This is a genomic window from Halomonas icarae, assembly GCF_009901955.1.
Classification (GTDB): domain Bacteria; phylum Pseudomonadota; class Gammaproteobacteria; order Pseudomonadales; family Halomonadaceae; genus Halomonas; species Halomonas icarae.
Genome location: NZ_WUTS01000001.1, coordinates 1,703,459 through 1,760,007 on the forward strand (window position 1 = coordinate 1,703,459; position 56,549 = coordinate 1,760,007).

Below are 56,549 nucleotides of genomic sequence, written 5' to 3' on the forward strand. Positions count from 1 at the left end.
CATCGAACAGATCCGATGCCACTGCTCTCACCCGGGCGCCGACATCATGACGACTGATATTCTGTCGGGCCACCGCCAGCGCCTCCTGACTGATATCGGCGAGGTCCACCTCACTGGTGGGCAGATGCAGCGCCGTGGCGATGCCGATACAGCCGGAGCCGGCGCACAGGTCGAGCACTCGGTGTGGCGGCTCCTCGGGGAACCAGGCGTCGAAGCCCGACTCCACCAGTTCGGCAATGGGCGAACGTGGAATCAGCACCCGCTCGTCGACATCGAAGGGCAGGCCGGCGAACCACGCCTCTCCCAGCAGATAGGGCAGCGGCCGCCGATGAACGATGCGGCTGCGTACCAGGGCGACGATACGACTGCGCTCCATGGGTAGCAGGCGAGCGTCGAGCACCGCCGGGTCGACATTCCAGGGGAGATGCAGCGCGCCCAGGGTCAGGGCCACCGCCTCATCCCAGGGCGAATCACTGCCATGGCCATGAAACAGCCCGGCCAGATGGAACTCGCTGGCCGCCCAGCGCAGGCAGTCGCGCAGGGTCAGGAGCTCGGCGGCGAGCCGGTCATCGGTGAGCGTCAGAGTGGAAGTCGCGCGCGGGGCGTGCTGATCGGCCAAGGGGGCACCTGAACGTCGTGAAATAATGGGTCAATGATTGTAACCCGGCCCACCGGTTCACAGCCACGCCACGCCGGGTATACTGGTCGCCCTTCGCTACCCAGCCGATACTGCCCATAAGCCCTGCCCCTTGAGCCCTGCCCCATGAACCAAAACCGCCACCACCTGGACGATGACGAGATCAGCGCCTTCCGCCAGGCCCTGCAGCAGGCCGGCGTCAAGCCGATCAAGCGCAATCGCGCCGACCCGGGTCGCCCGCGCCGCGAGGAGGCCGCCGCCGCCGCACGGCGAGCAGCCGCCCAGTCAGCGGGTGACGACAGCGCCAGCGGGCGAACCTCGGACGGCCGCGTGGAAGCGGTGCGCCCCTCGGAATATCTCGACTTCGCCCTTCCCGACCTGCCGTGGCGTACCCGCAGCCGTCTCAAGCGCGGCGAGATGGCCTGGGAGGCGGGGCTCGACCTCCACGGCTACACCCTGGAAGAAGCCCGCGAGCAGCTGGAGGGGTTTCTGCGCGATACTGCCGTGGAACGACGCCGCTGTCTGCTGGTGGTGCATGGCAAGGCGTGGGGCACGGACGGCAACTACCCGGTGCTCAAGAGCCACGTCAATGCGTGGCTGCGCGAGTGGCCCGGTGTGCTGGCGTTCTGCTCGGCCGTGGAGGCCGAAGGCGGCACCGGTGCCGTCTATGTGCTGCTGCGCCGGCGGGGCGAGCGCTGAAGGTTATTCGGACGACCGCGTGTCGCCCGGCAGGCGTGGCCCGACGATGATGCCACGCCCCCCCCACCCCGGGTGGCTACGTCCTTCGTAGCGATCCAGGGCCTCCACCGCCAGCTGGCGCCCCAGGGTGATCAGCGCCTCGGCGCGATGAAACTCATAGGCGCCACATACCGTCTTGGGCACTTCGATCAGCACATCCGGTGGATACCCCGCAACCTTGTACTTGGCCAACGCCGCCTGGGAGATATCGAAGGAGGCCAGCGCCATGTCCAGGCGCCCCCACTGACGGCGGCGGCTGCTCTCTTCACTCTGTTCCCCCTGCTCGCCCTCCTCCCACTCAGAGCCATTCGAGCCTCCTCCCAGACCATCGATCCAGCGCCCGGCGGCACGTTTCACCTCCTCGATCCAGGCGCCGAACTCCTTCCCCGAAGCCGTTTCGGCGACCTCGCGCTCCAGACGCGCCGCCTCGGGAGGAAGCAACTCCTCCAGGGTCACCGGTCGCGGACTGTGGGCCGTCACGTTCACCGCCAATACCAGGTCCGCCGCCGCCGAGACGGAGGGGGTGATCGGCAGCGGGTTGAGCAGTCCCCCGTCGACCAGCACCTGTTGGCCACGATGGACCGGCGTGATCACCCCGGGGACGGCGATGGAGGCGCGGATCGCCTCGAGCAGTGGGCCGCTCTGGAACCACACCTCGCGCTGGTGGGTCATGTCGGTGGCCACGGTTGTCATCTGAATCGCCAGATCCTCGATGCGGGTATCCCCCACCAGGCTCTCCAGCTTGCTCATCACCTTGTTGGCCTTCATGGCGCCCATGGCACTCCAGGAGACATCCACCAGCCGCAGCACATCGAAGTAGTCCAGGCGACAGACCCAGTCGCGATAGGCAGGCAACTGCCCCGCGGCATAGACCCCCCCGACCAGCGCTCCCATGGAGCAACCGGAGACCGCCACGACTTCGTAGCCGCGACGCTCGACCTCCTCGATCACGCCGATATGGGCATAGCCGCGCGCCCCGCCACTGCCCAGCACCAGCGCCACGCGTTTCGGCTCACCGGAGGCTGCCGCCCTGTCGTTCATATCCTTGCGTCTCCTCATCTGTCCGACGGCTCCCTGCCGCTCAACACCCAGCTAGCAATGGTCTCGGCCACCGCCGATACCGCCTCCGGCTCCAGGTGCAGGTGGTGACCACCCGTCAATACTCGGCGCTCGAGCCCAGGCAGCGCCGCACGAGCTGAACGCGCCCGCTCCGTCTCGCCCAGGATGCCGTCCTCCCCTTCGATCAGCAGCGTCGGGCAGGCGATCTCGGCCAGGCAGGCCACCACCTGCTCGGGGGTCAATCGCACCGGCGAGGGGCGCGCCAGACGGGGATCGGTTCGCCACCCCAGCCGCCCGTCCTCCGACTCCTCCAGGTTACGGAGCACCACGGGACGGATGGCCTCTGCACGCACCGGTGTGGCTCCCCCTTTGACGCGCGCGAACACGGCCTCCTCTTCGTCAGCATAGCGCGCCGGACGCGAGGGTGAGCGACGGTGTCCCAAGAGGCCTCGGCGCAGCTGCCGCGGGGCCTCCTCGGCCGCAGTGGTCACTGCCCCGAGCCCATCGATCAGCGCCAGCCGCGCCACCCGTTCCGGCAGGGCGGCGGCCAGCAGGCAGGCCACCCCGGCCCCCATGGAGTGAGCCAGCAGGGTCGGGCGCGTGGCGCCCAGGGCATCTGCCGCATCGAGCACATCGTCGCAGTAGTCCCAGATGGCATAGTCACCGGGGGTATGCCATGAGTGACCGTGGCCGGCGAAGTCGATGGCGACGATGCGCACCCCCAGCTGGCTGGCAAGCACGGGGGCCAGGCGCGAGAAGCTGGCGGCATTGTCCAGCCAGCCGTGCAGGGCCAGCCACGGCGGGGCCTCCGGCTCGCCCCAGGCCAATCCTGCCAGGCGCCCTTCGGCCAGGCTCAGGATCCGTGGCGAGGTCATGACGCCTCCCCCAGCGATTCGTCCAGCGCGGCAAGCAGTTCCTGGCGCACCTCGACAGGGTGCTCCATGGGGAACATATGGGTGCCAGGCACCAGCCTCACCCTGACCCCATGGCGAATCAGCCGGCGGCGGCGGCGCGGCGTCAGCAGATCGGAATCCTCACCAGCCAGGATGGCGTGGGGCACCCGCAGCCGCCGAGGCAGGTCGCCCAGGTGGTCCGGCAGGTGGCGAAAGATCTCCACCTCGATATCGGGGTCGTAGGTCAGCAGAGCCCGACCGTCATCGAGCAGTCGAGTCCCACCCTCGATGTAGTCGTCCAGGGCCTGCTCGGTGAACCGTCGAAACAGGCCTCGTCGGCGCAGATAGTGGCGCATCGCCTCCCGGTCGGGCCAGGTGGTGCGGCGACCCAGGCTCTTGCCAGCCGGCGTCACCCGATCCACCAGCCCCATCCGCTTGGCAGCCTTCATTCCCCAGGCGTCGATACCCAGCATCAGCGGCGGGTCGAGCATCACCACACAGCGAAAGCGTTCCGGCGCCGCCTCGGCGGCCATGGCCATCAGCACGCCGCCCATGGAGTGGCCCACCCCGATCACCGGGGCGTCGAACCGGGCCACGACGCTCAGCAGCTCATCACGCAGTGCCTGCCAGTTATGCCCCACCGGAAAGTCGGGATGGTGGCCGAGGCGATCCACGGGATGGAGGTCGAAACGCTCCCCCAGCGGCGCCAGGAAGCTGTGATAGCAGGCCCCGGGGAAGCCATTGGCATGGGCGAACAGCAACGTGGGTCGGTCGGTGTTGGTGGACATGGTCTCTTTCCTGTGACGGGGCAGTTCAGGCACGGATGGCGGTAGCAGGCTAACGGGATTACCATGTTTCGCCAAGTCGACATCCATCTACCAGGAGCGCCCGTGACCGCCCGCAAGCCCCGTGATACCCGCCTTCGCAATCGACTCTTCTTCGCTACCGTGCTCGCCGCCATGCTGGTCGGCTTCTGGTTGCTACGGTGATGGAAGCCCTGGCGACCTTCCAGGCCACCCTGGAGATCACCCTGCCGGTCTTCGCCATGGTGTTTATCGGCCTGGGACTCAAACGCGCCCGCTGGATCGATTCGGCCTTCGTCACCACCGCCTCACAGCTGGTGTTCAAGGCGACCCTGCCCACGCTGATCTTCTTGAGCATCATCCGCGCCGATCTCGAGGCGACCCTCAACCCGCGGATGCTCGGGGTGTTTGCCCTGGCCACCCTGGGCAGCTTCCTCCTCGCCTGGGGCTGGGCCTGGCTTCGCGTCCCCCTGACCGACCGCGGCAGTTATATCCAGGGCGCCTTTCGCGGCAACTGCGGCATTGTCGGCCTGGCCCTGGCGGCGGGGATGTACGGCGACTACGGTCTCTCCGCCGGCGGCCTGCTGCTGGGTGTGGTGATCCTGACCTACAACGCCTTCTCGGTGATCGCTCTGGCCACCCATCAGGAGGGGGTCACGACCGACTGGCGCCAGATGCTGATGCAGATCGTGCGCAACCCGCTGATCCTGGCGGTCGTCCTGGCCATGCCGGTGGCACTGTCGGGGCTGGGTCTGCCCGACTGGGTGATCACCTCGGGGGAGTACTTCGCCTCCCTGACCCTGCCGCTGGCACTGATCTGTGTCGGTGCCACCCTCTCGCTGGAGGCCATTCGCCGCTCGGGGGGCCTGGCGGCCGGTGCCAGCATGATGAAGATGGTGACGATCCCCGTGCTTGCCACCACGACGGCCTGGCTCGCCGGCTTCGAGGGGCGCGAGCTGGGGGTGATGTTCCTGTTCTTCGCAAGCCCCACCGCGGCGGCGGCCTTCGTGATGGCCAAGGCCATGGGCGGCAACGCCGTGCTTACCGCCAATATCATCGCACTGACCACCCTGATCGCCAGCGTCACCATCACCCTGGGGGTGTTCGGCCTACAGATGGCCGGGCTGATATAGCCTTAGCCCCTGAGCGCCAAGGGCTCCATCGCTGGGAGCTGGCTTCTCGGAAAGCCCCCAGCTCCCCTCGCGTTCTGCCAAGCCCTGCCCCCAACTCAGCCCAGTTCGCCCGGCGTGACAAACCTTGCCAGCCGCGCACACCCTGCCGCCCAGACATCGGCCTCAAGCTCGGCCACGGCGGCGGTGGGGAAGCCCAGGCCGCCATCCTCGCGCCCCTCCACGAGCACGCCGGCCAGCGCCCCCACCAGCGGCATATGGCTGACCAGCATCAGCGGCCGCCCCTGGGGCAGCTCGAGCAGCCAGTCGGCCACCGCGTGGGGTGAGTCATCCGGCGTGATGATCGACAGGGTCTCGACCTCGACACCCAGCGACTCCCCCAACACCGCGGCGCTCTGGCGGGCGCGCCGATAGGGGCTGGCCAGCAGGCGCAGGCCCGCCAGGTCGTCGCGGCGACTTAGCCACTGCGCCACGCGCCGCACCTGCTGCAGCCCCCGAGGGGTCAGTTCGCGCTCGGCGTCGGGACTCCCTGGCCCCGCCTCGCCGTGGCGCATGACCAGCAGCCGCTCAGCCATGTTCACCACTCCCCGCATCACGTTTCGGTCCACTCTGCTCGCGGTGGGCGCGCTGTACATCCTCCCGGGCCAGCACGAACTCCACGTCGCTGCTCTGCTCACCCAGCATCAACAGTCGCGCCATCTCCTGGGCCGGCACTCCCTTGAACAGTACCTGATAGAGCCCCTCGGCCAGCGGCATGTAGATCCCTTCCTCCCGGGCCTTGTCGCGCACCAGGCGTACGCTGTTGACCCCTTCGGCTACCTGCCCCAGGGCCTCCACCGCCTGGTCCAGGCTGCGTCCCTCGCCCAGGGCGTAGCCGACTCGGTAGTTGCGCGACAGCTGCGATGAACAGGTGACAATCAGATCCCCCACCCCGGCCAGCCCCAGGAAGGTCATGGGGTTGGCGCCCTGGGAGACGGCGAAGCGGCTCATCTCGGCCAGCGCCCGGGTCATCAGCATGCTGCGCGTGTTCTCGCCCATGCCCAGGGCCGCGGCCATGCCGGCGGCGATGGCGTAGAGGTTCTTCAGTGCCCCACCCAGCTCAACGCCATAACGGTCGTTGCTGGCATAGACCCGGAAGTAGTCACAGCCAAGCGCCGCCTGTACCCGGGTACGGGTCTCGGGATCATCGCTGGCGATCACCGTGGCGGTGAGCTGCTTGTCGGCCACCTCGGAGGCGAGATTGGGCCCCGAGATCACCCCGATATGGGGGAAACCAGTCTCCTCCTCGAGAATCTGGCTCATCAGCTTGAAGCCCTCTTCCTGGATCCCCTTGGTGGTGCTGACCAGGATCTGATCGGGGCTCAGATGCGTGCGTGCCTGTCGCACCACCTCGCCGAATGCCTTGGAGGGAATCGCCACCAGCACCAGGCCGGCGCCCGGCAGCACCTCGGCCATCTCGGTGGAGGCCACCACCGCTGGATTGATGGCATAGCCGGGCAGGTAGCGTCCGTTGACATGCTCTTGGTTGATCTGCTCGGCTAGCGCCGGGTCGCGCAGCCATTGACGCACCTCGGCCCCATTGTCGGCGGCGATGCTGGCCAGGGCGGTGCCGAAGCTGCCCCCCCCGAGCACCGCCACCCGCATGCGTTCTTCTGCCATGATGCACTCCGCAGGAGTTGATTGAGTGGGGGGATTGTAGCGAAAAAGACGCCCGGACCGTGACCGGTCCGGGCGTCTCGGGATGCGGCCCAAGACGGGCCGCGGAGGGGGAACGTGTCAGTCAACCAGATGCAGCAGCGAGTCGATGCTCTCACGCGCATCGCCGTAGAACATCCGGGTGTTCTCCTTGAAGAACAGCGGGTTCTCGATACCGGAATAGCCGGTACCCTGGCCACGCTTGCTGACGAACACCTGCTTGGCCTCCCACACCTTGAGCACCGGCATGCCGGCGATGGGGCTGTTGGGATCCTCTTCGGCGGCCGGATTGACGATATCGTTGGAGCCGATGACGATCACCACATCGGTGGAGGCGAAGTCATCGTTGATCTCGTCCATCTCCAGCACGATGTCATAGGGCACCTTGGCCTCGGCCAGCAGCACGTTCATGTGCCCGGGCAGGCGGCCTGCCACCGGGTGGATACCGAAGCGGACACTCTTGCCCGCGGCGCGCAGCTTGCGGGTCAGCTCGCTCACCGCATTCTGGGCCTGGGCCACCGCCATGCCGTAGCCCGGCACGATGATCACGCTGTCGGCATCGTTGAGCGCACTGGCCACGCCGCCCGCGTCGATGGCGACCTGCTCGCCCTCGATCTCCGCCGCCGGCCCCTGGGTACCACCGAAGCCGCCGAGGATGACATTGAGGAAGTTGCGGTTCATCGCCTTGCACATGATGTACGACAGGATGGCACCGGAGGAGCCCACCAGGGCACCGGTGACGATCAGCAGGTCGTTGGAGAGCGTGAAGCCGATGGCCGCCGCGGCCCAGCCGGAGTAGCTGTTGAGCATCGATACCACCACCGGCATATCGGCACCGCCGATGCCCATGATTAGGTGGTAGCCGATGAAGAACGCCAGGGCGGCGATCAGCAGCAGGGTCCAGAAGCCGGCACCGTTGAGGTAGAGGATGGCGAGCAGCAGCGAGAGCGCCGCGGCGCCGGCATTGAGCATATGGCCGCCGGGCAGCTGCCGCGGCTTGCCGTCGATCTTGCCAGCCAGCTTGCCGAAGGCGATGATCGAGCCGGTGAAGGTCACCGCACCGATAAACACGCCCAGCACGACCTCGATCTGCAGGAACATCAGCTCGTCCGGCGCCTTGGTGGCCACCAGGCCGGCAAAGGCCGAGAACTGGTCGGTGCTCGCCTCGATGGCGCGAGCCGCCAGCACACGGCGGCGCTCCAGGTCGGCGCTCCAGCCGACGAACACCGCGGCCAGACCGACGAAGCTATGCAGCGCCGCCACCAGCTGCGGCATCTCGGTCATGTCGACCTTCTTGGCCACATAGACACCGATGCCGGCGCCGATGACCATCATCGGAATCATCCAGCCATAGGCGCCGACCCCCGGCCCGAAGGCGGTAAAGAACACCGCCACGGCCATGCCGACGATGCCGTACCACACCGCCCGCTTGGCCTTCTCCTGATTGCTCAACCCTCCCAGGGAGAGGATGAACAGCACACTTGCCGCGATCGCCGCGGCAGACACGAATCCTTGACTCAGCATGGGTTGTCTCCGCGGATCACGATTTCTGGAACATGGCCAGCATCCGGCGTGTCACCAGGAAGCCGCCCACGATATTGATGGTCGCCACCAGCACCGAGATGGCCGCCATCAGCGTCACCAGCCCGCTACCCGAACCGATCTGCAGCAGCGCCCCCAGGATGATGATCCCGGAGATGGCATTGGTCACCGCCATCAGCGGTGTATGCAACGAGTGGCTGACGCCCCAGATCACCTGGAAGCCCACGAAGCAGGCCAGCGCGAAGACGATGAAGTGCTGCATGAAGGAGGCCGGTGCCACCTGGCCGAGCAGCAGCATCAGCGCTCCCCCGACGCCCAACAGTGTCACCTGACGCTTGGTCTGCGCCTTGAAGGCAGCATGTTCGGCGGCCTTCTTCTCCTCCGGCGTCGGCTCCTTCTCCTTGGGCTTGGGCTTGGCCGCGGCGATCGCCTTCACCTTGGGCGGCGGAGGCGGGAAGGTGACTTCACTGGCGTGAACCACCGTCGCACCACGGATGACATCATCCTCCATGTCATGATGGATCTGACCATCCTTCTCGGGGGTCAGATCGGTCAGCATATGGCGGATATTGGTGGCATAGAGCAGCGACGACTGGGTCGCCATGCGTGACGGGAAGTCGGTATAGCCGACCACCGTCACTCCGTTGTCGGAGACCACTTTCTCGTCGGCCCGGGTCAGGTCGCAGTTGCCGCCCTTCTCCGCGGCCAGGTCGATGACTACCGAGCCCGGCTTCATGGCCTGGACCATATCCTCCAGCCACAGCTTGGGCGCGGGCCTCCCGGGGATCAGTGCCGTGGTGATGACGATATCGATGTCGGGGGCTTGCTCGCGGAAGCACTCGAGCTGCTTCTCGCGGAACTCAGGGCTTGAAGGCGCCGCGTAGCCGCCCGTCTCGGAGCCATCCTGGCTCTCGTCGAAGTCGAGAAACAGGAACTCGGCGCCCATGGATTCGATCTGCTCGGCGACCTCGGGACGCACGTCGAAGGCGCGCACCACGGCCCCCAGGCTGGTGGCCGTGCCGATGGCAGCCAGACCCGCCACCCCGGCGCCGATCACCAGCACCTTGGCCGGCGGCACCTTGCCGGCGGCCGTCACCTGACCGGTGAAGAAGCGCCCGAAGTTGTTGCCCGCCTCGATTACCGCACGATAGCCGGCGATATTGGCCATCGACGATAGGGCGTCCATCTTCTGGGCCCGCGAGATACGCGGCACCATGTCCATGGCCACCACGGTGGCGCCCTGGGCGCGACACTTCTCGAGCAGCGCCTCGTTCTGGGCCGGCCAGAAGAAGCTGATCAGGGTCTGGCCCTCGCGCAGGCGCTCGGCCTCCGTCTCCTCGGGCTCACGGACCTTGATCACCACCTCGGCCTCGCTCCACAGCGCATCGGCACCGTCGACCACGGTGACGCCGGCATTGCGATAGGCCTCGTCATCGAAGCCGGCGGCCACGCCGGCGCCGCTCTCGATCAGGCAGTCGTGTCCAAGCTTCTGGATGAACTTCGCGCTGTCAGGGGTCAGCGCGACGCGCGCCTCGCCCTTGGCGAGCTCCCTGGGTGCACCAATCTTCACGTTGGATCTCCCGGTTGGTTATTGAATTCGTGCATAGGTCAGGCTTTTTATTCATACCGTACAATGCCGCATTGCACAACCGTCGATTCAACGTCGAAGGCAAGGAGTAACGCAGCATCGGAGTGACAATTGGAGAAGTGCCACGCTGACCGGAAACAGACGAAAAGGCAAGTACCCAACAGCGGTGTCCAACGCAAGCAGGCCGCCCGGAGGCGGCCTGCAGATTGGTCATTCAATGCAGAGGAATCAGGCGCTCAGCAGGGCATTGAGGCGCTTGACGTAAGCGGCGGGGTCGTCGAGATGCCCCCCCTCGGCAATGATCGCCTGGTCGAGCAGGATGCGCGCCAGGTCCTCGAAGCCGTCGCCCTCGACGCCCTCAAGGCGGGCCACCAGGGCATGCTCGGGGTTGAGCTCGAGGATCGGCTTGACCTCGGGCATCGCCTGGCCGGCGGCCTCCATGATGCGACGCATCTGGAAGCCCATCTCGTGCTCGGGCAGCACCACACATGCCGGCGAGTCGGTCAGGCGATGGGTCACCTTGACCTCCTGGACCTCGTCGCCCAGTGCCTCCTTGACACGCTTGACCAGGTCCTCCTTGGCCTTGGCGGTCTCCTCCTGAGCCTTCTTCTCCTCCTCGTCCTCGATCTCGCCGAGGTCGAGCTCGCCCTTGGCGACGTCGACGAAGGCCTTGCCCTCGAACTCGGTGAGGTGGCTCATCAGCCACTCGTCGATGCGGTCGTGGAGCAGCAGCACCTCGATGCCCTTCTTGCGGAAGATCTCCAGGTGCGGGCTGTTCTTCGCCGCATTGAAGCCATCGGCGACGATGTAGTAGATCTTCTCCTGGCCCTCCTTCATGCGCGACACGTAGTCGGCCAGCGACTGGTCCTGGGTGGCGCTGTCGGTGTGGGTGGTGGAGAAGCGCAGCAGGCCGGCGATCTTCTCGCGGTTGGCGAAGTCCTCCGCCGGGCCCTCCTTGAGCACGCTGCCGAAGGTGTTCCAGAAGGTCTGGTAGGCATCACTGTGCTTGGTCAGCTTCTTGAGCATGTCCAGGGAGCGCTTGGTCAGCGCGCTCTTGATCTTGTCGACCTGCGGGTCCTGCTGCAGCAGCTCCCGGGAGACGTTGAGCGACAGGTCGCGGGTGTCCAGCACGCCCTTGATGAAGCGCAGGTAGAGCGGCAGGAACTGTTCGGCGTCGTCCATGATGAAGACGCGCTGCACATAGAGCTTCACCCCGCGGGCGCCGTCGCGCTCGTAGAGGTCGAAGGGCGCGCGGCCCGGCACGTAGAGTAGACTGGTGTACTCGAGCTTGCCCTCGACCTTGTTATGGCTCCAGGTCAGCGGGTCGCTGAAGTCGTGAGCGACGTGCTTGTAGAAGGCCTTGTACTCGTCGTCGGTGAGCTCGCTCTTGGGGCGCACCCACAGGGCGGTGGCCTCGTTGACGGTCTCCCAGCTGACAGTCTCGCTGCCCTCGATGTCGTTGCCGTCCTCGTCCTTGGCCGTCTCGACCTTGGGCATCCGCACCGGCACTTCGATGTGGTCGGAGTACTTGCGCACCAGGCTCTGCAGGCGGAAGTCGTCGGCAAACTCAGCGGCGTCCTCCTTGAGGTGCAGCACGATTTCGGTGCCGTGGGTCTCGCGCTCGACGTCGGCGACAGTGAACTCGCCTTCGCCCCTGGAGCGCCACTCGACGCCTTCACCCTGTTCGGTGCCCGCCTTGCGGGTGCGCACCGTGACCTCGTCAGCGACGATAAAGCCGGAGTAGAAGCCGACGCCGAACTGGCCGATCAGCCGGGCGTCCTTCTGCTGCTCACCGGAGAGCTGCTTGAGGAACTCCGCGGTGCCGCTTCTGGCGATGGTGCCGAGGTTCGCGATCACCTCGTCGCGACTCATGCCGATGCCGTTGTCGCGCACGGTGACGGTGCGCGCCTCGGCGTCGTGCTCGATCTCGATGCGCAGCTCGCTGTCGCCTTCGTAGAGGGCATCGTTGTCCAGGGCCGCATAGCGCAACTTGTCGCAGGCGTCGGCGGCATTGGAGATAAGCTCGCGCAGGAAGATCTCCCGGTTGGAATACAGGGAGTGGATCATCAGGTGCAGCAGCTGCTTCACCTCGGTCTGGAAGCCAAGGGTCTCTTCATGTTGCGTGGCAGTGGTCATGTGGCGTGAACCCCCTCTTTCGACATGACGACGGTGGACGGGCCACCGACTCGGAACTGGCAATCGATATGGGGTTTCCGCAGGGGTTTTCAAGCCCCTGGGTGGCTCACGCCTGCCCTCCTTCGGGATCATCCAGCACAAAGTGCAGCCTGGCGGTGGCCACCGGTGTGGCTTCCTCCTTCTGCCAGGCACTGACCGTGACATTGGCCAGGCGTCGCCCCTCGCGCAGCAGCGAACAGCGCGCATGGGTCGGCACCAGCCGGGCGGTACGCAGATAGTCGATGGAGATATCGACGATGCGCGGCAAGCGCGGCTCACGGGTGGCCAGCATCAGGTCCAGGGTCGCCGCGGTCTCCATAAAGGCCGCCACCACACCACCATGCAATGCCGGCAGCATCACGTTGCCGACATTGCCCGCGCGAGGGTCGAGACGGAACAGCAGGCCATCCCCCTTAGGGTCCGGAGACGTCGTGACGCCGATGCGCCGCGCATAGGGCATCAGCTCGAGCCAGGCCGACAGATCACCCGCGTCACGGGTCCTGGTCAGCCACTCCACTCCATGAATGCCTTCAGGCATGGTCGTCCTCCTCCTGGGCAAACAGCGCCTCGGCAAATGCCGGCGGGGTGTTGCGCGACCCCAGCCGCACGAAGTTGCCGACGGCACGCGCCACTTCTCCCTCGGCCGACTGCCAGACGCGCCCCTCGGTGAATACCACCGAGGCGGTAACTCGCACGACCCGGGCCTCCACCAGCAGGTCCTGGCCGGCCACCGCCGGGCGGAAGTGATCGATGCGCAGATCGAGGGTCGGGCAGACCTCCGGCGCCGGCAATGCCGGCAGGACCGCCGAGCCACAGGCGGTGTCCAGCAGCATGGTCAGTACTCCCCCATGGACCAGCCCGCGTCTGCTGTCGCCCAGCAGCTCCGCGTGCCAGGGCAGGCGCATGCGAGTGAGCCGTGGCGAGGCCTCGAGCACCTCGAGGCCCAGCTCACGCGTATGGGGGATCACGTTGACGAAACGGGTCAGGGCACGCCGCCAGTCGGCGGCGTCGGGACGGGAGTCGGCGTGCATGGGGGCTCGGCTTGGCGTGTTGTGATAAACAGCTGGCAATCAAACGATCGTATCAAACTCCGCTGGAGTTATCCTTGCTCCTGTCAACGCTCTCCTCCCGCCAGGCACGATAGGGACCCAGGGCACTATCCACCCGGGTCAGCAACCAGCCGACGATCACCGCATCATCGAGCACGCCCACCAGCACCAGAAAATCGGGAATCAGATCCAGAGGCGAGATCAGGTAGACCAGCGCCGCCAGCATCCACAGGATGGCCATCCAAGGCACCGGACGATAGCGGCCACGCAGCACATCGCCGAGCATCGGCACGAACAGTCGCAGGGCCCGGGTAATCTGGCCGATCACACGGGAACGCCCGCGCAGCCGGGTCTTCAACTTGTCGCCCTTGCCTGCCATGGGCCTCTCCTTGCCATTTGCGAAAAAAAGTCATATGCGCAAAAAGGTCATGTGTGCGAATAAGGTCATGCGCGCGAGCGCGTGACCAGGTCGTACGCGAGAATAGAACGCCACGATAAGCGATTCGATGAGACGACGACAGCCTCGACGACGCTGTCGTGGTCGGGCGACACTATCCCCTAATCATCTCATCGGCGACGATGGGGGTTTACACTCGAATCGACGCTGGAGGGTTCCCCATGTCGTTGCGCCTCTCCGTACCCTGGCGTGCCCTGGCCGCCGCCACCCTGTGCTGCCTGCCGCTGCTGGGGCAGGCCGACGACCGCAGCATGCGCGAGGCCCTGCAGGCCGCCCGAGCCGGTGACTGGCAGCGGGTCGACGAAGCCGCCATTGCCGATCATGAACTGGCCGGTTACGTGACCTATCACCGCCTGCGCGACCTCCTGCCCGATGTGGCACCCCGGAGTGTACTCGACTTTATCGAGCGTCACGCCGACTCGCCCCTCGCCGAGTGGATGCGCGGCCAGGCGATCGATCGCTACGGCCGGGCCGGGCGCCATGCAGATCTGCTCCAGGTCGCCGCCAGAGAGCCCGAGGGCACCGCTCGGCGCTGTCACTACTACACCGCCCTGCTCGACCGCGCCCCCGCCATGGCGGCCGCAGGAGGTCGCCGGCTCTGGCGAGTCGGGCGCTCCCAGCCCGAGGCCTGCGACACTCTCTTCGACACCCTGAGACGCCGCGGCGAGATCGGCGAGGAGCAGATCTGGGAGCGCCAGATGCTCGCCTGGCAGGCCGGGCAGAGTGGCCTTGTAAGCTATCTGAGGGGCCTGCTGGGCAGTCGCTGGCACTCCGCCCAGCAGGCCATGGCTCGCGTCCAGGCGGACCCCGACGCGATTACCCAAATATCCGACTGCCTGGGTCCCGAGTGCCGCGGCAGCGGCCCCTTCTTCGCTGCCGCCATGCATGACCATGTGCGCGCCGACACCGCAGCAGCTCTTGAGGCGTGGCGCAGGATTGCCCCAGGCTTGAGAATCGCGGCCGAGCATCGTCAGACGATCGAGCATGACCTGATCTTCTACTCCCTGGTCCGGGACGTACGCTCCAATCGCGCCTGGGTGGATGCCACCCTTCCCCAGCTCGCCTCACCGGACCTGCTCGAGCTTCGGGTACGCACGGCCCTGGCCGATCGCGACTGGCGTGGCGTGCTCGACTGGATCCAGCGCATGCCCGAAGCCACCCGCGGGGACGAACGCTGGCAGTATTGGCGGGCACGCGCCCTTGAGCAGCTGGGTGACAAGGCCGCCGCCGAGCGCGCCTATGCCGTCGCCGCCGAGGAGCGCAGCTTCTATGGCTTTGCCGCCGCCGACCGGCTGGGGCGGCCCTATGCGCTCAATATGGAGCGCAACCAGATCGACGCCGCCTACCGAGACCGGGTGTCGCGCTGGCCGGCCGTAAGGCGTACCGAAGCCCTGCTACGCATCAACGAGCCGGGACTCGCCGCCAGCGAATGGTACGCCGCGGTGCGCCGTGCCTCTCCACAGGATGCTCGAGCGCTGGGCGACTACGCCCGCCGGCGAGGCTGGCATGCCAAGCTGGTTCAGACCACCATCGTCGGCCAGCTATGGGATGCCCTAGAGTGGCGCTTCCCCGAGGCTTATCGAGAGGACTTCCTGACATGGGGTCGTCGTACCGGAGTCGACCCCTACCTACTGATGGGCATTGCCCGACGCGAGAGCGCCTACAATCCCGAGGCGGTATCGCCGGCCGGCGCTCGCGGGCTGATGCAGGTGATGCCGGCCACTGCCACCCAGTTGGCTCGCCAGCTGGGCATCGCCGACCCGGGCTCCTATGGTGTCCTCGACCCCCAGACCAACATCCGTCTGGGCAGCACCTATATTCGCGATATGCTCGAACGCTACCGTGGCAATCGACTGGCCGCCACGGCGGCCTACAACGCCGGCCCCGGCCGCGTGGACCGCTGGCTACAGAGCAGCGCGACAGAGGCCTTCGACCTGTTCGTCGAAGGCATTCCGTTTCGCGAGACGCGCCACTATGTGCAGGCGGTGCTGACCTACCGGGCAATCTTCGAAAGCCTGGCCAACGGGGGCAGCAGCGAGGGTGTCTCGATGCTCACCCCCGCCGAGAAGCGGGTGCGCTACGACGGCTCGCTGCTAGCCCGGCAGTAAGCTGGAAGTCAGCATGTGACCTCCAGTACCCGCGTCAAGCTTTTCTTACAGCTTCAAGCTTAAGCCCGCGAAGCGGGCGTTCTTCCAGCTTAACGTCCGGCCTTAGCCGGGCTGGCGCTCCAGCGCCAGCCTGATGCCGAAGAGGATCAATACCGAGCCAGTCAGCCCGTTGAGCCAGCGTGCGAAGAGGAGGCTGGCCAGCCACCGACCTGCCCCACCCACCATCAAGGCCACCCCGATCTGCCACAGGTTGGCGATCACGAAGTGGACGCCCGCCAGGAACAGCGACTTGGCCAGTGCCGGGTCGCCCGGGGCGATGAACTGCGGCAGGAAGGCCATATAGAAGACCACGGTCTTGGGGTTGAGCACATTGGAGAGCAGCCCCTCGCGCAGGGGCTTCCAGGCCGGAAGCACACGCCGCTCGGCGCTCACCCCGGCCACCGGCAGCCCCTGGCCGCGCCGTGCCGCCAGAAGCGCCTGAGCCCCCAGCCAGACCAGATAGATGGCCCCGGCCAGCTTGAGCACACCGTAGGCCCAGGCCGACTGCAACAGGATCAGCGAGATTCCCAGGGCCGAGACGGCGGCGTGCACGAAGAGACCGCAGCAGATCGCCAGGCTGGTGAGCACCCCATCTCGCACTCCGCCACGCGCGGTGTTGCGGATCACCAGCAGGGTATCCACTCCGGGGGTGATCGAGAGCAGGGTGATGGCCACCAGGAAGGGCCAGAACTGGGCATCGATCCACATGATGGCTGGCCTACTCCGCGCGGCGAGCGTGGCGCATGGAGATCTGGTCGTTGAGGGTCCAGAAGTCGTAGAGCACCCCCAGCCCGAACAGACCGAAGGTCAGCAGATAGACGATGCCGCTCAGCCACTTGCCTTGATAGAAACGATGCAGGCCGAAGACACCGAGGAAGGTGAGCAGCAACCAGGCGAGCGAGTAGTTGATGGGCCCCGAAGTGAAGCGCAGGTCCGCCTGACGGTCCATGGCGGGAATCAGGAAGAGATCGATGAGCCAGCCGATGCCGAGCAGGCCAAGGGTGAAGAACCAGATGGTACCGGTCACCGGCTTGCCATAGTAGAAGCGGTGGGCACCGAGGAAGCCGAACAGCCACAGCAGGTAGCCGAGCAGCATGCTGTGGGTGTCGCGGGAGGTAAGGGGCTGGGCGGTCATGGCGCTCTCGAATCTGGTGGGAGAGTGGCTCCGGGCGTGCTGGACGCCTCGGGGGTTTCCAACTAGAGTGATCTTGCGGGCTCGACATAGTCTCCCTGCGTCACACAGCGTGCGCAAGCCTTGTCGGGGCACCGCAATCGATGCACTGGCAGGCGAACGGTCGACATGACCGTCCCCGCCGGGCACCGCGGCAAGAGGCGATCCACGCGCTCGCGCCGGCAACACTATCCGTATGTTAAGGAAATTGATAAATGGCAACTGGCACTGTCAAGTGGTTCAACGACACCAAGGGCTACGGCTTCATCTCCCCGGACGACGGTGGCGATGACCTGTTCGCGCACTTCTCCGAGATTCAGGCTGAAGGCTTCAAGTCCCTGCAGGATGGCCAGAAGGTTACCTTCGAGGTGACTCAGGGCAAGAAGGGCCTTCAGGCCTCCAATATTCGCGCCGCTGACTAAGCGTCGACTCGACGGAACGGCATCGCCGAACCAACGAGCAAGGCCCACCGTTCGGTGGGCCTTGCTCGTTGGTGATGGTGAAATTGCCTTTGGGCAGCAGCATGTCGAATGGACCGCCCGCTACTCCTGGCGGGTTTCTTCGGCGGGTGCCGACACTTCGCTGTCCACCGGCTCGCCGTCGAAGCCATCGAATTCGGGAACTTCCCGCTCTATCTCCTCGAACTGCTGCTCCAGTTCCCGCTGCGCCTCCTCGAAGCGGCGCTCCTGCTCCTCGATGATCGCATCGATGTCCGACCTGGCGGCTTCCTCGCCGGCCAGCGGGTCCTCACCGAGGGAGGCGTCGATATCGATACTACTCTCGATGTCGCCATCCGCCATGGGCTCGGGTGTCCCCCTTTCCTGCTCGGCTTGCTGGAATTGCTCGTCGATGCGCCGCTGGGCCTCCTCAAAACGCCGCTCATTCTCCTCGATGATGGCATCGACATCCTCACGCGTCGCCTCTCCAGGCAGGGCGGCGCCGCCCTCCAGAGGCGTGGAGGGTGACTCGGCAAGGGTCTCGGTGTCGGCGGAAACCGCCGCATCGTCAGGGGTCTCCTCGGCTGTGCCAGACTCATCCGGCGCCGCCGGCTCCTCACCCTGGCCCGCAGTGGACGCCCCCTCCTGATTCAGCTCATCCGGGACTGGCGCTTCCTCCGTCTCTCCCGAAGCTTCCATGCCATCTGTCTCGTCGACGGCCGGGGCCGTTTCGCTCTCGACGTCCTGCGCCGGCCGGGACGCATCGGCATCGGGCGCCTGCTCATCACCGTCACCGCAACCGGCCAGGCCCAGCGTCAACAGCATGGCCAGCAGGGCCGGTTTCCAGAGTGTGGGGTTCATCCAACGTCTCCATCACGAAAAGGCCACATTGCAGCAGAGCGCCCCACTCCTCGCAAGACGACTGAAACCACAATGATGGCGAATACGAGTCGTTGGCCCATTGCCTCGAGGTGGCGCCAGGGACACCCACTTCAGGCAACGGCGACTGTTGCTCTCTTCACCTCTTATAACACTCTCTTCCAACACCTTCTTCTTCTCTCACTCTCGCCTCCCCCCCGCTCCCATCACCTCCTACCCTGATCTCCCCATCACCGAGGCTCCCCAGTGGCAGTGGAACCCCCAGCGTCCAGGCCACCGCACGCAGCAGCTCGGCTTCCTCCGGGTCGACCCGGCCATCCTGCTCCACGCAGCAGACCATGGCGGCAAGCAGAGGGCCACGCTCCTGGTTGCGCAGCCGCGCCAGGCGGCCCAGCGCCCAGTCCAGCTCCCGGGGATTGGCAGGCTCGCTGACCAGATCCAACGCCACGCCCAGCACCGCAGCGACTCGTTCCAGTGCCGCCCGGGCCGCATCGGGATCGGGGTGGCCAGCCAAGGCCAGCGTCGACAGCAGCCGCGACAACGGTCCGGCCAGGTCGGCAAGGCGCCGATCCCGCAGGGCTCGCCGCTCACCCTCCAGACCCGCCCTTACCAGCCGATGCAGCGCCCACTGCAGTGCCTCCGGAGCCTGCTCGGCACTCATCAGCCCATCCAGACAGGTGCGAAAGCGCGCCCCCTGAGCGGGGTTCAATGCGCGCAGCGCGGGCAACGAAAGCTCGATCAGCGGCAGTCGGTCACCGGCGGAGAGACTCGCCAGTGGCTCGGCCTGGGCGTCAAGCTCAGTCAATACCTCGGGTAGTGCCTGGCGCTGGAGTAGCTCACGCTGGGCATCACGACTCTTCGGGTCGACCCCCATCAGGATGGCATAGACCAGCGCACGGGCCCCGAAGGGGTCATGGGCCGACTCCATCAACCGCTTGTCGATGCCCGCCAGGCGGCGGCGAGCGCTGGCCAGTGCCTTATTGTCGAGACGGCCGACACTGGCCACGGCGGCGGCGGCAACGCCGGTTCCGGCAGTGGTCTCCTCATTTACCACCTTGCTCGCCTCTCCGCTCGCCCCTGCGCTCACTGCCTCACTCACGGCGCTTATGGACGGCGCCACAGATGGCCTCCGTTGCGAGGCGTGCTGACGCGGGGTCGGCGCGAAGGGCTCGGGCAAGCGACCGTCCCAGCGTGGCAGCACGCGGCGAATGCGCGTCTCAAGCGGAGGATGTGTTGAGGTCCATCGGCTCAGGCTACGTACGCCGCTACCGAAGTAGAGATGGCTGAACTCGGCGGCATTGGCCGCCAGCAGGCGCGAGCCGAGCCGATAGGCGGCCAGGGTCTGGAGCGCACCGCCGATGCCCTCGGGATTGCGGGTGTATTGCACGGCGCTGGCGTCGGCCAGGAACTCGCGCTGGCGACTCACCGCGGCCTTGATCAGATTGCCGCACAGGGTGCCGGCATACCCCACCACCATCAGCGCCACTCCCAAGCCCAGCAGCGCCACATGCCCGCCGCCTCGGCGCGAGTCTCGCCGCTGCCCCCCGGCCATGCTCCGCAGCAGAAAGCGCCCTGCCAGGCCGATCACCAGGATCCCATGCAGCAAGGTCACCAGGCGCAGGTTGAGCCGCATGTCGCCATGCAGGATATGACTGAACTCGTGGGCGATGACGCCCTGCAGCTGGTCGCGATCGAGATGCTCGATGGCGCCACGCGTGATGCCGATGACGGCATCGTTAGGATCATGACCGGCGGCGAAGGCATTGATGGCATCGTCATCCAGCAGATAGACCGGCGGCACCGGCAGTCCCGAGGCGATGGCCATCTCCTCCACCACGTGAAGCAGGCGGCGCTCACCCGCATCGCGGGTGTCCAGTGCCAGTGGCCGCCCGCCCAGCGCCTCGGCCACCGCATAGCCGCCCACGCGCAGCTGCAGATGACGCACCAGGCCTCCGAGGATCACCACCGTCATCACTCCGCCGGCCACCATGGCGAGAAGGCGCGGTTCGAGCGCCGCCGTCAGCGGATCGCCGGTATGCATTCCCGTCGTATCCAGCATGACCACCGCCAGCGACACCAGCATGCAGGTCAATGCCACCAGCGCCACGACGGCGAGCAGAAGCAGCAGGACAAGTCGTCCGGAGAGACGCCGGGCGCGATCCTGTGCCGAAAAGAAGTCCATGCGCCCCCCCGCTCAGAAGCTGATGCGCGGGGCGGTCTGGATCTCGGCGCTGTCCTCGAACTCGAGCAGTGCAGCATCCTGCTTGTGGCCGAAGGAAGCCGCCAGGACAACCGGGGGGAAGCTCTGCTTGTAGGTGTTGTACTGCATGACGGCATCGTTGAACGCCTGGCGGGCAAAGGCGACACGGTTCTCGGTGCTCGTCAGGGTCTCGGAGAGCTGCTGCATGTTCTCCGAGGCCTTGAGATCGGGATAGGCCTCCATCACCACATTGAGACGGCCAAGAGCGGCTCCCAGCGCTCCCTCGGCTCCGGCCAGCTCGGCCATGGCGGCGGCGTTGCCGGGGGCAGCGGCGGCGTGCTTCAGGCCAACCTCTGCGGCATTGCGGGCCTCGGTCACCGCAGCCAGTGTCTCACGCTCGTGGCTCATGTAGGCCCGGGCTGTCTCCACCAGGTTGGGGATCAGGTCATGGCGCCGCTTGAGCTGTACCTCGATCTGGGCGAAGGCATTCTGGAAGCGGTTCTTCAACGCCATCAGGCGATTGTAGATGCTGACGGCATAGATCAGCAGGGCAGCCAGCAGCACGACTGGCAGGATCATCGAGAGGTCCATGGCATCCTCGAGTGGCGAACAGGGAGTGGGGTAGCACCGCTTACCGGCGCCCTGCTGCTACCTTAACCGCTGCCGGGGCCGTTGACGATTTCTCTCACCCAGCGCTTTCGGCGGCGGACAGGCCGCATCACTCGACCCCGCCACGAAGTCGTGCCATTCCTCGACCGTCTTCCGTAGACTATCGTCAACGCGTGATTGAACGAACACGGAGCGTGCATGATCGAACCGGCCTTTCTTCTCGCCGCCTTCCTGGGCGGCTTTGCTGCCCTGGCCATCCGGCTACCACCGCTGGTGGGTTTCCTTGCCGCCGGCTTCGTGCTCAACGCGATAGGCTACGACAAGACCCCCTTGCTCACGCTGGTCTCCGAGGTCGGCGTCACCTTGCTGCTGTTCACCATCGGCCTGAAGCTCGACGTTCGCACCCTGCTGCGCCGTGAAGTCTGGGGCGGGACCAGCCTGCACATGATCGGCTCATCGCTGCTGTTCTGCGGGTTGCTGGTCGGGCTCAAGGGGCTCGGCCTGTCGCTGCTGGCCGATAGTCAGTGGCATACGCTGCTGCTCCTGGGCTTCGCCTTCTCCTTCTCCAGTACGGTCTTCGTGATCAAGGTACTGGAGAAGCGCAGCGAGACGCAGACCGCCTATGGCCGACTGGCCATCGGTGTGCTGATCATGCAGGACATCTTCGCCGTGCTGTTCATCACCGCCTCAACCGGCAAGCTGCCGAGCCCCTGGGCGCTGGGTCTGGTGCTGCTGATTCCACTGGCCCCCTTGCTGCGCCAGTTGCTGGATCGACTGGGCCACGGCGAGATGCAGATCCTGTTCGGCATGCTGCTGGCCCTGGTACTGGGTTATGCGCTGTTCGAGGCGCTGGGCGTCAAGGGGGATCTCGGCGCGCTGATTATCGGCCTGCTGCTGGCTCCCCACCCAGCCGCCCAGACCCTTTCGCGCTCGATGTTCAATATCAAGGAGTTGCTGCTGGTCGGCTTCTTCCTGAGCATCGGCCTCACCGCCATGCCGAACGCCAGCCACGTCCAGATGGCGCTGCTGCTGGTCGCTCTGTTGCCACTCAAGAGTCTGCTCTATCTGCTGGTGTTCATGCGCTTTCCGATGCGTAACCGCACCGCGGTCCTGGCCACCCTGAGCCTCTCCAACTACTCCGAGTTCGGGTTGATCGTCGGAGCCATCGCGGTATCAGGCGGCCTGCTCGACGAAAACTGGCTGGTCGTCATCTCGCTGGCGGTCGCCCTCAGCTTCGGTCTCTCCTCAATGCTCAACGCCGTCAGCGAGGGCATCTACCGCTGGCTGGAGCCGCGCCTGCCCGAGCGTGACCCAAGCCAGTTGTATCTCAGCGACCGGCCCATCGAGGTCGGTGATGCCGAAGCGGTAGTGCTGGGCATGGGCCGGATCGGGCGCAGCGTCTATCGCCGCCTGCAGAAGCAGTATGGCCTGCGTGTACTCGGCATCGACAGCAACCCGGCCAGCGTCAAGATGCTGGTCGAGCGTGGGTTCAACATCGTTGAGGGCGATGCCCTGGACTCCGACTTCTGGGACAAGCTGCTGATGTCTCCCGACGTGCGCATGGTGGTGCTGTCGATGCCTCACCATGCCGGTAATCTCTTCGCCCTCAAGCAGCTGCGCTCACGCCAGTTCGATGGCAGGATCACCGCCGTGGTCGAGTTCCCCGAGGAGATCGAACCCATTCGTGAGCTGGGCGCCAGCGCCGTCTTTCATGTTTATGACAAGGCCGGCCGGGCCCTGGCGGACAGCGCCGCCGAGGAGTCGGGGATCGAGCCGATCTCAAGCCAGCTTGGATGAGACACCATGCATGCCGTTGATGACAACCGTCGCCGGCATGCTACCTTTGGCACCTTACCGAACCACGGGGGAACCTGAACATGGAAGAGTTCTTCGCCTGGATCGGCCGCACCCTCGGCGAAGTCATCCGCTTCGTCGTCGACCTGCTGACCGGTTTCTTCGCCAACCTCGGCGCCTCCGCAAGGAGCTTCCTGCAGGAACTGGCCGGCTCGCTTGGAATCTCCACATCGATCGTCAGTCTGCTGATCCTGGTGGTGGGCCTGTGGATGCTGTGGAAGGCCTTCCGTGCCCTGACCCGCCGGGCCATCGTCGCCACTCTGGTCTGGCTATTGCTGAGCTTCGCCGTGTTGAGCTGGCTGATTTACTGACTCCCTGCAACGTAAAAGCGCCGCCCTGAAGGGCGGCGCTTTCCGTTAGTGATGCGAAACGTCAGGCCAGGGCCTTTTCCACCACCTCATAGACGTTGGGCGAGAGCTTCTCGGCACGGATGCGCTCGAGCTCCCCCTTCATCAATGCCTGACGCTGCTCGTCGAAGCGCGCCCAACGTGTCAGCGGGATAATCAGGCGAGCCGCGATCTCCGGGTTCAGACGATCTAGCTCGATCACGGTGTCGGTCAACAGGCGATAGCCCTCCCCGTCCAGGCGATGGAAATTGATGCGATTCTGGCCGACGAAGGTGCCGATCAGGGCACGCACCTTGTTGGGGTTCTTCAGCGAGAAGGCGGGGTGCTCCATCAGGAAGCGGACGCGCTCCAGCACGTCGGGCTGTGGGCGCCCGACCTGGATGGCGAACCACTGATCCATCACCAGCGGATCATGCGCCCAGCGCTCACCGAAGGCCTTGAGCGCCGGCTCGCTGAGCTCATCGCGGCTGCTGTGAGTCAGCAGGGTCAGTGCATGACGCACATCGGTCATGTTGTGATCGGCCTCGAATTGCTCACGGGCCAGCACCATGCCCTCCTCGTCCTCGATCGCCATCAGGTAGGCAAGCGCCACGTTCTTCAGGCTGCGTCGGGCGATCTGCTCGGGTGTCGGCGCATAGGGTTCATCGAGCTGGTTCTCGCGGTAGACGCGCAGGAAGTCGTCGCGCAGGGAAGCCGCCAGCCCCTGGCGCATGAACTCCCGCGCCGCATGGATGGCGTCGACATCCACCAGCGGCTGCTGCTCGGCGATATAGGCCTCGCTGGGCAGGACAAGCATCTCGGCCAGCACCGCACGATCCTCGGGCTCCCCCTCGAGCAACCCGCGGAAGGCCTCGACGACCCGCGAATCCATCACCTTCTCGACCCCGTTGCGGTGGGCGGCGATCAGGTCGTCCAGGGCCAGCATGGCCAGGCGTTGACCGGCCTCCCAGCGGTTGAAGCCATCCGAGTCGTTGGCCAGCAGGAAGGCCAGATCCTCGCGGCCATAAGGGAATCGCAGCTTCACCGGCGCCGAGAAGCCGCGCAGCAGCGACGGCACCGGGGCCTCTGAGACATCGGTGAACACGAGCTCCTGCTCCGCCTCGCACAGGTGGATGACGGCGTCACTGCCAAGCGCTTCACCATCCAGTGTCAGCGGCAGGTCACGGCCGCTCTTGGTACCCACCAGCCCCAGACGGATCGGAATATGCAGCGGCAGCTTGTGGGGCTGGCCGGGGGTGGCTGGCGTGCGCTGGCGCAGAATCAGTCGATACTCGCATTTGGCATAGTCATACTCGCCGAAGGCGTCGATCTCCGGCGTACCGGCCTGGGAGTACCAGCGCATGAACTGGGAGAGATCCAGGCCCGAGGCTTCGGCCATGCACTCCACGAAGTCCTCGATGGTCACCGCCTGGCCATCGAACCGCTCGAAGTAGCGATCACTGCCCCGGCGGAAGGCCTCCTCGCCCACCAGGTTGGCCAGCATGCGCACCACCTCGGCGCCCTTCTCGTAGATGGTCAGGGTGTAGAAGTTGCCGATCTCGATATAGTGATCGGGGCGCACCGGGTGCGCGGTAGGCCCGGCATCCTCGGCGAACTGGGCGGTGCGGAAGAAGGCAACATCCTCGATGCGCTTGACCGCCGGGGAGTTGGTATCGGCCGAGAAGCACTGATCACGGAATACCGTGAAACCCTCCTTGAGAGAGAGCTGGAACCAGTCGCGGCAGGTCACCCGGTTGCCCGACCAGTTATGGAAGTACTCATGGGCGACGATGCTCTCGACCCGCTGGAAGGCGGTATCGGTGGCGGTCTGAGAATGGGTCAGCACCGCCGCGGAGTTGAAGATATTGAGCCCCTTGTTCTCCATGGCGCCCATATTGAAGTCATTGACCGCCACGATCATGAACAGGTCGAGGTCATACTCGCGACCATAGGCCTGTTCGTCCCAGCGCATGGCGCGCTTGAGCGAGGCCATGGCATGGTCGGTCTTGTCGAGGTTCTCCTCCTCGACCCAGATCTGCAGAGCCACCTCGCGGCCACTCATGGTGGTGAAGTCATCCTCGACCTTCTTCAGGTCGCCGGCCACCAGGGCGAACAGATAGCTGGGCTTGGGATGGGGGTCCTGCCAGGTGACGAAATGCCGGCCACCCGGCAGGCTACCCCGCTCCGCCGCATTGCCGTTGGAGAGCAGTACCGGCTCACGCTCGTCATCACCGATCACGGTAGTGGAGAAGGTCGCCATGACATCCGGGCGATCCGGATAGTAGGTAATTCGCCGGAAGCCTTCAGCCTCGCACTGGGTGCAGTACATGCCATTCGAGAGATAGAGCCCCTCCAGGGCGGTATTGGCCTCGGGGGCGATCTCCACCTCGGTATCCAGGAGAAAGGCCTCGGGCACTCGGTGCACCGTCAGGCTGCTGTCGCCCACCGCATACTCGTCAGCCTCCAACGGCTCGCCATCGACGGCAATCGCCTTGAGGACGAGGCCTTCGCCATCGAGTACCAGCGGCTCGCCCGCCTCACGCTCCGGATGGCGCTCCAGATGCAGGCGCGCCTTGACTCGCGTGGCACCGGGGTCGAGATCAAAGGTGAGGTCGGTATGGGTAACGCGGTAGGCCGGGGGGCGGTAGTCGCTCAGGTAGGTCGCCTGGGGGTCGGACATGCGTGATGCTCCTGTCGAGAATTGCGACCATTGTACGGCGCCTCGCCCGCCGAGCTCAAAGCACCCTCACAACGCCGGCTCGGGACGCGTGACGATCCAGGCGCCGAGCAGCGTCAGCCCGGCGATCAGGGCAAGCTTGAGCCATAGCAGGCTGACGGTCAGCGCCAGCACCAGCATGGAGAGGACCAGCATGCCGGCGGCCAGCCACTTGGCGTGACGCGGAATGGCCCGCTCGCCCTCCCAGGCCACCACGGCTGGTCCGAAGCGGGGATGCTCACGTATCCAGCCGGCCAGGCGTGGCGAGCTTCTCGATGCCGCCCACACCGCCAGCAGCAGAAAGCAGGTGGTGGGCATCAGCGGGAGGAACATGCCGACAATACCCAGCACGAGGCTGATGCCGGCGATCGCTATCAAGACAAGGCGCTTCAACTCTGACATCCCGCGCTCCTTTCCCGTTGATACTGGTATTGAAGCGCAGCCTGCCCCGGCACGCCAATCAGAGGTGACCATGGTGACCTTAGACGAGCAGGTGCCGGATGGCGTCAGTCGCGAAAGTTATCGAACTGCAGCGGCAGATCGGGGCCCTGCTCGCCTCGCAGCAGCGCCATCACCGCCTGAAGATCATCGCGCTTCTTGCCGGTGACACGCACCTTCTCGCCCTGAATCTGTGCCTGCACCTTGAGCTTGGACTCCTTGATGCGCTTGACGATATCCTTGGCCTCCTTCTGGTCGAGACCCTGCTTGAGCTGCGCCTCCTGACGAGCACGCACACCGGAAAGCACCGGCTCCTGAACGTCGAGGCAGCGGGCATCGATACCGCGGGCGATCAGCTTGTTGCGCAGCACGTCGAGCATCTGCTTGAGCTGGAAGTCGACTTCAGCCTCGAGGCTAACGCTGTCACCCTCGAGGCTGAAACTGGCATCGACGCCCTTGAAGTCGAAGCGCGTCTGGATTTCGCGATTGGCCTGGTCGACGGCATTGCTGGCCTCGTGCTTGTCAAACTCGGAGACGATATCGAAGGAAGGCATGGCGGCTCCTGGCAAAGGGGATAGAAGCGGGGATTCTATCAGCCCTCTTCTTTTAGTACCTCCGTCTCCAGCGACTTCAGCATCTGCCAGGCAGCGCAACCATCCTCGTAGTACCCTGGCAGGCAGCGCTCGAGCCGAAACCCCATGCGCCGGTACAGTGCCTTCGCCGCACCATTATCGGCGCGTACCTCCAACCCCAGGCGGGTGCAGCCTCGCGAGCGGGCTGCCCCCTCCAGAGTCTCGAGAAGTTGACGCCCCAGGCCGGAGCCACGGGACTCGGGGTGTACGCAGAAGGAATATAGCCGTGCTCGGGAACTGCCGAGGCGGAACAGCAGGGTACCGTAGCCCAGCAATTTCGCCGGCATAGGCGCCTCGGCGTCGCACTCCAGCGCCCACGTCTCGGCATGAGCGCGATTGAGTAGGTACCAGAGCTGGCGACGGTTGAAGCAATCACCGGTGAAGGCGCTCTGCTCCAGGCGAAAGAGAGCGTTGAGGTCATCGCCAGTGGCCCGACGCAGCTGAATGGTCATGAGGCTCTCCAGAAGACAGTTGGATGATTCTGAGCTCGCTTTAGGGTCACTGCCAGCGCCACGCCAACATGAAATCTTTTCAATCAGCCTCCACCTTGTCGTGCCCAAGAGCCAGGTGCATCCTGACCACTGTCCGGTCCCCAGCGGCCGCCCCTTGCCTGGTAGCCCCCATGTGCCCCTTGCGAATCGTTGTCGACCGCCTCGCCGACTGGCAGCCCTACTATCCTAGTGACGATCTGATCAGCGCCGAGGACTACCTGTCGCTGGACCAGCGCCAGCGTGATGCCGCCGAAACAGAGCGAACCACCCACGTGATCAACCTGTGTGGTGAGCTCGACTACCTGGGCACCGGTTACTACGTCTCGCTGCTAGCACAGGCTCGCGGCCAGCGAGTATTGCCTACGGTGGAGACGCTCAACGAGCTGTCGCGCAAGGCGCTGATCGACCTGCAGCTTGATACGCTGGCACCGCTGCTCGGTCAACTAGATCGGCGCGGCCAACTGGCAGGCGATGCCGTGACCCTGCGCGTATTGTTCGGCGAATGCCATCAGCCCGGTCTCGAACGCCTGGCACGCAAGCTCTTCGAGCGCCTGCCCTGCCCACTACTGGAGGCCAGGCTAGTGCGTCGCCACGAGCAATGGCGGCTTTCCCGCCTCAGGCCGCTACGCCTGCGCGACCTGGCCATGGAAGAGCAGGACCTCTTCGCCCGTGCCCTCAACCGTCATTCACGCCAGATATGGCGAACACCGCGCGCCAGGCGTCGTTACCGCTTCGACCTGGCGATGCTGATCGATCCCGAGGAAGCGTTGCCCCCCAGCAACCGCAGCGCCCTCAAGGCCTTTATCCGCGCTGGACGTCGGCTCGGTATCGATGTCTCGCTGATCACCCGGCGCGATGCCGGACGTCTCGCCGAGTTTGACGCCCTGTTCATTCGTGAAACCACCGCACTTGACCATCATACCTATCGCATGGCGCGGCGCGCCGAGCACCAAGGGCTGGTGGTGCTCGACTCACCACGGGATATCCTGCGTTGTACCAACAAGGTCTACCTGCACGCCCTGCTCCGAGCCCGCGGGGTGCCGGCACCGGAAGGTGCTCTGCTCAAGCGAGGCGATCGCCGTCCGTTGGCCGAACGCCTCGCCAATCTTGCCTTCCCACTGGTGCTCAAGGTGCCTGATGGCTCGTTCTCCCGGGGAGTGGTCAAGGTCAGCGACCTGCAGCAACTGGAGCTCGAGGCGAGCCGTCTGTTCAAAGACTCGGCCCTGCTGCTGCTCCAGGAGTGGCTACCCACCGAATACGACTGGCGGATCGGTGTGCTCGATGGTCAGGTACTCTTTGCCAGTCGCTACTACATGGCCCGCGGACACTGGCAGATCTACGATCACTCTGCAGCCGGAGTGAGGAGCGGCGGCTTCACCACCCATGCCCCCGAGGAGGTCCCCCCCGCGGTAATCAAGGCGGCCCTCAAGGCGTGCCGCCTGATTGGCGATGGTCTCTATGGGGTTGATCTCAAGCAGGCTGGTGAGCGTGTGGTGGTGATCGAGGTCAATGACAATCCCAATATCGATGCCGGTATCGAGGACGCCGTGCTCGGCCGCGGCCTCTATGAGCGTATCATGAGCGTGTTCCTGTCACGCATGGAGGCGCTGGTACACCGGGAAGGCTGACGCCTTGCCATGGCTCGCGTATGCTATGACGCACCTTGACAAGCCTTGTACAGAATTGGAGCCCCGATGAGCGATCGCGATACCCGCCACAAGCAGTCGATGCAGAAACTCAAGAGCCACGTCGACGACAAGGTCGCCGCCGCCACCGAGCAGCGCGGCCTGATGATGGTCTTCACCGGCAACGGCAAGGGCAAGACCACCGCCGCCTGGGGCACCGTCACCCGTGCCCTGGGCTATGGCTACCGAGTCGGGGTGATCCAGTTCATCAAGGGCCAGTGGGAGTGTGGCGAGCGCGAGCGACTGATCGAGGACCCCAACCTCGAGGTCGCCATCATGGGCACCGGCTTCACCTGGGAGACCCAGAACCGCGAGACGGATACCGCCGCCTGCCGTGAAGTATGGGTCGAGGCGGAGCGCATGCTGGCCGACCCCGAGGTCTATCTGGTCGTGCTCGACGAGATCACCTACATGCTCAAGTTCGGCTACCTGGATATCGAGACCGTCAGGCGTGCCATCGAGAACCGCCCCGCCGAGCAGAGCGTGATCATCACCGGTCGCAATGCTCACCGCGACCTGCTGGCCATGGCCGATACCGTCACCGAGATGCAGGAGGTGCGCCACGCCTTCAACGCGGGGGTGCAGGCACGCCGCGGCATCGACTACTGAGCCGACTAAACAAGCCGCTGAAAACGCAGAAGGCCCCGCACAAGCGGGGCCTTCTGCATATCGCCGCGGCGTGTCGCTCAGTCGTCGAACGGATTACGCAGCACGATGGTCTCGTTGCGGTCGGGACCGGTAGAGATGATATCGATGCTGACCCCGGTCTTCTCCTCGAGGTAGCTGATATAGGCGCGCGCGTTGGCCGGCAGGTCCTCCACGCGCTTGGCGCCCAGGGTCGACTCGCTCCAGCCCGGCAGGTCCTCGTAGATGGGCTCCACGGCCTCGTAGCCCTCGGAGTCCACCGGGTTATCCAACAGCTCACCATCCTTGCTGCGATAGCCGACACAGACGCGGATGTTTTCCAGACCGTCGAGGACGTCGAGCTTGGTCAGGCAGATCCCCGAGACGGAGTTGACCTGTACGGCATGGCGAAGTGCCACGGCGTCGAACCAGCCGCAACGGCGGGCGCGTCCGGTGGTGGCGCCGAATTCGTGGCCCTTCTCGGCCAGATGGCGACCATGGTCGTCGAACAGCTCGGTGGGGAACGGGCCGGAACCGACACGGGTGGTATAGGCCTTGGTGATGCCCAGCACGTAGTCCAGATAGAGCGGACCGACGCCGGAACCGGTGGCGGTTCCCCCCGCGGTAGTGTTGGAGCTGGTCACGTAGGGGTAGGTGCCGTGGTCGATATCGAGCAGCGAGCCCTGGGCCCCCTCGAAGAGGATATTCTCGCGCTCACGACGCACGCCATGCACCAGGCTGACGGTATCGGTCACCATCGGACGCAGCTCTTCGGCCATCTGCATGGCGCTGTCGAGCACTTCCTGGAAGTCCACCGCCGGCTCGCCGTGATACTGGGTCAGCACGAAGTTGTGGTAATCCAGCACCTCGCCGAGCTTGGCGGCAAAGCGCTCGCGATGGAGCATGTCGCCCAGGCGCAGGCCACGACGCGCCACCTTGTCCTCATAGGCCGGACCGATGCCACGCCCGGTGGTGCCGATCTTGGCGATGCCACGGGCCTTCTCGCGGGCCTGATCGAGACGCACATGATAGGGCAGGATCAGCGGGCAGGCCGGCGACAGGCGCAAGCGATCGCGTACCGGCACGCCCTTCTCTTCCAGCTTGCGGATCTCGGTGATCAGTGCCTCCGGTGACAGCACCACGCCGTTGCCGATGACACACATCTTGCCGGGCCACAGGATGCCGGAAGGGATCAGGTGGAGAACGGTCTTCTCGCCATCGATCACCAGCGTGTGGCCGGCGTTGTGACCGCCCTGGAAACGCACCACGGTGGAAGCGGATTCGGTGAGCAGGTCGACGACCTTGCCCTTGCCCTCATCACCCCACTGGGTGCCCAATACGACTACATTCTTGCCCATTGCTCTCTCGTCTCTCGTTGCCGCGCGGCGGCGGGCCGTCGCGCCAAGGTGGTAACCCAGTCTACAGTGTCACGGCTTGCCAGTGGCCATCATCGAGCACCAGCTGACGATCGCAGCGGTGTTCTGTGGGCCCGGTACGTTGACCCGGCAGCGCCTGCACCACACGCTCGCCTCGAGCGCGCAGCGCCATCACGGCGTCCACCAGTCCCTCTCCCTCGGCCGGCGCCCAGATGCCATCACGGGGCGGTTCGGCGGGCGACAGCGTGGCCAGCTGCTTGAGGTCCATGGAGAAGCCGGTCGCGGGGCGAGCCCGGCCAAAGGCACGCCCGGTGTCATCATAGCGCCCACCCTTGGCCAGCGGTTGCCCATAACCGGGCACATAGGCGGCAAACAGCATGCCGGTATGGTAGGCATAGCCGCGCAGCTCACCCAGGTCGAGGTAGAGCGAAACCCCGGGGTGGGCGGCCTGTACACCGTTCAACAGGGCACGCAGCTGCTCCAGGGCGGCAGTGACGGCGGCAGGCGCCTCGGCGAAGGCCTCCTGGGCCTCGTCGAGCACCTCAACGCCACCATGCAGGCGGCCCAGCGCCATGAACATCTCGGCCAGGCCAGAATCGCCGACACTCGCCTCGACCTGGGCGGCCAGCTCGCCTGGTGACTTCCGCTCCAGGGCCGCGAACATGGCGCGCTCGGCATCCCCCTCGAGACCGGACGCTTCCACCAGACTACGGTAGATGCCGATGTGGCCCAGCGCCAGGTGAATCTCGCGGGCGCCGGCGGCGCTCAGCGAGGCCAGGGCCAGGTTGAGGATCTCCAGGTCGGCCTCGCGACCGGCGTGGCCGAACAGCTCCACCCCGACCTGCACGGGACTGCGACCGCACTGATGCTGGTCGGGCGTGGCGCGCAGCACGTTGGTGCAGTAGCAGAGTCGCACCGGCCCCTGGCGCTTGAGGGAGTGGGCATCCATGCGCGCCACCTGGGGGGTGACGTCGGCGCTGATGCCCATCATGCGGCCGGTGAGCTGGTCGGTCAGCTTGACGGTCTGTAGGGCCAGATCGGAGCCGGTACCGGTAAGCAGGGAGTCGAGAAACTCTGCGGTAGGCGGCATCACCTGGTCGTAGCCCCAGCGGTGATAGAGGTCGAGCAACCCTCGGCGCAGCTCTTCCATGCGGCTTGCCTGGGGCGGCAGCACTTCGTCCATGCCGTCGGGCAGCAGCCAGCGGTCAGCGATGGTCATGTCAATCATCCTGCAAGGCAATGAATGGCCGTGTTGGAGACACTGCCGAGAGCTCGGCGAGCGTCTGACTGATGTCAGGGCTTGCGGTCAGGGCTTGCGATAGACGGCCACAAAAAAACCGGGCCACGCCCGGTTACAGGAGTCTATCACGTTTGGGCCCGGGATGAACCCCGACCGGACCCGCAGGCCCGGTCGGTCGTTCTACTCCGCGCCGGATGGCGTGGGGCTCTTCAGGTACTGGAAGAAGTCGCTGGAGGGGTCGAGGACCAGCATGTTGCCATCACTGGCGAAGCTGTCGCGATAGGCGTTCAGGCTGCGCCAGAAGGTGAAGAACTCCTCATCCTTGCCATAGGCCTCGGCGAAGATGGCTGCCGCCTCGGCATCGCCCTCACCCCTCAGGGTCTCGGCGCGCTCATTGGCCTGGGCCAGCAGCACCTGGCGCCGACGATCGGCATTGGCACGAATACGCTCGGCCTCCTCCTGACCCTGGGCACGCCACTCGCGGGCCTCACGCTCACGCTCGGAGCGCATCCGCTCGTAGACCGCCGAGGAGACATCCTCGGGAAGATCGATGCGCTTGACCCGGATATCCCGAATGGCCACCCCCAGCTCGTCGCGCAGCAGTGCGTCGAGCTCCTCGGTCGGCCCTGTCATCAGATCATCGCGACGCTCGGCGATGATCTCCTGCAGGTCGAGACGGCCGAAGGCGTTACGCAGGCTCTCGTCGACCCGCGGCTGGATCAGGCGACTGGCCATCAGCTCGTCGCCGGCCGTGGCCTCATAGTACTGGGTCGGATTGACCACCTGCCACTTGACGTAGGAGTCGACGATCACCGCCTTCTGCTCCAGGGTCAGGTAACGGCTGGGATCGGTATCCAGGGTCAGCAGCCGGGTATCGAAGGTACGCACCGTCTGGGTGATCGGCATCTTGAAGTGCAGTCCGGGCTGGATGTCCTCCTCGATGATCTCACCGAAGCGCAGCTTGACCGCACGCTCGGTCTCGTCGACCACATACAGGCTGTTGCTGGCCAACCAGGCGATGGCCGCCAGGCCGCCGACAATGAGCAGGGAACGATTATTGATCATTTAGCGGCCCTCCCTGCGGATACCACCGGTGTTGCTGCTGTTGCTGGTGTTGCTGGAAGATGACGCGGCGCCCTGCGAGCTCCGCAGGCGCTCCAGCACTCGCGGATCGAGCTCACCCTGTTCGCCCTGCGGCTCTGCGCTGCGGGGGCCGCTCTTGCCCATCTGATCCAGGGGCAGATACATCAGCGGCGAGTCATCGGCGACATCCACCATCACCTTCGGTGTGCTGCCGAAGACCTCGCTGATGGCATCCAGGTAGAGGCGCTCACGCATGATGGAGGGCGCCTCCTCATACTGGCCCAGCAGGGCGTTGAAACGGCTCGCCTGACCCCGCGCCTCGGCGACCACCGATTCGCGATAGCCCTGGCCCTGCTCGACGATACGCTGCGCCTGACCCTGGGCCTCGGGGATGATGGCGTTGGCGTAGGCCATGCCCTGGTTGATGGTGCGCTGACGATCCTCACGGGCCCGGATGACGTCATCGAAGGCATCGATGACCTGATCAGGCGCCGAGGTCGACTCGATGTTGATGGTCTGCAGACGGATACCGGTACCGTAGATGTCCTGATAGGACTGCAGGCGACTGGCCACCGAGCTGCCGAGAATCTCACGCCCAGAGGTCAGGATATCGATCATGTCGGTGCCACCGACCACGTGGCGCAGGGCACTGTCGAGCGCATTCTCGATGGAGAGCTGCGGGTTGCGCACGTTAAGCACGAAGTCACGCGGATCGGCGACCTGGTACTGAGCCGAGATCTCGACCTCGACGATGTTCTCGTCGCGGGTCAGCATCGACTGGGTCTGGGTCAGCGAGCGCACGCGGGTCACATTGACCATGCGCACGTCGTCGATCAGCGGCGGGTTCCACTGCAGACCCGGGGTGACCACTTCCTGGAACTTGCCGAAGCGCAGCACCACGCCCCGCTCGGACTGGTCGACCAGATAGAAGCCCGACGCCGCCCAGATGGCCAGGGCAACCAGCAGCAGCAGACCCGGCAGGGTGAAGGCATTGCGTGGCTTGCCACCGCCGCCCTTGCCCCCGGAACCGCCCTTCTTGCCACCGCGGCCACCCAGCATGCCGTTAAGCTTGTCCTGAAACTTCTTCAGGGCCTCATCCAGATCCGGTGGCTGGTTGCCACCGCCCTTGCCACCGCCGCCGTTTCCACCGCCACGGCGACCGCCCCCACTCCAGGGGTCGTGCTGGTTGCCACCACCACCAGGCTCATTCCAGGCCATAGGTCTTCTCCACTATGCGTTGCTGCCCCGACCGGAAGTGCCGGCGGGGGCCTCGGTTGCGATCCTGTCTTGTGCTTGTCCCGCCTAAGGGGATTCTTCCCACGCCTCACGCTCGCTTAGTGACGCCGGCAGGTAGTCATCGGCCCGCTCACCGAGCCGCGCCATCAGCTGCAGGAAGTCGCGGCGCGGCAGACGTACCTGCAGGCGCGTCTGGCCCTCTTCACAGAAGCTCTCTTCACGAACCGCACCCAGCTCGTGCAGGCCGGCACGCAGCCGCCCCTGCTCGGGCTCGAGGGTCAGCGTGAAGTCGATGACATCCTCGGCCAGACACTCCGAGAGCGCCTGCTCCAGCAGCTCGATGCCTCTGCCTTCCCGGGCCGATAGCCAGACCACCTCGGGGCGCCCCTCGCCATCACGCTCGATGCGCGGCGCGCTATCGAGCAGGTCGATCTTGTTCATCACCCTGAGCGTCGGCACCTCCAGGGCACCAATCTCGTCGAGCACCGTCTCGACCTGCTCGACGTTGAGCTCACGGTCGGGATCGGCGGCATCGATGACGTGCACCAGCAGGCTGGCCTCGGCGGCTTCCTGGAGGGTCGCCTGGAAGGCCTCCACCAGCTTGTGCGGCAGATGGCGGATGAAACCGACGGTATCGGCCATCACCACCGGCCCCACATCCTCGACCTCCAGTCGCCGCAGCGTCGGGTCGAGGGTAGCGAAGAGCTGGTCGGCCGCATAGACCTGCGACTCGGTAATCGAATTGAACAGCGTCGACTTGCCGGCGTTGGTGTACCCCACCAACGAGACGCTGGGGATCTCGGCACGGGCCCGCGAGCGACGGTTCTGATCCCGCTGGCCGCGCACCTTGTCGAGGCGCTTGTGGATCGACTTGATGCGACCACGCAGCAGCCGTCGGTCGGTCTCCAGCTGGGTCTCACCCGGGCCGCGCAGACCGATACCGCCCTTCTGGCGTTCCAGGTGGGTCCAGCCCCGCACCAGGCGGGTCGACATGTACTCCAGCTGAGCCAGCTCGACCTGCAGCTTGCCCTCGTGAGTCCGCGCCCGCTGGGCGAAGATGTCGAGAATCAGGCCGGTACGGTCGAGCACGCGACACTTGAGCTCACGCTCGAGGTTGCGCTCCTGGGAGGGGCTCAGGCCGTGGTTGAAGATCACCAGTTCGGCCGAGTGAACGGCGAGTGCTTCGCGCAGTTCCTCGAGCTTGCCCGAGCCGACGAAGGTGCGCGAATCGGGACGCTTGCGACTGCCGGTCAGCAGGGTCGCCGGCTCGGCGCCGGCAGAGCGCACGAGTTCCAGGAACTCTCCCGGATCCTCGCGCTCTTGCTCATCCTGAAAGTCGACATGGACGAGTACCGCCGTCTCACCGGCGTCGGGGCGTTCAAAAAACAATCACTACCTCACTCATCATCCTGCGCGGCGGCAGGGTCCTGGGCCGGAAGACGCACGTTGCGCGACGGCACCACGGTGGAAATGGCATGCTTGTAGACCATCTGGCTGACGGTATTACGCAGCAGGATCACGAACTGGTCGAAGGACTCGATCTGGCCCTGCAGCTTGATGCCGTTGACCAGGAAGATCGATACCGGGATACGCTCCTTGCGCAGGATGTTCAGGTACGGATCTTGAAGCGACTGCCCTTTTGACATTTTACTCTCCCTGGATGTGTCTCTGGAGTTGGGTTGTTGGGGTGTTGGGGTGTTATGGGGCCTTTTCAAGCGGCCCGGCCAGCGGCCAGCGGAAATCGGTATCTTACGCTAAGTGCCGAAATGGCGCACGAGTTTCAGCACCTCTGCCAGGGGGGCGCCCTCCAGGGTATCCACCCAGTGCAGTGCCTCCCAGCTGCGCATCCAGGTCAGCTGCCGCTTGGCCAGCTGCCGAGTCGCCACGATACCGCGCTGCTCGAGACCCGCACGATCGACCTCACCGTCAAGATACTCCCAGACCTGACGGTAGCCGACGCTCTTCATCGAGGGCAGCGTCGGCGTCAGGTCTCCTCGTGAACGCAGACCGGCGACCTCATCGATCAGCCCGCCCTCGAGCATGGCGGCAAAGCGCGTGGCGATACGCTCATGAAGCACCTGCCGTTGACCGGGGGCGAGCCCTATCGACAGCGTGCGCCAGGGAAAGGTTTCAGGACGCTGTTCGGCCCACAGCTCGCTAAGCGTGCGACCACTGAGTCGAAACACCTCCAGGGCGCGCAACAGCCGCTGGGGATCGTTGGGGTGAATCCGCGCCGCGGCGCCCGGATCGACGCGTTCTAGCTCCATATGCAGCGCGGCCAGGCCGCGCTGCTCGAGCTCGGCCTGAAGCTCGGCACGTGTCCCCGGGTCGGAGCTTGGCAGGTTGGCCACACCATGCAGCAGCTGGCGGAGGTACATCATGGTACCGCCCACCAGCAGCGGCACACGGCCACGGGCCGTGATCTCACGCATCTCGCGCAGGGCATCCTCGCGAAACTCCGCCGCCGAGTAGGGCTCGGCCGGGTCGCGAATATCGATCAGGCGGTGCGGCGCCCGGGTCAGCTCCTGTGCCGAGGGTTTGGCACTGCCGATATCCAGGCCACGGTAGACCATGGTGGAGTCGACACTGATCAACTCCACGCCGAGGCGCTCATGGAGCTCGATGGCAAGGTCGGTCTTGCCGGCGGCGGTGGGGCCCATCAGAAGAATGGCGGGCGGACGATCGTCGGTCATGAAATTCTCGGACATTCCTCTGGATTGTCGGTAGCGATGCTGACGCCGAGAAGCTTACCCGTATATGGCAGCGCTTACCCGCCCCCGCGTCTACCGGAGCTCGGGTAGCTTCTTTTTTGACTCATCGCAGATTGACGTAAAACTTGTAGGTAGGGGGGGATGCTCCGCTACCCACTGTGGGCTTCGCCACCCTGTGGGAGGCCGGGTTCCCCGGGCGATGGCGCCGACAGTCGCCCGTTAGCCTTGTCGCACTTTTCTGGCCCATCCTGGGAGGCCTTTGGCCTCCATTCGCCCGGCAGAGCCGGCCTCCCACAATGAACCCGGCCTTCCAATTCTCACTGCCGAACGGAGTCACGCCAATTTGCGATGAACCTCTTTTTCTACTGCCCTCTCATGAAGAGGCGGTCGAGCTGCTTCATGCTCATCTCGGTCCAGGTGGGGCGCCCATGATTGCACTGACCACTTCGCTCGGTGCGCTCCATGTCACGCAGCAGGGCATTCATCTCCGCCAGGGTCAGGCGGCGGTTGGCGCGCACGCTGCCGTGGCAGGCCATGGTGGAGAGCAGCTCGTTGATATGCGCCTCGAGGTGGTCGGAACGTCCGTAGCGCTCCAGGTCGGCGAGCATCTGGCGAATCAGCGGCTCCACATCGGCATCGGCCAGCAGCACCGGTACCTGCCGTACCAGCAGGGTCTCGGGCCCGGCGACATCGAGCTCGACCCCCAGGCGGGCAAAGGCCTCCTGCTCACCCTCGGCGGTGGCCACCTCGGCGGGACTCGCCGCAAGCGATACCGGCACCAGCAGTGGCTGGGCCTCGAGTCGCCCCCCGTGGACCTGGGTCTTCATGCGCTCGTAGACGATGCGTTCATGGGCGGCATGCATATCCACCAGGATCAGGCCACGCTCACTCTGGGAGAGAATATAGACACCGTGCAGCTGGGCCACGGCGAAGCCCAGCGGCGGGGCCCGGGTATCATCCTGCTCGGGCAGCGGCTCGGGACGCGGGGCTTGTGTCGCCTGGTGCTCCGCCAGGGCCAGGCCCGCTGCACCACCTCCGGCACCGGGCGCGGCCGGCTGCGGCGTCAGCAGCGCCTCCTCGTGATCCGGGTGCAGGCGACGATAACCCTCCATGAAGGCCCTGACCCGATCCGGTGTGACCCGCTCGCCCTCGTCGCGCTCGGGCAGCGACATCGGCTGCTGCTGCCAGCGCCCGGCGGGCTCGGCCACCTGGCGAGACACGGCGTCCGCTTCGTTGCGATCGCTCGCCTCCGCGTCAGGTGCCTCGCCAGGCTCCTCCTCCGCCTGCCCACCGGCCCGCGCCTCGCCGAGCGCCCGGTGCAGACTGGAGAACAGGAAGTCGTGGACCAGGCGACCGTCGCGGAAGCGCACCTCATGCTTGGTGGGGTGAACATTGACGTCGACCACCGTCGGGTCGACCTCGAGATAGAGCACGAACACCGGATGGCGGCCGTTGAAGAGCACATCGCGGTAGGCCTGGCGCACCGCATGGGCCACCAGGCGGTCGCGCACCACACGACCATTGACGAAGAAGTACTGCTGATCGGCCTGGGCACGAGAGTGGGTGGGCAGACCCACCCAGCCCCACAGCCGCAGCCCGGAGGCCTCGATATTCAGATGCAGGGCGTGCTCGAGAAACGCCTTGCCAAGCAGCGCGGCGATGCGCCGCTCGCGACTGGTCGGATCCTCCCCCGCCCGCAGCTGATGAACGGTCTTGTGGTTATGACGCAGGGTCCAGCCGATGTCATAGCGCGACAGCGCCTGGCGGCGGAAGGCCTCCTCGACATGACCGAACTCGGTCTTCTCCTTGCGCAGGAACTTGCGCCTGGCCGGGGTGTTGAAGAACAGGTCACGCACCGTCACCGAGGTGCCGCGGGGGTGCGGCGCCGGCGAGACCCGCGGCTCCATGTTGCGCCCCTCGGCCACCACCCGCCATCCGGCGGTGGGGTCATCATCGGGGTTGGAGACCAGCTCCAGACGCGATACCGAACTGATCGAGGCCAGCGCCTCGCCGCGAAAGCCCAGGCTCGCCACACCCTCGAGCTCCTCCAGGGAGGCGATCTTGCTGGTGGCGTGGCGCGACAGTGCCAGCGGCAGGTCATCCTCACCGATGCCGCTGCCATCGTCGCGCACCCGGATCAGTCGGGCACCACCGGCCTCCAGCTCCACCTCGATGCGCGAGCTGCCGGCATCGATGGCGTTCTCGAGCAGCTCCTTGACCACCGAGGCGGGGCGCTCGACCACCTCGCCGGCGGCGATCTGGTTGGCCAGGCGTGGGTCAAGGGTTCGAATGCGACGCTGTTCTGACATATCACTCCACGAAACGAAAGCCGCAAGCCGAGCTTATGAGCGGGGGATGCGCAGCACCTGGCCGACCCGGATCACATCGCCATTGAGCTCGTTGGCCTGCTTGAGGCGGCGCACCGGCACATCATGGCGGGAGGCGATCTCGGAGAGAGTATCACCCGGTTGGATGCGATACTCGTTGCCGGCGGTGCTTCGCCCGTTGTCACGCTGCCAGGCCAGCAGGCTGGCCGGTGGCGGGTTGGTGCGGAAATGCTCCTCAACGCCGGCGAAGATGGCCTGGGCCATCTTCTCCTGGTGGGCAGGGTCGAGCAGGCGACGCTCCTCCTGGGGGTTGGAGATAAAGCCGGTCTCGACCAGCAACGACGGGATGTCCGGCGACTTGAGCACCACGAAACCGGCCTGTTCCACTCGCGGCTTGTGCAGCCGGTTGACGCGCCCCATGCGATCCAGCACTCGCCCGCCGATGGAGAGGGAGTCGTTGAGGGTCGCGGTCATGGTCAGGTCGAGCAGCACGCCGCGCAGCACCTCGTCCTTGTCCTTGAGCGAGAGGTTGCCATCCACGCCGCCTATCAGGTCGGCCTTGTTCTCGCTCGCGGCCAGCCACTGTGCGGTCTCGGAGGTGGCTCCGCGCTGGGAGAGCGCAAAGACCGAACTGCCGTTGGGACGCGGACTATGAAAGGCGTCGGCATGGATGGAGACGAAGAAGTCTGCCTTCTGCTCACGCGCGATATGGGTGCGCTGGCGCAGTCCAACGTAATAGTCGCTGTCGCGGATCATCACCGCACGGAACCCCTCGGCCGCATTGACTCGCTGCTGGAGGCGCTTGGCGATCTGCAGCACCACGTCCTTCTCGCGGGTACCCGAGGGGCCGATGGCACCGGGATCCTCGCCGCCGTGGCCGGCGTCGATGGCGATGATGATATCGCGTTTGGGATGGGGCTGAGCCGGCTGGACCACCGCCTCGGGCTCGGGCACCACGGCCCTGCCGCCGAGGTCGACCTGGGCCTGGGCGCGCTTGGCGGCGATCTCCTGCTCGCGGATCATCGCCTCGATGGGGTCGATGGGATCCTCCACGGCGCTCTCGCCAGGGTACTCCAGATCCACCACCAGTCGATGTCCATACTGATCGTTGGGCGCCAAGACAAAGTGGCGCGGCGCCACCTCACGCTCCAGGTCCAGCACCACCCGTAGATCGCTTCCTTCGCGAACACCAGAGCGGATACGACTGATGGCGCTGCCGGTCAGATCGAGCCCGTCGAGGTCGGCCCGCATGCGGCTATCGTCCAGATCGATCACCAGCCGCCGCGGGTTGTCGAGGGAGAACACCTTGGCCTGGGTCGGTGAGGCCAGGTCGAAGACCAGGCGCGCATGATCCGGCGCCGCCCACAGCCGCAGGTTCTCCACCTCGCCGGCCTCAACCGCGGCAAAGGGGGCCATCATCGACAGGCTCAGCGCCAGCAGGCGATGCAGGATGGCTGGTCTCATCAGGGAGTCCCCTCACCGGGCTTGGCCGCTCGACACCACTCGGTGATGGCAGGCATGGCGGCCAGGCGAGCCAGGGCCGCTTCGCCATGGGTACTATCCGCCTCCAGTACGGCCTCGCGGCCCTCTCCCACCACACCAAGCTCGATGCGCAGATCGGGACCGGGCAACCAGCCCTCACCCCGAACCGGCCACTCGATCAGACTCAAGGCATCATCCCCGAGCAGGTCTCGGCCGCCGATGAACTCGAGCTCCTCGGGGTCCCCCAGTCGGTAGAGATCGAAGTGATAGACCCGCTTGCCATCGAGTTCGTAGGGCTCCACCAGGGTATAGGTCGGGCTCTTCACCGCGCCACGATGACCATAGGCACGCAACACGCCGCGGGCCAGGGTCGTCTTGCCGGCCCCCAGCTCGCCGACGAGATAGACCCGCCCACGCCCCTCCAGGGCACGCCCCAGGCACTCCCCCAGGCCCACCTGGCACGCTTCATCATCGAGTCGCAGCCGCATCGTCCTCGCCCTTGCCATCACACGTCGCCATCACACTCGGTCGGGTTGACTAGAATTCGCGCATAGGATGCCAGATCACCGGCCAGCAGACCACGCTCTCCGGCGTCGGCCACGGCCAAATCCGCGGCCCTGGCGTGGACCAGCACCCCCAGTCGGGCGGCGATCTCCAGCGGCACTCCCTGAGCCAGCAGGGCACCGAGCATTCCGGAGAGCACATCCCCCATGCCACCGCTGGCCATGCCGGGGTTGCCGAAGGGGCAGACCGCAACCCCCTGGGGGCCCGCGATCAGGCTGCCCGCCCCCTTGAGAACCACCACCCCGCCGAAACGCTCGCGCAGGGCCACCACGGCCGCACGGCGGTCCGCCTCGATCTCGGCCACACGCCAGCCCAGCAGGCGGGCCGCCTCTCCGGGGTGGGGGGTCAGGATCCAGTTGTCGCGGGGCGCCATGCCCTCCTCCGCTCCGGCGAAGTAGGCGGCCAGCAGATTGAGTCCATCGGCATCCACCACCAGCGGCTTGTCGGTCTCGAGAGCCGCCTGCAGCACACCCTGGCCCCAGCTGCCCTGCCCCAGGCCGGGGCCCACCACCAGCACATCGGCCTGGGCGGGCAGCTGACCGAGATCGGTGGCACCACGAATGCCATGGGCCATCACCTCGGGACGACGCACCAGGCTGGCGGCAACATGCGCCGGCGCGGTGGCCAGGCTGACCTTGCCGGCCCCCAGCCGTGCACAGGCCTCGGCGGCCAGCAGCGCCGCGCCCCCGAAACCGGGCGCGCCCCCCAGCACCAGCGCATGGCCACAGTCGCCCTTGTGGGCGGTACGCCGCCGCGCCGGCAGCCAGGCAGCCGCCAGCCCCGTGTCGAGCAGGTGCGCTGCCGGCACCAGGTCCGTCGCGGCCAGGGCCTCCACCCCCAGATCCCGAAAGCAGAGTTCGCCGACATGCTCCGCCGCCGCACCGATATGCAGGCCCAGCTTGTCGCCGATAAAGGTCAAGGTGGTAGCCGCCAGCACCGCGTCGCCGAGTACCGCACCGGTATCGGCGTGCAGCCCCGAGGGAATATCGATGGCCAGCACCGGCCTGCCACTGGCATTGACCGCCGCGATCGCCTCACGAAAGGCACCGCGCACCTCGCCGGCAAGCCCGGTCCCCAGCAGGGCATCGACCATCAACTCCCCGGAGAGCCTGATGCCGGGCGTCCAGGGTTCGGCGCCCACGCCGGCCGCCGTGGCCATCCTGGCGGCCAGGCGGGCATCGCCACTCAATTCATCGACGGGCCTGAGCAGAACGCGCTGCACCGTGAGCCCCTCGGCGGCGGCCAGGGCGGCCAGCACATGGCCATCGCCGCCATTGTTGCCCCCTCCACACAGCACCGTAAGCGAACGAACCTCGGGCCAGCGCTGCCTGAGCACCTGCCAGGCCGCGGCACTGGCTCGCTGCATCAGGGCGAAGCCCGCGATGCCACCGGCAATGGTGCGACGATCCAGTTCACGCACCTGGGCGGAAAGATAGAGGGGGCGCAATCCTGCCCCGGGCCCCTGGCTGGCATCGATCATGCGGTGTCTCCCCGGTGGCAATGCTTTATCATGGCAGCCGTTCGACAAACGACCTTATCGAACAGTGTAAAGCCTTCGCGGCCCGCGCCAAGTGGCGCAGGCCCCCTGCACGGTGTTTTCGCGATCATGTCCTCCTCGTCTCTCCACGACGACGCCCCCGACCCGCACGCCCTGGCCCAGCGTATCAAGGCCTGGGGGAGCGAGCTCGGCTTCCAGCAGCTTGGCATTACCGATATCGACCTCAGCGAGGATGAGGCGCGCCTCGAGCGTTGGCTGGCGGCCGGCCGGCATGGCGAGATGGGCTTCATGGCCAAGCATGGCACCAAGCGCACGCGCCCCGACGAGCTGGTGCCCGGCACCGTGCGAGTGATCAGTGTGCGGCTGGACTATCTGCCCGCCGAGGTCGAGACCCTCACCACCCTGGCGAGTCCGCAGACGGCCTATGTGTCGCGCTACGCTACCGGCCGCGACTATCACAAGCTGATGCGCAAGCGCCTGGCGACCCTGGCCAAGTGGATCGAGGCCGAGACAGGCCCCTTCGGCTACCGGGCCTTCGTCGACTCGGCGCCGGTCATGGAGCGGGCACTGGCGCGCAAGGCGGGGCTCGGCTGGGTCGGCAAGAATGCCATGCTGATCAACCCGCGGGCCGGCTCGCTGTTCTTTCTGGGCGAGCTTTATACCGACCTGCCGCTGCCGGCGGATGAGCCCTTTGCCGGCGAGCACTGTGGCAGCTGCAGCGCCTGCCGCACCGCCTGTCCCACCGGCGCCATCGTCGAGGACCGCGTGGTCGACGCCCGGGCCTGCATCTCCTACCTGACCATCGAGCTGTTCGGAGCGATTCCCGAGCACTATCGCGTGGCCATGGGCAACCGGGTATTCGGCTGTGACGACTGTCAGCTGGTCTGTCCCTTCACGCGCTTTACCACGCCCACCGCCGAGACGGACTTCTCGCCGCGCCACGACCTCGACCGCGCCAGCCTGCTCTCGCTATTCGCCTGGGGTGAGGAGGAGTTTCTGGAGAAGACCGCCGGCAGCCCGATCCGCCGCATCGGCTACGAGCGCTGGCTGCGTAACCTCGCCGTGGGGCTGGGCAACGCCCCCTGGAGCGAGGCCATCGAGGCGGCGCTGAGAGCACGCCTGCCCTACCCCTCCGACCTCGTCCGCGAGCATGTGCGCTGGGCGCTGACCCGTCAGCGGGAAAAACGCCAGCAGCTGATTGCGACCAGTTGAACACTACCCCTGGAGTCGCTATATGCCGGCGACTTAGCCCTTTTGGAGGCAACAGGTACTGCCCAAGTGAGCGGCGCCGGGGACAGGGCTGGAGGGGGTCCGAAGACCAGGGATGGCTGAGGTAGCGCCCAAGGATGGGTTCACAGCGCCCCCGATCAGGCCTGTCGCCGGAAAAGCCGCGCCTTATTCTCCAGTCGCCTACTCCTCCTCGTCGCTGTGCTGTCCCGGCAGGCGCAGAAAAGTATTGCGATAGTGGGCCAGCTCGGCGATGGACTCCTTGATGTCATCCATGGCCAGGTGCACATTGCGCTTGCTGAAGCCCGCCAGGGCGCCGGGATTCCAGCGCTTGGCCAGCTCCTTGAGGGTGGAGACATCGAGGTTGCGGTAGTGGAAGAAGGCCAGCAGTTCGGGCATCTCACGCTCAAGGAAGCGACGGTCCTGATGGATGCTGTTGCCGCACATCGGTGAGCTGCCGGGCTCGACATGCTCCTGCAGGAACGCCAGGGTGCGCCGCTCGGCCTCGGCGGTATCCACATCACTCGCCTGCACGCGCGCGGTCAGCCCCGATTCGCCGTGGGTTCGGGTACACCACGCATCCATCCCCTCGAGCAGGCTATCCGGCTGCTTGACCGCAATCACCGGCCCTTCGGCAACAACATTGAGCTCGGCATCGGTGACCAGGGTGGCCACCTCGATGATCCGCTCCCTGTTCGGGTCGAGGCCGGTCATCTCCAGGTCGATCCAGACCAGACGCTGGCTGCGGGGGTTCTGCTTGTCGTCTTTCACTGACGCGTTCGTGCTCATGAAAACACCTTCTCCTGCGTGGGCCGACTCGCAACCTCGCGACAGCCGGCGTCATGGATGAGTACAATGCCATCATTGTACCGAGCATCAGGGCCCCATGAGCAAACGCAAGCTGAGTCGCCAGCAACGCTGGCGTATCGAGAAGATACAGGCCGAGCGCGCCGCACGCGCCACCCGCCACGATGTCCAGGAAGAGGAGCTGCTCACCGCCGGCGACTACGGCGCCGAGCAGTCAGGCCGGGTGATGGCCCACTTCGGCCGCACCCTGGACGTGCGGCCGGACGCCGACGACGCATCGATACGCTGCCATCTGCGCGCCAACCTCGATGGCCTGGTCACCGGCGACCGAGTGATCTGGCGCGGCAGAACGGACACCAAGGGGCGCATCGTCGAGGGCGTGGTGGTCGCCCGCGGCGAGCGCGACAACGTGCTGGAGCGCCCCGACGCCCGAGGCCAGCTCAAGCCGGTGGCGGCCAATATCGACCAGATCCTGGTCGTCTTCGCGGTGGAGCCCGAGCCCCACTCCAACCTGATCGACCGCTACCTGGTGGCCGCCGAGTCCACCGGCATCACCCCCGTGCTGGTGCTCAACAAGGTCGACCTGCTGCCCGACGGCGGTGGCGAGCTGATGGCACTGCTGCAGCGCTACGCGGCACTCGGCTACCCGGTGGTGGCCACCACCACCGCCAGCGAGGATGGCCTGGCGAGCCTGCTGTCGCGGCTGGCCGGCCGCACCTCGGTGTTCGTGGGGCAGAGTGGTGTGGGCAAGTCGTCACTGATCGACCGCCTGCTTCCCGACGAGGGGCTGCGTATCGGTGACCTGTCGAAGGATTCTCGCAAGGGCACCCATACCACCACCACCGCGCGGCTCTATCGGCTGCCTCGCGCCGAGGGGGCCGAGCTGATCGACTCCCCGGGCATTCGCGAGTTCGGCCTCGGCCACCTGACCGAACAGCAGGTCACCGAGGGCTTTGTCGAGTTTCGTCCCTATCTCGGCCAGTGTCGCTTTCGCGACTGCCGTCACCGCCAGGAACCGGGCTGTGCCCTGCTCGCCGCGGTGGAGCGTGAAGAGATTCATCCCGAGCGATTCGCCAGCTACCGGCGCATCCTCGACTCCCTGGAAGTGAGCTGAGCGGACCTGTCATACAAGGCTGACATACAAGGCTGTCATACAAGGAGAGTCCCATGAGTTCAGAAGCCAACCTGCTACCGCTGATCGTCGAACCGGAACAGCTCGCCGAGCACCTGGATGCCCCGTCGCTGCTGATCATCGACGTGCCCATGCGCGGCGACAGCTATACCGGGGGTCATGTCCCCGGTGCCGTGTTCCTCGACAAGGCTCGGCTGATGCGCGGCGAGGGCGAGGTCCCGAACCGCGAGCCCAGTGTCGAGCAGCTCTCGGCCCTGTTCAGCGACCTCGGTCTGACGCGTGACACCCATGTGATGGCCTATGACGACGAGGGCGGTGGCTGGGCAGGCCGGCTGCTGTGGACCCTGGAGCTGATCGGCCATACTCGCTACTCCTACCTCAACGGCGGCATTCATGCCTGGCGTGCCGCGGGCCAACCGCTCGCCACCGAGGCCAGCGCCCCCAACCCCAGCGACTATGAGGCGGAGCTCCTCACGCCCGAGGTGCTGATCGAGCGCGACGAGATCGCCGAGCGCCTCGGCGAGAAGGGGTTCGCGGTATGGGATGCTCGCTCACCGGCGGAGTACCGCGGCGAGAAGGGCGACAACAAGCATCTCGGCCATATCCCCGGAGCGGTCAACCTGGAGTGGACCCAGGCCATGGACCCCGAGCGCGGCCTGCGCCTGCGCGACTATGCCGAGCTGATCACCGAGCTCGAGGCCCTGGGTCTGACCCCGGACATGGAAGTGGCCACCCACTGCCAGAGCCACCACCGCAGCGGCTTCACCTGGCTGGTGGGCAGAGCACTAGGCTTCGAGCGAATCCGCGCCTATGCCGGCTCCTGGAAGGAGTGGGGCAATCGCGACGATAGCCCTATCGAGAAGTAGGCCACCCCCCTCGGGGTCAGACCCCGAGGGGGGGGCCTCCGCCCACAACATGCACGATCACAGTCCCAGCATCTCGACCGGGGTCTGACCCCAAAGGGTCGACTCCGGTACTCCCAACTCGATTCATCCCGGAGACAACCAGCCTTGTCACCTGCCAAGCTATTTGCCCTGATGCAGTACCCCGTGCCCCACCATCTGCTCTCGCGGCTGGTGGGCCGGCTGGCCGAATGTCGCCAGCCCGCGCTCAAGAATGCCCTGGTGCGTGCCTTTATCCGCCGCTTCGGGGTGGACATGGCCGAGGCCGCCGAGCCCGATCCGACCGCCTATGCCACCTTCAACGACTTCTTCACCCGAGCGCTGAAGGACGACGCACGGCCCATCGGCGAGGGCGTGGCCAGCCCAGCCGACGGCCGTCTTTCACAGTTCGGCGCCATCGAGGCGGGCCAACTGCTGCAGGCCAAGGGGCATCGCTTCTCGGCCGAGGCGCTGCTGGGCGGCGACACCGAGGCCGCGACCCGCTATCTCGGCGGCAGCTTCGCCACCATCTACCTGTCACCCAGCGACTATCACCGAGTGCATATGCCACTTTCCGGCATCCTGACCGAGATGGTCTACGTGCCGGGCCGGCTGTTCTCGGTCAACGCCGCCACCACCGAGCATGTGCCGGGCCTTTTCGCCCGCAATGAACGCCTGGTGTGCCACTTCGATACCGAGCACGGCCCCATGGCCATGGTGCTGGTGGGCGCGATGATCGTCGCCGCCATCGAAACCGTATGGGCCGGCCAGATCACCCCCCTGCCCCATGGCGAGGTCCAGCGCATCCGCTTCGATACCCCGGTACGCCTGGAGAAGGGCCAGGAGATGGGCCGCTTCAAGCTTGGCTCCACGGTGGTCATGGCCTTCGCCGAACCGGTAACCTTCGCCGAGAGGCTCGACCCTGGCGTCAAGGTGCAGATGGGAGACTCGCTGACCGCCCCTTAACAGCGCGGCGTGGCGAAGGCCATGACCTCCGCCACGCTCTCCTTGCCCAGCGCGAGCTGAATCAGCCGGTCGATGCCGAGCGCTACACCACTCCCCTCGGGCATGCCGTGCTCCAGCGCCGCCAATAGCCGCCGATCGACCGTGACCTCGGGCAACCCGGCCGCCCGCCGAGCAGCGTTGTCCTCGGCAAAGCGCGCCGCCTGCTCCTCACCATCGGTCAGCTCATCGTAGCCGTTGGCCAGCTCCAGTCCCTCGAGATAGAGCTCGAAGCGCGAGGCCACCCAAACACCATCCTCCGGGTCGCGATGGCGTCGCGCCAGGGCCGCCTGACTGGCCGGATAGTCCACCACCACATCGATGGCGCCCCGCCCCAGGCGTGGCTCGATCTCGAGGCTGATCAGCAGGTCCAGGCAGTCGTCGCGGCTGGCATCATTCATCGCGAGTCCGCCCCTCTCCTCGGCCAGGCCGCGCAGCTCGGGCAGCGCCACACGAAAGGGGTCGATGGCGAGGTACTCACGAAACAGCTCGCGGTAGCGGCGACGACGCAGCGGGCCCGGGGTATCCCCAGACTCTCGCCCCAGCACGCACCTCACCAGCTCCGCGGTCTCCTCGATCAGCCCTTCGAGGGACATGCCGGGGCGATACCACTCCAGCATGGTGAACTCGAGGTTATGGCGCCGCCCCACCTCGCCATCACGGAAGCAGCGTGCCAGCTGGAAGATCGGCCCCGACCCCGCCGCCAGCAGGCGCTTCATGGGAAATTCCGGCGAGGTCTGCAGCCAAAGGCGCTCTCGGCCGGCGGGCGTGGAGGCCGCGGCCGAGAGCGAGGCCAGATGCAGGTCGGTGCTGCCGCCGTGGCCCAGCACCGGCGTCTCCACCTCGAGCACACCGCGCGCGGCGAAGAAGCCGCGCACCTCGGCCAGCAGACGAGCCCGCTCGCGCAGGGTCGCCATAGTGGCAGTAGGCTGCCAATCGATAACTGACATGGTGAGTACACCCAGGGAGGGGGGATTCGCCTGATACGGCGGGCTCCTGCGGGTAAGGCGTTACCCCATCCGTTGTAGGAGCCCGACTTGTCGGGCGATTGGCGGAGGCCGCAGCTGGTCGCCTTCGGCGCCAATCGCGCGATGAATCGCGCTCCTACGGGAGGTCGTCAACAGACGTGTCGTCGAGAGATCAAGCCCGGCTGACGTACTCGCCGCTACGCGTATCCACCTTCAGCACCTCGCCCTCGTTGATAAACAGCGGCACACGCACCACGGCGCCGGAGGAGAGCGTGGCCGGCTTGGAGCCGCCCTGGGCGGTGTCGCCCTTGAGGCCGGGGTCGGTCTCGGTGACCTCGAGCTCGATGAAGTTGGGCGGGGTCACGCTGATCGCGTTGTCGTTCCACAGCGTGATGGTGTAAACCACCTGCTCCTTGAGCCACTTCTCGGTGTCGCCCAGGGCCTTCTTCTCGACCGGGTACTGCTCGAAGGAGCCGTCGGTCTTCATGAAGTACCACATCTCGCCATCGTTATAGAGGTACTCCATGTCCAGATCCAGGACATCGGCGCCTTCCAGGCTCTCGCCGGACTTGAAGGTACGCTCCCAGACGCGGCCGGTCATCAGGTTGCGCAGCTTGACGCGGTTGAATGCCTGCCCCTTGCCGGGCTTGACGAACTCGTTCTCGACGATCGAGCAGGGATCGCCGTCCAGCATCACCTTCAGACCGCCCTTGAATTCGTTGGTAGAATAGTTAGCCATCTTCACTCACTCATGGTCGAGCGCGCCCACGGAGACCCCGCGGCGCGCTGGGAAACGATTTTCGACGAGGCAGGCCAGAACGGTCAGCGCCTCGTTCGCATTGACTGGTGTAACGCATGATAACCCGAAGCCCCGCCCCTTTGCAGCGCCACGACGAGGCTGAGGAGCCCGCTATCGCGACTACCGGCACCGCCGCCCTCACCACTACCGCCGACACCACCGCAATTACCCACGTAGATGTCCCCACCGACAGCGAACACACCGCACCACTTTCGCTGCCACCCGCCTGGCAGGCGCAACTGTCTGGCGCCATCCGTGACCCGCGCGAGCTGTGCCGGCGCCTGGGGCTGGATGAACGCTGGCTACCCGGTGCCGAGGCGGGTCATTCGCTCTTCGAGGTGCGCGTACCCGAGGCCTTCCTGGCCCGCATGCGCCCCGGTGACCCCGGCGACCCCCTGCTGCGCCAGGTGCTGCCGCTGGGCGAAGAGACGCAGCCCACTCCCGGCTATGTCGCCGACCCGCTGGAAGAGGCCGCCCACACCCCGGCCAAGGGGCTGATTCACAAGTATCATGGCCGCGTGCTGCTGATCACCAGCCCCGCCTGCGCGGTCAACTGCCGCTACTGCTTCAGGCGCCACTTCCCCTATGCCGAGAACTCCCCCTCCATGGCACAGTGGGACGCCAGCCTCGACACCCTGCGTAACGACCCCTCGATCACCGAGGCGATCCTCTCCGGCGGTGACCCCCTGGCGACCAGTGACCGTCGCCTCGCCTGGTTGAGCGAGCGCCTGGAGGCCATTCCTCACCTCAAGCGCCTGCGCATCCATACCCGCCTGCCGGTGGTCATTCCCGAGCGCATCGACGCCGAACTGCTCGGCTGGCTCGGCGCCACACGCCTGCAGAAAGTGGTAGTGCTGCATATCAACCATGCCAACGAGATCGACGAGTCCGTGATCGCCGCCTGTCGCCGCCTGAGCGATGCCGGCGTGACCCTGCTCAACCAGAGCGTGCTGCTGCGCGGGGTGAATGACACGGTCGAGACACTGGCCGCCCTCTCCGAACGGCTCTTCGAAGCCGGCGTGCTGCCCTACTACCTGCATGTGCTCGACCCGGTGACAGGCGCCGCGCACTTCGACGTGCCAGACGACGAGGCCCGCGAACTGGTCGCGGGCCTCAGGGGCGTGCTGCCGGGCTTTCTGATGCCGCGGCTGGTCAGGGAAATTCCCGGCAAAGCGAGCAAGACACCGCTATAGCACCAAGCTGCAAGCAACAAGGCAAGCGGCGCCGGGGGCAGGCCGAAGCGGGGGTCCTATGCCAGGGAAGGCATCGGTAGCGCCCAGGGATGGGTTCACAGCGCCCCCGCGAAGGCCTGTCGCCGGATCAGCCGCGGCTCAACTACTTTGCCACCGCCAGCGACTCGGCGGTGACGTTCGCCGCGGGCGCCTGGGTGGAGAGCTTGCGGTTGATGGCGCTCATCACCCCCTTGATCGAGGCACTGGTAATGCTCTCGTCGGTACCCACGCCGAAGACCGATTCACCGTCGATGCGCACCTCCACGTACGCGATCGCCTCGGCATCGGAGCCCTGGCCGCGGGAGTGCTCGTGATAGTCGATGATCTCCACATCGTGACCGGCGGCCGCCATGGCCCGGATAAAGGCGGCCAACGGCCCGTTGCCCTGCCCCTGGATGGTGCGGCGCTCTCCGTGCTCCTCGATGGTCGCCTCCAGGGTGACCGTCGGGCTATCGGGCTCCGAGGAGAGACGGTGGCTGACCAGGCCGAAGGGTGAGGTCTGCTCGAGGTACTCATCGCAGAAGGCCAGGTAGATCATCTGGGAGGTGATCTCCTTGCCGGTGCGATCGGCCACCTCCTGCACCACCTGGCTGAACTCGATGGAGAGACGGCGCGGCAGCTCGATGCCGTGCTCCTGCTCCAGCAGATAGGAGACCCCGCCCTTGCCGGACTGGCTGTTGACGCGGATCACCGCCTCGTAGCTGCGGCCGACATCCAGCGGGTCGATGGGCAGGTAGGGAACGTCCCAGGTGGCATCCGGATTGGCGCGACGCTCGGCCATGCCCTTCTTGATGGCATCCTGGTGGGAGCCGGAGAAGGCGGTGAACACCAGGTCGCCCACATAGGGGTGGCGCGGATGGACCGGCAGCTGGTTGCAGTACTCCACCTCCCGCATGATCGGGGTGATATTGGAGAAGTCGAGCCCCGGACGCACCCCCTGGGTGTACATGTTCATCGCCAGGGTCACGAGGTCGACGTTGCCGGTACGCTCGCCATTGCCGAACAGGGTACCCTCCACGCGGTCGGCGCCGGCCATCAGGGTCATCTCGGCGGCGGCCACCCCGGTGCCACGGTCATTATGCGGGTGCACGCTGACGATCAGCGCCTCACGGTTCTTGATATTACGGCAGAACCACTCGATCTGGTCGGCGTAGTTGTTGGGGGTGCCCACCTCTACCGTGGCCGGCAGGTTGACGATCATCGGCTTCTCGGCAGAGGCACCGAAGGTATCCATCACCGCCTCGACGATCTCCTTGGCGAAGTCCATCTCGGTGGTGGTGAACAGCTCCGGGGAGTACTGGAAGGTCCAGTTGGTCTCGGGTGCCTCTTCCATACGCTGCTTGATGCGCGTGGTGGCGTCCACGGCGATCTGGATGCACTGGGGCTTGTCGACCCCGAACACCACGCGCCGGAACATCGGGTCGGTGGCGTTGTAGACGTGAACGATGGCGCTCTTCACCCCCTTGAGCGCTTCGAAGGTGCGATCGATCAGATGGTCGCGGGCCTGGGTGAGCACCTGGATGGTGACATCCTCAGGGATGCGGTTCTCCTCGATCAGCGAACGCACGAAGTCATAGTCGGTCTGGGAGGCCGAGGGGAAGCCCACCTCGATCTCCTTGAAGCCGATCTTCACCAGCAGGTCGAAGAGGCGCTGCTTGCGCTCCTGGTCCATGGGATCAATCAGCGACTGGTTGCCATCACGCAGATCGACGCTGGTCCAGATCGGCGGCTGCTCGATGCGGCGGTTGGGCCACTGGCGATCGGGCAGATCCACGGCGACGAAGGGGCGGTACTTGGCGGCAGGGTTATCGAGCATCATGGCGGCGTTCTCCTCTGGATAGGGGGGCGTCAGGCGTGCTGGCGTTCGGAAACGACAGCGCCCCGATGGCCACAAGGCGATCGGGGCGCTGTACGAAGGATCATGGGGCGACGGGCATCAACCCAGTGGGGAGATGCCGGGGCGACCGGGAAACAGGGGGTATAACAGCATGTGGTGACGGGGGTGATTGACATGGTACGACCTCTTGACGACCGGGGCTCCAGCGGGGGAGCAGTGACTCGGCGATGCAGGCGGCATCGCCAGCGCTCAGGCTAGCGCTAGTAGTCGTAGGTCGAGGTCGTACGTGGTCTGGTTCATGCCCCTAGAGAATCAGTCCTGAGGCGCGTTGTCAACTCCGCCGCTCAAGTAGTCCCTCCATGCGCGAGAGCTGCTCGCGCAATTCGCGCACATCGTCCCGCAGGCCATGGAGCTCGGCGGCCTCCCCCTCCCCGCTCTCGATCTCCATCTGCACGCTCTCCTTCTGCATCACGTCGAGCACGATGCCGATCATCATGTTGAGGAAGATGAAGGCGGTCAGGAAGATAAACGTCAGGTAGTAGAGCCAGCTCCAGGCATACACCTCCTGGGTGGCATACATCACGTCGGTCCAGTCCTCGAAGGTGGCGATACGGAACAGCGTGAGCATGGCGGTGGCGATATTGCGCCACAGGAAGTCGTCCACATCGGCGAACAGGAAGCTCCCGATGGCCGCATAGATGTAGAAGATGATGAACATCAGCAGCGCCACATAACCCATGCGTGGAATCGACTTGACCAGCGCCGCCATCAACATGCGCAACTCGGGGATCATCGACACCAGGCGTAGCACCCGGAAGATGCGCAGCAGGCGAGCCAGCAGCACCATCTCCGAGTCATCCAGCGGGATCAGGCTGGCGGTGACGATCAGGAAGTCGAAGACATTCCAGCCCTGGCGAAAGAAGTCGCGCAGGCGCTTCTCCGCGGCCATGCGAATGAGGATCTCCACCAGGAAGAACACGGTGACCGCCACATCCAGCAGCAGCAGCCACTGTTCGAAACGGCTGGTCTCCTCGTAGGTCTTGGCACCGATCAGCAGTGCCGAAAGGATGATGATCGCGATGACCGCGGTCTCGAACAGCTTGTTGGCACGCAGTCGTTCGAAACGGTCGCGCCAGGTATCGAAGCTCGCACTCACCCGCCCTTCTCCTCCAGATCGCCCTGGCGGTACCCGATCAGGTAGAGCACGGCATCGAGGCCCAGGGTCGAGAGCGAGTGCCTTGCCCGGGCACGCACCAGCGGCTTGGCGCGAAAGGCGATGCCGAGTCCCGCGGCGGCCAGCATCTTGAGGTCGTTGGCGCCATCGCCCACGGCGATGGTCTGCTCCATCGCCAGCCCCTCACGGGTGGCGATATCGCGCAGCAGCTCCGCCTTGCGATCGGCGTCGAGGATCGGCTCACGCACCTCGCCGGTCACCTTGCCGTTTTCGATCACCAGCTCGTTGGCATGGATCTCATCGAAGCCGAGCCGCTGCTGCAGATGACGGGCAAAGTAGGTGAAGCCGCCAGAGAGAATGGCGGTGCGATAGCCCAGACGCTTGAGCTGGGTCATCAGGCGCTCGACGCCATCCATCAGCGGCAGCTCCTCGGCGATCTCGGCCAGCACCGCCTCGTCGAGCCCCTTGAGCTTGGCCATGCGTTCGCGAAAGCTCTGCTGGAAGTCGAGCTCGCCGCGCATGGCACGCTCGGTGACCTCGGCTACCTCGTCGTAGACCCCGTGACGGCGTGCCAGCTCGTCGATCACCTCGGCCTGGATCAGGGTGGAGTCCATGTCGAAGCAGACCAGCCGACGATGGCGACGCCAGATGGAGTCCTCCTGGATGGCGATATCGACCCCATGCATGGCGCCCAGCGCCAGTGCCTTCTCGCGCAGCGCATCGAGGTCGACCTCGTCGCCACGCAGCCAGCACTCCACGCAGGCGCCCTGGATGCTGTCGTGCTCCTGGGGCACGCCGCCATCCAGTGGCTCGCGACCGGAGAGGCGATGGATCAGCTCCACCGTCAGTCCATGCTCGGCAGTCAGCGAGCCGACCTCGGCCAGGATGCCCGCGGGCAGGTGCGGCGCCAGCAGGGTAAGGATCAGCCGAGGTCGGCTGGCCTGGCTGCTCCAGCGCTGGTAATCCTCGGCGCTGACCTGGATCGCCTGAACGTCGAGGCCCAACTCGTCACCCGCTGCCGACAGCGCGGCCTCGAGGTCGCTGTCGCGGTCCAGGCCCACCAGGGCCTCCAGCGACAGCATGCCGAAGGTCACGCTCTGGTTGATATCCAGCAGCCGCCCGCCACTTGCCGCCAGTGCCTTGCCCAGTCCGGCCAGCTGACCCGGCCGTGCCACGCCGGTGGCGCGGATCAAGATTCGTCTTGTCATGGTTGCCTCAGATACTCTCTCGTGTCCGCGGCTGATCCGGCGACAGGCCTTCGAGGAGGCGCTGTGAACCCATCCCTGGGCGCTACCGACGCCATCCCTGGCGTAGGACCTCCTCTACGGCCTATCCCCGGCGCCGCGGCACCGTCTTGTCAGGTGTCGCCCTTCAACACTTCCAACCTATCGACCTTCTGCAACCCACGCGGCAACTTGCTGCCGCGCCGGCCGCGCTCGCCAAGATAATAGGCCAGATCGTTGGCCTTGAGCGTCAGATGGCGCTTGCCGGCATGCACCACCAGGCTGGCATCGGCCGGCAATACCACCAGGTCGCGGACGAACTCCTCGCGACGCGCGGCTCGCGGGCCGGGGATATCGATCATCTTGTTGCCCTTGCCCTTGGCCATTTCGGGAAGTTCACTCAGGGGGAAGAGCAGCAGGCGCCCCTCGTTGGAGACCGCCGCGACCAGCGTCCCCTCTCCCTCGGGTACCGCCACCGGGGGCAGCACATTGCAGCCCTTGGGCACGGTGAGCACCGACTTGCCCGACTTGTTCTTGCCCACCAGCTCCTCGAGACGGGCGACGAAACCGTAGCCGCCATCGGAGGCGAGCAGATAGCGGATCGCCGGTGGCGCCAGCATCACCCCGGCGATATGGGCGCCGGCCACCACATTGACGCGACTGGTCACCGGTTCGCCCTGCCCTCTCGCGCTGGGCAGGTTATGTGCCTGGAGGGTGTAGGCGCGGCCGGTATCGTCAAGCAGCACCAGCGGCTGGTTGGTCTTGCCACGGGCGG

At 65.9% G+C, this 56,549-nt stretch carries 52 protein-coding genes (2 of these 52 running past the window's edge); 13 read left to right on the plus strand and 39 right to left on the minus strand.

Annotation, left to right across the window (positions count from 1 at the left end):
- On the minus strand, positions 1-619 hold the 5' portion of the coding sequence (gene prmB / locus GRB80_RS07895; RefSeq protein ID WP_161423173.1) for a 50S ribosomal protein L3 N(5)-glutamine methyltransferase. Its footprint begins 335 nt before the window's first position; the window shows 619 of its 954 coding nt (coding positions 1-619); it begins with the start codon at positions 617-619; its stop codon lies beyond the left edge, outside the window.
- A gap of 144 nt (positions 620-763) precedes the next feature.
- Here prmB and GRB80_RS07900 point away from each other — a divergent pair, with 144 nt between their 5' ends.
- A complete protein-coding gene (locus tag GRB80_RS07900; protein WP_161423174.1) occupies positions 764-1,336 on the plus strand; it encodes a Smr/MutS family protein in 573 nt (190 codons plus the stop codon).
- A gap of 3 nt (positions 1,337-1,339) precedes the next feature.
- On the opposite strand, the gene GRB80_RS07905 is transcribed toward GRB80_RS07900, so the two are convergent.
- From GRB80_RS07905 to GRB80_RS07915, 3 genes are read right to left on the minus strand one after another with little or no spacing between them, the layout of a single operon-like run.
- Positions 1,340-2,416 carry a patatin-like phospholipase family protein gene (locus tag GRB80_RS07905; protein ID WP_132043239.1) on the minus strand — a complete coding sequence of 359 codons (1,077 nt, stop codon included), beginning with the start codon at positions 2,414-2,416 and terminating at the stop codon, positions 1,340-1,342.
- Positions 2,417-2,430: 14 nt separating this feature from the next.
- The gene (locus tag GRB80_RS07910) at positions 2,431-3,309 is read right to left on the minus strand and encodes an alpha/beta fold hydrolase (protein ID WP_161423175.1); all 879 of its coding nucleotides are present in this window, start codon (positions 3,307-3,309) and stop codon (positions 2,431-2,433) included.
- Positions 3,306-4,115 (minus strand): alpha/beta fold hydrolase, encoded by an 810-nt coding sequence (locus tag GRB80_RS07915; RefSeq protein ID WP_161423176.1) that lies wholly within the window; start codon positions 4,113-4,115, stop codon positions 3,306-3,308. The genes GRB80_RS07910 and GRB80_RS07915 overlap by 4 nt, the downstream gene beginning before the upstream one ends.
- Before the next feature lie 200 nt (positions 4,116-4,315).
- Here GRB80_RS07915 and GRB80_RS07920 point away from each other — a divergent pair, with 200 nt between their 5' ends.
- On the plus strand, positions 4,316-5,263 hold the full coding sequence (locus GRB80_RS07920; protein WP_161424272.1) for an AEC family transporter: 948 nt from the start codon (positions 4,316-4,318) through the stop codon (positions 5,261-5,263).
- A 95-nt stretch (positions 5,264-5,358) separates the two neighbouring features.
- Here GRB80_RS07920 and sixA read toward each other — a convergent pair whose 3' ends face one another.
- The 8 genes from sixA to GRB80_RS07960 all read right to left on the minus strand — a co-directional run bounded on the left by sixA (position 5,359) and on the right by GRB80_RS07960 (position 13,688).
- Complete coding sequence (gene sixA / locus GRB80_RS07925; RefSeq protein WP_161423177.1) at positions 5,359-5,835, minus strand: phosphohistidine phosphatase SixA; 477 nt, start codon at positions 5,833-5,835, stop codon at positions 5,359-5,361.
- Positions 5,828-6,919 (minus strand): NAD(P)H-dependent glycerol-3-phosphate dehydrogenase, encoded by a 1,092-nt coding sequence (locus GRB80_RS07930; protein ID WP_132043247.1) that lies wholly within the window; start codon positions 6,917-6,919, stop codon positions 5,828-5,830. The genes sixA and GRB80_RS07930 overlap by 8 nt, the downstream gene beginning before the upstream one ends.
- Before the next feature lie 117 nt (positions 6,920-7,036).
- Complete coding sequence (locus GRB80_RS07935; protein ID WP_161423178.1) at positions 7,037-8,479, minus strand: NAD(P)(+) transhydrogenase (Re/Si-specific) subunit beta; 1,443 nt, start codon at positions 8,477-8,479, stop codon at positions 7,037-7,039.
- A 16-nt stretch (positions 8,480-8,495) separates the two neighbouring features.
- Positions 8,496-10,067: a Re/Si-specific NAD(P)(+) transhydrogenase subunit alpha gene (locus GRB80_RS07940; protein ID WP_161423179.1), complete on the minus strand. Its 1,572-nt coding sequence runs from the start codon at positions 10,065-10,067 to the stop codon at positions 8,496-8,498.
- Positions 10,068-10,313: 246 nt separating this feature from the next.
- Complete coding sequence (htpG, locus tag GRB80_RS07945) at positions 10,314-12,221, minus strand: molecular chaperone HtpG (RefSeq protein ID WP_161423180.1); 1,908 nt, start codon at positions 12,219-12,221, stop codon at positions 10,314-10,316.
- Between the two features lie 106 nt (positions 12,222-12,327).
- Positions 12,328-12,798, minus strand: a complete 471-nt coding sequence (locus GRB80_RS07950; RefSeq protein ID WP_132043255.1) for a PaaI family thioesterase — start codon at positions 12,796-12,798, stop codon at positions 12,328-12,330.
- The gene (locus GRB80_RS07955; RefSeq protein ID WP_132043257.1) at positions 12,791-13,291 is read right to left on the minus strand and encodes a PaaI family thioesterase; all 501 of its coding nucleotides are present in this window, start codon (positions 13,289-13,291) and stop codon (positions 12,791-12,793) included. The genes GRB80_RS07950 and GRB80_RS07955 overlap by 8 nt, the downstream gene beginning before the upstream one ends.
- A 52-nt stretch (positions 13,292-13,343) precedes the next feature.
- A complete protein-coding gene (locus GRB80_RS07960; protein ID WP_161423181.1) occupies positions 13,344-13,688 on the minus strand; it encodes a YkvA family protein in 345 nt (114 codons plus the stop codon).
- Positions 13,689-13,927: 239 nt separating this feature from the next.
- Here GRB80_RS07960 and GRB80_RS07965 point away from each other — a divergent pair, with 239 nt between their 5' ends.
- Positions 13,928-15,874 (plus strand): transglycosylase SLT domain-containing protein, encoded by a 1,947-nt coding sequence (locus tag GRB80_RS07965; RefSeq protein ID WP_161423182.1) that lies wholly within the window; start codon positions 13,928-13,930, stop codon positions 15,872-15,874.
- Between the two features lie 102 nt (positions 15,875-15,976).
- On the opposite strand, the gene GRB80_RS07970 is transcribed toward GRB80_RS07965, so the two are convergent.
- Positions 15,977-16,621, minus strand: coding sequence for a LysE family translocator (locus GRB80_RS07970; protein ID WP_161423183.1), 645 nt, complete (start codon positions 16,619-16,621; stop codon positions 15,977-15,979).
- Positions 16,622-16,631: 10 nt separating this feature from the next.
- A complete protein-coding gene (locus tag GRB80_RS07975; RefSeq protein ID WP_132043265.1) occupies positions 16,632-17,048 on the minus strand; it encodes an NINE protein in 417 nt (138 codons plus the stop codon).
- A 251-nt stretch (positions 17,049-17,299) separates the two neighbouring features.
- Between GRB80_RS07975 and GRB80_RS07980 the strand changes: the two genes are divergently transcribed.
- Entirely contained in the window at positions 17,300-17,506 is a 207-nt protein-coding gene (locus GRB80_RS07980; protein WP_040187864.1) for a cold-shock protein, read from the plus strand.
- A 120-nt stretch (positions 17,507-17,626) separates the two neighbouring features.
- Here the strand turns inward: GRB80_RS07980 and GRB80_RS07985 are convergent, their stop codons facing one another.
- From GRB80_RS07985 to GRB80_RS07995, 3 genes are all read right to left on the minus strand, one after another.
- Complete coding sequence (locus GRB80_RS07985; protein WP_161423184.1) at positions 17,627-18,382, minus strand: hypothetical protein; 756 nt, start codon at positions 18,380-18,382, stop codon at positions 17,627-17,629.
- Positions 18,383-18,539: 157 nt separating this feature from the next.
- Complete coding sequence (locus GRB80_RS07990; RefSeq protein WP_161423185.1) at positions 18,540-20,582, minus strand: M48 family metallopeptidase; 2,043 nt, start codon at positions 20,580-20,582, stop codon at positions 18,540-18,542.
- 12 nt (positions 20,583-20,594) lie between these two features.
- Entirely contained in the window at positions 20,595-21,191 is a 597-nt protein-coding gene (locus tag GRB80_RS07995) for a LemA family protein (protein WP_161423186.1), read from the minus strand.
- Between the two features lie 216 nt (positions 21,192-21,407).
- Between GRB80_RS07995 and GRB80_RS08000 the strand changes: the two genes are divergently transcribed.
- Both GRB80_RS08000 and GRB80_RS08005 read left to right on the plus strand, forming a co-directional pair.
- Entirely contained in the window at positions 21,408-23,006 is a 1,599-nt protein-coding gene (locus tag GRB80_RS08000; protein ID WP_202597186.1) for a cation:proton antiporter family protein, read from the plus strand.
- Between the two features lie 80 nt (positions 23,007-23,086).
- On the plus strand, positions 23,087-23,374 hold the full coding sequence (locus GRB80_RS08005; protein ID WP_161423187.1) for a hypothetical protein: 288 nt from the start codon (positions 23,087-23,089) through the stop codon (positions 23,372-23,374).
- A 61-nt stretch (positions 23,375-23,435) separates the two neighbouring features.
- Here GRB80_RS08005 and pepN read toward each other — a convergent pair whose 3' ends face one another.
- The 4 genes from pepN to GRB80_RS08025 form a co-directional block, all read right to left on the minus strand.
- The gene (gene pepN, locus GRB80_RS08010; protein ID WP_161423188.1) at positions 23,436-26,069 is read right to left on the minus strand and encodes an aminopeptidase N; all 2,634 of its coding nucleotides are present in this window, start codon (positions 26,067-26,069) and stop codon (positions 23,436-23,438) included.
- A 66-nt stretch (positions 26,070-26,135) separates the two neighbouring features.
- On the minus strand, positions 26,136-26,507 hold the full coding sequence (locus GRB80_RS08015; RefSeq protein ID WP_132043277.1) for a YbaN family protein: 372 nt from the start codon (positions 26,505-26,507) through the stop codon (positions 26,136-26,138).
- Between the two features lie 104 nt (positions 26,508-26,611).
- Positions 26,612-27,097, minus strand: coding sequence for a YajQ family cyclic di-GMP-binding protein (locus tag GRB80_RS08020; RefSeq protein ID WP_132043279.1), 486 nt, complete (start codon positions 27,095-27,097; stop codon positions 26,612-26,614).
- A gap of 38 nt (positions 27,098-27,135) precedes the next feature.
- Positions 27,136-27,627 carry a GNAT family N-acetyltransferase gene (locus tag GRB80_RS08025; protein ID WP_161423189.1) on the minus strand — a complete coding sequence of 164 codons (492 nt, stop codon included), beginning with the start codon at positions 27,625-27,627 and terminating at the stop codon, positions 27,136-27,138.
- Between the two features lie 170 nt (positions 27,628-27,797).
- Between GRB80_RS08025 and GRB80_RS08030 the strand changes: the two genes are divergently transcribed.
- The gene (locus tag GRB80_RS08030) at positions 27,798-29,294 is read left to right on the plus strand and encodes a RimK family protein (protein WP_161423190.1); all 1,497 of its coding nucleotides are present in this window, start codon (positions 27,798-27,800) and stop codon (positions 29,292-29,294) included.
- A 66-nt stretch (positions 29,295-29,360) separates the two neighbouring features.
- Complete coding sequence (gene cobO / locus GRB80_RS08035; RefSeq protein WP_161423191.1) at positions 29,361-29,960, plus strand: cob(I)yrinic acid a,c-diamide adenosyltransferase; 600 nt, start codon at positions 29,361-29,363, stop codon at positions 29,958-29,960.
- 77 nt (positions 29,961-30,037) lie between these two features.
- Here cobO and GRB80_RS08040 read toward each other — a convergent pair whose 3' ends face one another.
- From GRB80_RS08040 to GRB80_RS08090, 11 genes are all read right to left on the minus strand, one after another.
- Positions 30,038-31,333: an adenylosuccinate synthase gene (locus tag GRB80_RS08040; RefSeq protein WP_161423192.1), complete on the minus strand. Its 1,296-nt coding sequence runs from the start codon at positions 31,331-31,333 to the stop codon at positions 30,038-30,040.
- Positions 31,334-31,394: 61 nt separating this feature from the next.
- Entirely contained in the window at positions 31,395-32,570 is a 1,176-nt protein-coding gene (locus tag GRB80_RS08045) for an ATP phosphoribosyltransferase regulatory subunit (protein ID WP_161423193.1), read from the minus strand.
- A gap of 201 nt (positions 32,571-32,771) precedes the next feature.
- Positions 32,772-33,656, minus strand: coding sequence for a protease modulator HflC (gene hflC / locus GRB80_RS08050; protein ID WP_132043291.1), 885 nt, complete (start codon positions 33,654-33,656; stop codon positions 32,772-32,774).
- A complete protein-coding gene (hflK, locus tag GRB80_RS08055; protein ID WP_161423194.1) occupies positions 33,657-34,892 on the minus strand; it encodes an FtsH protease activity modulator HflK in 1,236 nt (411 codons plus the stop codon). It lies immediately after the preceding gene.
- A gap of 84 nt (positions 34,893-34,976) precedes the next feature.
- Entirely contained in the window at positions 34,977-36,299 is a 1,323-nt protein-coding gene (hflX, locus tag GRB80_RS08060; protein WP_161423195.1) for a ribosome rescue GTPase HflX, read from the minus strand.
- A gap of 8 nt (positions 36,300-36,307) precedes the next feature.
- On the minus strand, positions 36,308-36,556 hold the full coding sequence (hfq, locus tag GRB80_RS08065; RefSeq protein ID WP_132043297.1) for an RNA chaperone Hfq: 249 nt from the start codon (positions 36,554-36,556) through the stop codon (positions 36,308-36,310).
- Positions 36,557-36,664: 108 nt separating this feature from the next.
- Positions 36,665-37,603 carry a tRNA (adenosine(37)-N6)-dimethylallyltransferase MiaA gene (gene miaA / locus GRB80_RS08070; RefSeq protein ID WP_161423196.1) on the minus strand — a complete coding sequence of 313 codons (939 nt, stop codon included), beginning with the start codon at positions 37,601-37,603 and terminating at the stop codon, positions 36,665-36,667.
- A 380-nt stretch (positions 37,604-37,983) separates the two neighbouring features.
- Positions 37,984-39,930: a DNA mismatch repair endonuclease MutL gene (mutL, locus tag GRB80_RS08075; protein WP_161423197.1), complete on the minus strand. Its 1,947-nt coding sequence runs from the start codon at positions 39,928-39,930 to the stop codon at positions 37,984-37,986.
- Between the two features lie 33 nt (positions 39,931-39,963).
- The gene (locus GRB80_RS08080) at positions 39,964-41,412 is read right to left on the minus strand and encodes an N-acetylmuramoyl-L-alanine amidase (protein WP_161423198.1); all 1,449 of its coding nucleotides are present in this window, start codon (positions 41,410-41,412) and stop codon (positions 39,964-39,966) included.
- Positions 41,412-41,918, minus strand: a complete 507-nt coding sequence (gene tsaE, locus GRB80_RS08085) for a tRNA (adenosine(37)-N6)-threonylcarbamoyltransferase complex ATPase subunit type 1 TsaE (protein ID WP_161423199.1) — start codon at positions 41,916-41,918, stop codon at positions 41,412-41,414. The genes GRB80_RS08080 and tsaE overlap by 1 nt, the downstream gene beginning before the upstream one ends.
- A 17-nt stretch (positions 41,919-41,935) precedes the next feature.
- Positions 41,936-43,474 (minus strand): NAD(P)H-hydrate dehydratase, encoded by a 1,539-nt coding sequence (locus tag GRB80_RS08090; RefSeq protein ID WP_161423200.1) that lies wholly within the window; start codon positions 43,472-43,474, stop codon positions 41,936-41,938.
- Between the two features lie 126 nt (positions 43,475-43,600).
- On the opposite strand from GRB80_RS08090, the gene queG reads away from it, so the two are divergent.
- Positions 43,601-44,704: a tRNA epoxyqueuosine(34) reductase QueG gene (gene queG / locus GRB80_RS08095; protein WP_161423201.1), complete on the plus strand. Its 1,104-nt coding sequence runs from the start codon at positions 43,601-43,603 to the stop codon at positions 44,702-44,704.
- Between the two features lie 198 nt (positions 44,705-44,902).
- Here queG and orn read toward each other — a convergent pair whose 3' ends face one another.
- Positions 44,903-45,508: an oligoribonuclease gene (gene orn, locus GRB80_RS08100; protein WP_132043311.1), complete on the minus strand. Its 606-nt coding sequence runs from the start codon at positions 45,506-45,508 to the stop codon at positions 44,903-44,905.
- Positions 45,509-45,605: 97 nt separating this feature from the next.
- Here orn and rsgA point away from each other — a divergent pair, with 97 nt between their 5' ends.
- The 3 genes from rsgA (at position 45,606) to asd (ending at position 48,505) form a co-directional block, all read left to right on the plus strand.
- Entirely contained in the window at positions 45,606-46,640 is a 1,035-nt protein-coding gene (rsgA, locus tag GRB80_RS08105) for a small ribosomal subunit biogenesis GTPase RsgA (RefSeq protein WP_161423202.1), read from the plus strand.
- Positions 46,641-46,693: 53 nt separating this feature from the next.
- Positions 46,694-47,524 carry a sulfurtransferase gene (locus GRB80_RS08110; protein ID WP_161423203.1) on the plus strand — a complete coding sequence of 277 codons (831 nt, stop codon included), beginning with the start codon at positions 46,694-46,696 and terminating at the stop codon, positions 47,522-47,524.
- A 144-nt stretch (positions 47,525-47,668) separates the two neighbouring features.
- Positions 47,669-48,505 (plus strand): archaetidylserine decarboxylase, encoded by an 837-nt coding sequence (asd, locus tag GRB80_RS08115; protein WP_237561940.1) that lies wholly within the window; start codon positions 47,669-47,671, stop codon positions 48,503-48,505.
- On the opposite strand, the gene epmA is transcribed toward asd, so the two are convergent.
- Positions 48,502-49,491, minus strand: coding sequence for an EF-P lysine aminoacylase EpmA (gene epmA, locus GRB80_RS08120; protein ID WP_161423204.1), 990 nt, complete (start codon positions 49,489-49,491; stop codon positions 48,502-48,504). The genes asd and epmA overlap by 4 nt on opposite strands.
- 190 nt (positions 49,492-49,681) lie before the next feature.
- The gene (efp, locus tag GRB80_RS08125; RefSeq protein WP_132043320.1) at positions 49,682-50,248 is read right to left on the minus strand and encodes an elongation factor P; all 567 of its coding nucleotides are present in this window, start codon (positions 50,246-50,248) and stop codon (positions 49,682-49,684) included.
- A gap of 116 nt (positions 50,249-50,364) precedes the next feature.
- Between efp and epmB the strand changes: the two genes are divergently transcribed.
- Positions 50,365-51,501, plus strand: a complete 1,137-nt coding sequence (epmB, locus tag GRB80_RS08130) for an EF-P beta-lysylation protein EpmB (RefSeq protein ID WP_161423205.1) — start codon at positions 50,365-50,367, stop codon at positions 51,499-51,501.
- A gap of 142 nt (positions 51,502-51,643) precedes the next feature.
- Here the strand turns inward: epmB and leuA are convergent, their stop codons facing one another.
- From leuA to parC, 4 genes are all read right to left on the minus strand, one after another.
- On the minus strand, positions 51,644-53,359 hold the full coding sequence (leuA, locus tag GRB80_RS08135; RefSeq protein ID WP_161423206.1) for a 2-isopropylmalate synthase: 1,716 nt from the start codon (positions 53,357-53,359) through the stop codon (positions 51,644-51,646).
- Between the two features lie 349 nt (positions 53,360-53,708).
- Positions 53,709-54,533, minus strand: coding sequence for an ion transporter (locus GRB80_RS08140; protein WP_161423207.1), 825 nt, complete (start codon positions 54,531-54,533; stop codon positions 53,709-53,711).
- Positions 54,530-55,759, minus strand: coding sequence for a phosphoserine phosphatase SerB (serB, locus tag GRB80_RS08145; RefSeq protein ID WP_161423208.1), 1,230 nt, complete (start codon positions 55,757-55,759; stop codon positions 54,530-54,532). The genes GRB80_RS08140 and serB overlap by 4 nt, the downstream gene beginning before the upstream one ends.
- A gap of 149 nt (positions 55,760-55,908) precedes the next feature.
- Positions 55,909-56,549, minus strand: the final stretch of a protein-coding gene (parC, locus tag GRB80_RS08150) for a DNA topoisomerase IV subunit A (protein ID WP_161423209.1). It continues 1,621 nt past the right edge of the window; only the last 641 of its 2,262 coding nucleotides appear in the window; its start codon lies beyond the right edge, outside the window — the gene reads right to left on this strand; it ends in the stop codon at positions 55,909-55,911.

Bases quoted from the DNA above. Each gene is read 5' to 3' on its own strand.
- GRB80_RS07900 (WP_161423174.1), top strand. From the start codon at position 764: ATGAACCAAAACCGCCACCACCTGGACGATGACGAGATCAGCGCCTTC.
- GRB80_RS07905 (WP_132043239.1), bottom strand. From the start codon at position 2,416: ATGAACGACAGGGCGGCAGCCTCCGGTGAGCCGAAACGCGTGGCGCTG.
- GRB80_RS07910 (WP_161423175.1), bottom strand. From the start codon at position 3,309: ATGACCTCGCCACGGATCCTGAGCCTGGCCGAAGGGCGCCTGGCAGGA.
- GRB80_RS07915 (WP_161423176.1), bottom strand. From the start codon at position 4,115: ATGTCCACCAACACCGACCGACCCACGTTGCTGTTCGCCCATGCCAAT.
- GRB80_RS07920 (WP_161424272.1), top strand. From the start codon at position 4,316: ATGGAAGCCCTGGCGACCTTCCAGGCCACCCTGGAGATCACCCTGCCG.
- sixA (WP_161423177.1), bottom strand. From the start codon at position 5,835: ATGGCTGAGCGGCTGCTGGTCATGCGCCACGGCGAGGCGGGGCCAGGG.
- GRB80_RS07930 (WP_132043247.1), bottom strand. From the start codon at position 6,919: ATGGCAGAAGAACGCATGCGGGTGGCGGTGCTCGGGGGGGGCAGCTTC.
- GRB80_RS07935 (WP_161423178.1), bottom strand. From the start codon at position 8,479: ATGCTGAGTCAAGGATTCGTGTCTGCCGCGGCGATCGCGGCAAGTGTG.
- htpG (WP_161423180.1), bottom strand. From the start codon at position 12,221: ATGACCACTGCCACGCAACATGAAGAGACCCTTGGCTTCCAGACCGAG.
- GRB80_RS07950 (WP_132043255.1), bottom strand. From the start codon at position 12,798: ATGCCTGAAGGCATTCATGGAGTGGAGTGGCTGACCAGGACCCGTGAC.
- GRB80_RS07955 (WP_132043257.1), bottom strand. From the start codon at position 13,291: ATGCACGCCGACTCCCGTCCCGACGCCGCCGACTGGCGGCGTGCCCTG.
- GRB80_RS07960 (WP_161423181.1), bottom strand. From the start codon at position 13,688: ATGGCAGGCAAGGGCGACAAGTTGAAGACCCGGCTGCGCGGGCGTTCC.
- GRB80_RS07965 (WP_161423182.1), top strand. From the start codon at position 13,928: ATGTCGTTGCGCCTCTCCGTACCCTGGCGTGCCCTGGCCGCCGCCACC.
- GRB80_RS07970 (WP_161423183.1), bottom strand. From the start codon at position 16,621: ATGTGGATCGATGCCCAGTTCTGGCCCTTCCTGGTGGCCATCACCCTG.
- GRB80_RS07975 (WP_132043265.1), bottom strand. From the start codon at position 17,048: ATGACCGCCCAGCCCCTTACCTCCCGCGACACCCACAGCATGCTGCTC.
- GRB80_RS07980 (WP_040187864.1), top strand. From the start codon at position 17,300: ATGGCAACTGGCACTGTCAAGTGGTTCAACGACACCAAGGGCTACGGC.
- GRB80_RS07985 (WP_161423184.1), bottom strand. From the start codon at position 18,382: ATGAACCCCACACTCTGGAAACCGGCCCTGCTGGCCATGCTGTTGACG.
- GRB80_RS07990 (WP_161423185.1), bottom strand. From the start codon at position 20,582: ATGGACTTCTTTTCGGCACAGGATCGCGCCCGGCGTCTCTCCGGACGA.
- GRB80_RS07995 (WP_161423186.1), bottom strand. From the start codon at position 21,191: ATGGACCTCTCGATGATCCTGCCAGTCGTGCTGCTGGCTGCCCTGCTG.
- GRB80_RS08000 (WP_202597186.1), top strand. From the start codon at position 21,408: ATGATCGAACCGGCCTTTCTTCTCGCCGCCTTCCTGGGCGGCTTTGCT.
- GRB80_RS08005 (WP_161423187.1), top strand. From the start codon at position 23,087: ATGGAAGAGTTCTTCGCCTGGATCGGCCGCACCCTCGGCGAAGTCATC.
- pepN (WP_161423188.1), bottom strand. From the start codon at position 26,069: ATGTCCGACCCCCAGGCGACCTACCTGAGCGACTACCGCCCCCCGGCC.
- GRB80_RS08015 (WP_132043277.1), bottom strand. From the start codon at position 26,507: ATGTCAGAGTTGAAGCGCCTTGTCTTGATAGCGATCGCCGGCATCAGC.
- GRB80_RS08020 (WP_132043279.1), bottom strand. From the start codon at position 27,097: ATGCCTTCCTTCGATATCGTCTCCGAGTTTGACAAGCACGAGGCCAGC.
- GRB80_RS08025 (WP_161423189.1), bottom strand. From the start codon at position 27,627: ATGACCATTCAGCTGCGTCGGGCCACTGGCGATGACCTCAACGCTCTC.
- GRB80_RS08030 (WP_161423190.1), top strand. From the start codon at position 27,798: ATGTGCCCCTTGCGAATCGTTGTCGACCGCCTCGCCGACTGGCAGCCC.
- cobO (WP_161423191.1), top strand. From the start codon at position 29,361: ATGAGCGATCGCGATACCCGCCACAAGCAGTCGATGCAGAAACTCAAG.
- GRB80_RS08040 (WP_161423192.1), bottom strand. From the start codon at position 31,333: ATGGGCAAGAATGTAGTCGTATTGGGCACCCAGTGGGGTGATGAGGGC.
- GRB80_RS08045 (WP_161423193.1), bottom strand. From the start codon at position 32,570: ATGACCATCGCTGACCGCTGGCTGCTGCCCGACGGCATGGACGAAGTG.
- hflC (WP_132043291.1), bottom strand. From the start codon at position 33,656: ATGATCAATAATCGTTCCCTGCTCATTGTCGGCGGCCTGGCGGCCATC.
- hflK (WP_161423194.1), bottom strand. From the start codon at position 34,892: ATGGCCTGGAATGAGCCTGGTGGTGGTGGCAACCAGCACGACCCCTGG.
- hfq (WP_132043297.1), bottom strand. From the start codon at position 36,556: ATGTCAAAAGGGCAGTCGCTTCAAGATCCGTACCTGAACATCCTGCGC.
- miaA (WP_161423196.1), bottom strand. From the start codon at position 37,603: ATGACCGACGATCGTCCGCCCGCCATTCTTCTGATGGGCCCCACCGCC.
- mutL (WP_161423197.1), bottom strand. From the start codon at position 39,930: ATGTCAGAACAGCGTCGCATTCGAACCCTTGACCCACGCCTGGCCAAC.
- GRB80_RS08080 (WP_161423198.1), bottom strand. From the start codon at position 41,412: ATGAGACCAGCCATCCTGCATCGCCTGCTGGCGCTGAGCCTGTCGATG.
- tsaE (WP_161423199.1), bottom strand. From the start codon at position 41,918: ATGCGGCTGCGACTCGATGATGAAGCGTGCCAGGTGGGCCTGGGGGAG.
- GRB80_RS08090 (WP_161423200.1), bottom strand. From the start codon at position 43,474: ATGATCGATGCCAGCCAGGGGCCCGGGGCAGGATTGCGCCCCCTCTAT.
- queG (WP_161423201.1), top strand. From the start codon at position 43,601: ATGTCCTCCTCGTCTCTCCACGACGACGCCCCCGACCCGCACGCCCTG.
- orn (WP_132043311.1), bottom strand. From the start codon at position 45,508: ATGAGCACGAACGCGTCAGTGAAAGACGACAAGCAGAACCCCCGCAGC.
- rsgA (WP_161423202.1), top strand. From the start codon at position 45,606: ATGAGCAAACGCAAGCTGAGTCGCCAGCAACGCTGGCGTATCGAGAAG.
- GRB80_RS08110 (WP_161423203.1), top strand. From the start codon at position 46,694: ATGAGTTCAGAAGCCAACCTGCTACCGCTGATCGTCGAACCGGAACAG.
- epmA (WP_161423204.1), bottom strand. From the start codon at position 49,491: ATGTCAGTTATCGATTGGCAGCCTACTGCCACTATGGCGACCCTGCGC.
- efp (WP_132043320.1), bottom strand. From the start codon at position 50,248: ATGGCTAACTATTCTACCAACGAATTCAAGGGCGGTCTGAAGGTGATG.
- epmB (WP_161423205.1), top strand. From the start codon at position 50,365: ATGATAACCCGAAGCCCCGCCCCTTTGCAGCGCCACGACGAGGCTGAG.
- leuA (WP_161423206.1), bottom strand. From the start codon at position 53,359: ATGATGCTCGATAACCCTGCCGCCAAGTACCGCCCCTTCGTCGCCGTG.
- serB (WP_161423208.1), bottom strand. From the start codon at position 55,759: ATGACAAGACGAATCTTGATCCGCGCCACCGGCGTGGCACGGCCGGGT.